This is a genomic window from Pinibacter soli (genome assembly GCF_029961145.1).
Lineage (GTDB): Bacteria > Bacteroidota > Bacteroidia > Chitinophagales > Chitinophagaceae > Pinibacter > Pinibacter soli.
Genome location: NZ_JASBRG010000003.1, coordinates 230,687 through 288,357, shown reverse-complemented (window position 1 = coordinate 288,357; position 57,671 = coordinate 230,687). Strand labels below are relative to the sequence as shown.

The window sequence follows — 57,671 nt, the reverse complement described above, 5'->3', positions numbered from 1 at the left end:
GAGGTGCCGAAAGTTTTTTTCCGCCATAATTTTCTATGACCAGTGCCGCTGCCCCAATGATTTCCGAATCATAGCCAAGCTCAGACACTTTGATCTCGGTATTCATCTGCAGGCGCGGAATACAATGTTCGTTCAATGCTTGTTGAACGGTGGGCAGCCATATTTTCCCGGCGGAAGACCCCCTGCCGCTAAGAACAATCAATGACGGGTTCAACAAATGTATGAGGATCGCAAGGCCGCGGCCAATGTTATAGCCGGCTTCCGAAAAAAGTTCTATGCTGAATTTATCGCCTTTTGCCACCGCTTCTATGATGGCTTCATAGGCCTGCTCATAGTGGTGCTCAGGCAATTTTTTTAATAGCGAAACACCTTTTGTTTTTAATCCTTCGATGGCTTTTTCCACCACAAGACTAAGCGATGCTTCAGTTTGCAGACAACCTCTTTTACCGCACACACAAAGTTTATTGTTTACAAAAAGCGGAATGTGGCTAAACTCACCTGCGAAGCCATTGTGCCCGCGGAAAAGCTGACCATTCAATATCATTCCTAAACCAACGCCCCAGCTGATATTAACAACCATTGCATCGGCAACGTGTTTGGCCGCGCCAAAGCGAAGCTCGGCAAGCGCTACAAGACTGGAGTCGTTGTCAATGAAAACAGGTATGCCTGTTTTACTTGAAATATAATCAGAAATGCTTTTGCCATCTGAGTCAAGAAATGAATAATTGAGCCCCTTGGCCGCATCTACGAAACCGGGCATTCCTATGCCGATTCCTACAATTTTTTGCTTGTCGACTTTTGAAGCTTTTATCGCTTCATTTATCCTGAGGGTAAGAACAGCCAGATCGTCTTTTGATTGATTCAATGGCAGCTCAAATTTGTCTACCGGTATCACATATTCGTTTTGCATGTTCATTACAGCAATGCGTGTAACGAGCTGGTCCATTGCTACAGCTACAATGTACATTTCTTCCGGCTTGATCCTGTATGTTACTGCGCGCCTGCCGCCTGTGGACGCAGCAAGGCCCGTTTCCTCCACTTTTCCTTCCTCTATTAATTCATTCAGCATCTTCGTTGTAAGGGGAAGGCTTTTATGAATCAGGTCACTGAGGTCAGAACAGGATAATGTTTTGGCAAAATATAATTCAGTAAGGATTTTTTTTCGGTAGAGATCTTTTTTTTCTGCCATGTCTGTAAGGATTTTGCAAGGGTAATAGGGTAATACCTGGGTTAAAAAAAGAACCGGTGGGTTCTTTGGTAAAAAAATTTCGAGTACAATAAGACGTTGCAAAGTTATTAAGGTTACAATAATTGCGGACAAATATTTTTACCTGATTACTGCACCATCTTGTCTTAATTTTTCACACCAGGAAGCTCTTTTTTTTGAATTAAGAATTAAGAATTCAATGTCGTTTAGTTCAGCAGCTTTTCAATTACCTGATTGCTATGTACAGGAAAGAACGACTGCTTGTCATCCCGACGAAGGAGGGATCTGCGTGATTGTTTACGCATAGTGCTCGTTAGTGTTAGTCACAGATCCCTCGTTCCTCGGGATGACAAGCGAGATGCTTTTGTTTTTTTCAAACACCTTAACTAAACGACATTGAATTTCTAATTCCTTCTTATTTAGCTATCCAAATCTTGGTAGTGTTCTTGTCGTTTCCTCCAGTGGCGGCCTTCCAGTTATCGTAGTTATAACTTGACTCATCATCGGGATAAACAAAGCGCTGATAGGTACCAAAATTGGCTGTATAGTAACCGGAATTAACTGTTGACATCGGCGTTAATCCACCAGTTCTTCTTTGCAATGTCCATGCATCAAACGGCTGCCTGTATTGATCGATCCATAACTGGGCATATATCTGCTTCAACGCATTGCTTGCGTTGGTAGCGTCATACTTGGTTATCGGATTGGTGGTCACCGCGCTTATTTCAGCGCTGGTTGCTGTAGCTGATGTTGGTTTTCCCACTACCCATACAGGAGAGTTGAAAGCCAATCCCTTCCACATATTCATCGACGCTGCAATGCCCGCATTGTATTCAGCAGCTGCGGTGGTGGCATTTGCCGCAACACCTAGACCTCTGTTGTAAACTTCTGCTTTTATTAAATGTACCTGGGCCGCTGTTAACATCGGTTCAGGGACCGATTTTGTATCCTGCTCGAAATACAGGTTAACGGGTGAATAAATACACCCTGCTCCTTTCTTTGACCAGTTTGGAGCCGGAATGAAACGATCTGTTGAATAAGGGGCACCGCCTTCTGTAGGCGTTGTGGTAGTGGGGTTTTGAGGATATGCCACCCATTCCCCTGCATTGTTTGTTTCGTAGAACAGTTTCGCTCTCATATCAAAAATGCCACTACCATCCTTGTTGTTATTGCTTGACATAAGGCCCCACATAGTAGAACCCATGCGCAGGTAGCAGTTTGCAGAAAATGACCACTGGCGCCACTGGAACTCCAGTCCTGAAATTTTTGTTGGCCACAGTCCAATGTCATTACCATCTGCCAGCAACGGCTTGGTCAACGCTTCTGCGATGTGCGTAGCTGCCAGTGAACTGTTTTTATCGTACATGGTAACAGCAATGAATAAGCGCAAACTATTGGCAAACTGTGTCCACTTGGTGATATCATTTTGCAGGAATGTTTCATAACCACCCAAAGAGACCTGATTGGCATTGGTGCTGAAATTATCCACGGCCCATTTCAGATCGCCCAAAATGGAAGCATACACGTCGGATTGTTTGTCGTAAACCGCCCTATAGCCGCTTGCTCCTTTCAACGGTGCATAACCGGCCTGGGAGTAAGGCATATCACCATAATAATTCGACACTTTGAAGGTGCTGTATGCCATAACCGTTCTCAACATTGCATACACATTGTTGTAAACTGTTGTGTCTTTTTCCTGGTGAACGCGGTCCTGTATCAGCCTGTAATCGGCCATTGCCCTGTAATAGTCTGACCACACACTTGCCTTGGCATTATCATACGGATAAGCCCCGGAAGTAACAATGGCCTGCTGTGTGATGGGATACAGCCATGAATTCATTACTGAATATTCTCCACTCACAATCGGCAACGAACTGATGATGGCATTGTACACTTGTGGTGTGGGCGCTTCAGTAGGATTCTCAGGCGGTGTATTGAGCGATTCAAAATCTTTTTTGCAGGCTCCTAACAAGACTGCAGATAATAAGATAGTGTACCCGGTTTTGTTTATTATGTATTTCATAACGTATATTAAAAGGGTTACAGTTTTAGTTTTAGTTGGAATCCAAGATCTCTTGTACCAGGGAACTCTGCCCACTGGATACCTTGTCCGTTACCAATACCATTGATCGCTTCAGGATTCAATTTGTCTGGCAGCGTGGTGAAGAGGTAGAAGAGGTTGCGACCAACAAATGCGATATCAAGACCCTGTAACACTTTTGTGCGTTTTACAAATTTTGCAGGCACGCTATAGGTAAGTGTTGCTTCTCTCAACTTACCCCATGAGTTAGTGAACACACTATTGCTGCGAGGCATTTTCACGTTTGACCATGCCGCGTATTGTGCGGGATATTTATACATGTACTGAACCACATCTTTGTTTGGCTTACCATCTTCATACACGCCGTCCAGAATAACACCGTGATTGGCTGTTGTACCATCAGGATAAGTGTATGGAAGACCGCCGCCATCTCTTTCTTTCAATGTTTCAGGCGCCAATCCTTCGCTCATGGCTGCACCGTAGTCTGCAGAGAATATCTGTCCCCCCAATTTAAAGTCTGCCAGCACGTACAAGCTGAAATTCTTGTAACGGAGAGTGTTCCCGATACCTCCTGTAAGTTTTGGAGTAGAGTTGCCAATTGGAACCGGGTCAGCTGTAGTAACATATTGTGTACCTACTACTTTGTTTGGATTGCTTTGATCCAACACCGGAGCCACTACTTTTTTACCATCTTTATAGGTGTAGTCATAGCCATAAATGGTACCATAGTTTTCACCTTTCTTCACGTACATCTGTACACCGTTTGTTCCCCAAAGATCCTGCAATGGATATCTGTCAATGCCTTCAGCCAAAGCGACAACCTTGTTTTGGTTGTGTGCGCCGTTAACAGTGATGTTCCAGCTGAAGTCCTTTGTTTGAATGGCAGTTGCTCTTACGATGAATTCGAAACCTTTGTTGGAAAGCTCACCGGTATTAAATGTAACAGAGGTAGCACCTGCGGATGTAGCAATATTGCTCGACAATATCTGAGAGGTTGCTTTTGTTTGATAGTAAGTCAATTCAAAATTCAACCTGTTCTTAAACAAGCCAGCTTCCAATCCAAACTCATAAGACTTGTTGCGCTGTGGCACAAGGAAAGCTCCTGGAGGAAGTGAGTTTTGGTAACTGCGAACAGGCAATCCGCCAAATGCGAAAGGAGCATCTGCATTCAGGTAATTGCTGATCACATTCGGACTGTATGTGTATACTGATTGGTAAGGCTGCGCACCGTTCGCACTTTGCGCAAATGATGCTTTCAATTTACCAAAGCTTAACCAATCAAGATTTTGCAATGGCTTGATTGATTCTGTAAACACCCAACTCAAGCTGGCAGAAGGAAAGAAGTAGGAAGATGTTTGCACCGGCAGAGTTGATGACCAGTCATTACGTCCCGTAACCTGCAGGTACAGGAAATCGTTATAGGAAACATCCAAAATGCCGAAGATGGAATTCAGGTTAAAGTTGTTCCATACCTCTTTAGGAGGAGGTTGTGTTCCTGTTGTATTGGACAAATAATATTTATTAGGCACAGACCATGGATAATTGCTTGCTTTACCATAAGTGGCACCAGGTTCTCCACTGTTCCATGCACTGTTGTCGTACATTCTTGATTTCAATGCACTGTTACCAATCATCAAACTGGTATTGAATTTGGAATTAAAGATCTTCTCCTTGTGCAAAGTGGTGAACAACTCAAGGTTCACATCCTGGTTGTGTATGTTTTCAATGCCATACTGGCCCTGTACGCCGCCCGCATCAATTGGAGAGTACTTACTTTCCACTGAAGTATTGGCATTGTTTACAGAGGCTCGGCCACTGATATTTAACCAAGGGGTAAAGTCTGCAGATAATTTCACAGAACCCAACAACTGGTTCCTTGTCAATTTTTGGTTTTGCTCAAACAAGTGCCAGAACAATTTGTCGTTGTAGTTATTCTGGTAAGGATAGTAACCAAAAGGAGAATCTTTTACATATTGCTTTTGGCTGCCATCGGGATTTTTATAATTGCTGAACTCAAGCGGCTTGTAATCTCTCGGCATGGAGTAGATCATGAAGTTGCTCCATCCAAAGTCGTTCGCAATGTCTGGAACGTTGGTTCTGTTGTAGTTTGTATAGGTGGCTGTAACTTCTGCTTTCAGTATTTTGGATACATTCAGATTGGCACCAAAGTTCAGGGTGTTCTGATTGTAGTTGCTGTTTTGAACAATAGCAGTATTGTCCTGGCGTGTATACGCAGCACGCATGGTACCCCAATCACCGCCGGTGTTGATGGCTACGTTGTTTGTAGTGGTGTTACCTGTGCGGAAAAATGCTTTTCTATTATCCGGTTGGGCATCCCATTTGCGTTTTACGCCATCCCACCAGGTAATTTCTGTGCCATCCAGTTTATGTCCCCATGATGTGCCGGGACCGTACCAGCTGAAAATATCCCATGTGGAATAACCACCGGGAATAGCGCCGGCAACCTGGTATGCATCACCTGCAGGAGTACCATCCCATGGATAGTTGCCTGGATAACGGGGATTGCCATTTGCATCTTTTGGAAAATCGAGGTTGGCAGACCAAAGGGCATTGGCGCCACCATATCCGTAAGAATTTTGAACAGTTTGATAACGATATGGATCTGTCCACAAAGAAGACAAATTATAATCAAGTCCAACGCCTGCACGTTTACCACCTTTTTTGGAAGTGATCAGGATAACACCATTTGAACCGCGGGCACCGTACAGTGCAGCCGCAGTAGCGCCTTTCAACACGGTGATGTCCTGGATGTCGTCACTATTGATGGAGTTTAAAAAGGAACCCCAGTCTTTAGGGCTGATCAGGTCTGTAGATGGGCGCAGCGTACCATTGTTGGCATCTGTGGAGTTCAGGCTTCCCTGCTGACCACCAATGGGATCATTGGTTACCTGTATGCCATCCATAACGATCAATGGTTGGTTACTGCCAAGGATACTGTTGTTACCGCGTATAACAATTCTTTGAGAGTTACCCTGAACACCATTTGAGTTGGTTATGTTCAAGCCGGCAGATTTACCCATAAGACCCTGGGCAAGATCCGGAGGGCTAGCTTTTGTAAGATCGGTACCCGTAATTTTTTGTGCTGAGTAACCAATGGATTTTGCTTCTCTCTTAATACCCAACCCTGTTACCACAACGTCGGTAAGGTTGGAAGAAGCGCCGGGTGTTAATCCGACAGTCATTTCAGTGCTGGCTTTAACTTCTGAAGCAGAGAAGCCCACTGATGTAAAGACCAATGTGGCGCCTGAAGGAACAGATTTCATGGTGAATCTACCGTTGCCGTCTGTGATGGCGGAAACTTTGCCACCCTTGATGGCGATACTTACACCTGGAATGGGTTGTCCCTTATCGTCCTTAACAGTTCCTGAAACTGTTTGCTGTGCCAGCGCAAATGTGCACCAAAGACAAAGCAGCAAACAAAAGCTGATGGAGTTTTTGATTTGGTTCATTGTAGGCAGTTGTTTATTAATGCAATGGTTTGAGCGGGGAGTTATTAGCAGAAAGGAGTTTATTAAAACCTAAAAGCTTAACAACCCTTTCATTAAAACTAATGCTAATAAGTTAAACTTTATAACTTTTTTATAAAAGTTTTTAATAAATCGACAATTATTATAAAAGCTAGAACAAATTTTATATAAGTAAGCGGTAATTTATATCGTTGAGTATTAAGATGCCCCGGGAGTTTTTTGTTCTTTCCTGATCAAGGAAATTATAAGGAGTTGCATGGAGAATACGTTGGCAATTACCTGGAGAAAAAAAGCGCAGGAAATATCATTGCATCTAAATGCATAGCAAAATGAGTACTGTAAAATTGAGGCTTAGCAAATCAAAAAGTCAAAATTTAAAAGTCAAAAACAGCCCAATTTGTAGGGACTCTTTTGACTTTTAAATTTTGACTTTCGTTTTTTTATTCTTCTAATTTCCATCCGGCACTACAACGTCTCCCAAGGGGCTTGCAGGCAAGTAAACATTTTCAATTAAGTCGGGTTTTGCAGGATCGAAACCCTTAAAGTCTTTTACAATCAGCGCTTTCAATGGAAGGTTTGAGAGTGAGATTGCCTTGACAATGCATTTGCACAATTCGTATGCTCCGTAGGTGTTGAAATGAGTATCATCTTTTAATTCCGTTGACTGGCCGGGAAATGTATTTGCGGGATAATGAACGAATGCTTTCTTCGAATATTCTTCACCCCAACTTTCGAACAAAGTTTTGCTCATTGCGTTCAAATCCAGCAGCGGCACATTTTCCTCTTTCGCAACTTTGCGCATTGCATCGGGATAATCTCCGAGCGTATTTATTATTTTACCCGTACTATCAAAACGGCGGCGATTCATGGATGTAACCAAAACAGGATTTACGCCTCTGCTTCTGCATTCACTGATCCATTCTTTTATTGTTTGAGTGTAGGTTGTAAACGGATCAAGGTGATTGCCTCCCGGCTTTTGATCATTATGCGCAAACTCCATGAACAAGTAATCGCCTTTTTTCGCCATGCTCCAGATTTTCTCCAGCCTTAGCTCTCTTTTGAAAGCCAGCATGGTTTCACCGGATTCAGCATAGTTGGCAACAGCGGCTTTTCCTGGTTGCAAAAACATCGGCAGCATTTGTCCCCAAGCCGCCCATGGCTCTACGGCCTGGTCCACAACGGTGGAGTTTCCTGCAAGAAAAACGGTAGGAATATCGTTTGCCGGTGAGATTTCGACCGAACAAATCTTTGGCGCGTTGCCATTAAATTCAAGCGTTAGCCAATCATCCCAATAAAAATTATTTCTTTCCCGCGGCTTCAAACGAACTTTTCTTTTGTCATCAATAACAGAATCGCGAATGTGCACCGTGAATGCTATTTCGGCAAATTCGCCTTTCTGTGTTGTTACATGCTGCACCATAAATCTGCGGCACTCAGCTTTTATACAAACATCGGAAGTACCAGCAGCATCGCCGGTTACAAGTTTTACATTGTAATTACCCTCGTGCAATTTTACAGAAAAGAAAAACGGAGACGACGATGTTATATAATCGTCTTTGGGAGAATTAAAACTTCCGGTTCTTTTTGCGGAGATGGTTTGTACATTGTGGAGTCCGTACCGCGCTGATGGTTTCAAAGTATCGGTTGGTGAAACCTTGATATAATGAGCGGACTTTTTTTGATCACCAAAATCAAAACGGAATGAGTCTTGCGCAATCGCTGATGTAACAGTAAAGAGCGCAAAGGAAGCGCAAAGGAAACGAAGGTTTTTCATAAATTGATGTATCGTTAGTTTGGTAAGCATGCGAATTTATTTCAAACAAAATAATTTACAGCTATGAGGCGCCAGTGTTGCTGATATATTACCTGCAAGTTTTCCGATTGCTTTGCCCGTCCACATATCCGTTACAGCTGCCTTGCCGGTTATTCCCAAATCAGACAGCGCAACTGAAATCACAAGCGGCCTTTCATTGTCGGAAATGTTAAACACGGCAAGATATCTTTCACCTGTTTTTGCATTTACTGAGGTAACAGCCAGCTTGCCATCCGCCTGAAATAATTGTCTTACATCCTTGCCTTCGCGGTGCATTTTTAAAACTGCTTTATTGGTAAGTAACGAAGAGGTAAATGTATCAATGCTCGGCATATCACCACCAAACATCAACGGAGATCGGAAGATGGTAAAAAAAGTCATCAGCGAATATTGTTCCTCCTTTGTTAGTCTTGTCTGACGATCGCCACCACGCTCACCGCGAATAGAGATTCTGCCCAGCGGAATCATGTCACAGTCGGGCCATGTACCGGGCTGAATGTATGGATACCACTGCTGCGCAACTTTCATCAGGTGCGTGATGTGTGGCCATGTGTCCCAAACGTCATCAACCATGCGCCACATGTTTGCATGAGTGCGTACATGATCGGCTTTTTCAATCGGCGTTTCACCGGGAGAAGTGCTCAATACGATTGCCCGTCCGGTGCGATCAATTGCCTTTCTTATCAATTCAATTTCATCCTGATGATAAGGCCGGGAAAGGTCATCAACCTTTACAAAATCCACTCCCCATGAAGCATACAGCTCGAAGATGGAATTGTAATACTCCTGCGCACCTGTTTTAGAAGCGTCCACGGTATAATTATCCTTTAGCCATTCGCATTGCATTTTTGTTGAGTAGATCTGGTCCGCTGTAACATTTGATCCTTTAACAGGCAATTTCTTTTCTACCGCCTGCTTTGGAACACCACGCATAATGTGAATGCCGAATTTTAAACCTTTTGAATGTATATAATCTGCAAGTGGCTTGAAACCCTTACCGTTGGCCGCACCTGGGAACCTGTTTACTGCAGGAAGATACCTGCCATACGCATCCATCACATATCGGGGATCTGTTTGATTATAGCCTCCGGCTTTGTCATTTTCTACAAACCACCTGATGTCTACCACGATATATTCCCAGCCGGATTTCTTCAAATTCTTCGCCATGTAATCGGCATTGGCCTTTACCTCCGGTTCTGTAACGGTTGGCCCGTAACAATCCCAACTGTTCCAACCCATTGGTGGTGTTTGCGCCCACTGTTTAAAGTCTTGCGAAAATATCTTTGTGCTAAAAAATGAATAGAAAATTATTCCGGTAAGAAGGAGTGTTTTTTTCATGGCAAATGCTGCGAACGTTGGTAATTATTTTAAGTGTCAAGCTCACACGAATATAAGATAATTTGAAAATTTGAGGATTTGAAAATTTTAAAATTGCTGAAAGCACCATCCAAAATAAAAATTATACGCGTCGAAATTCCGTATTATTTCGCAGGATGCGCAGCGTTACCGTACACAAGGCATTACCTTTTCAGTAGTTAGCACAGAATTCTTCATTTCCACATTTTCAAATTTTCAAATTAATTAATTTTTCTCCCCCCCTTTTTCATAAATCCACAGTAATATAATTATCTGGTATAGGAGATACTTAAAAATCTGCTTTGCTTTTTTTTATTTAGCAGATAAATTAAACTGAAAATGGACCTGAAAAAACAGCTGGAAGCACTTTTAAGAAAGGATGAATGGAGCGATGAAGAAAAGGAAATGATGCTGAATTACCTGAACAGTTCCGATACAAAGGAATTAGAGGAGTTGTTGAAGCAGCATTATTTTTCCGGTAATCCAGACCAACCCGTGCTGCCTGAATCCCAACAGGTTCTTGAGGAGATTCATCAAAAGATATCGGGGCAATATCCGGACAAAAAAGCGAAAGTAGTTCCCATTTGGATTAAGAGAGTTGCTGTTGCGGCATCTTTGATAATCGTTGTTGGTACAGCGTGGAAATTATTCTTGCCGCACAATCAGGTTGCCAATGTGGCTCAGAAAGTAAATGAAATAAAAGACAGCGCACGGGTAATAGCAAGACACATTGAAAACCACTCCGGCAGAGAAAAGAAAGTCGTATTGCCTGATAGTTCTTTGGTGTTGCTGGCAAATAACAGCGAGTTGAATTATAACGAACCATTTATAGACAGGCGCGATATCAACCTCACGGGAAAAGCATCTTTTAAAATAGCAAAAGACAAGAGCCGTCCGTTCAGCGTTTACAGCGGCGCCGTTTCAACCACGGTTTTGGGAACAGAGTTTTCAGTGAATGCCTATCCGGCAAATGAAAAACTAACGGTAAGATTGTACACAGGAAAAGTAGTAGTAAAACCGGTAATGAAGGACGATTGGAGAATGAGCAAAGATTTTTATTTAAAGCCCGGTGAAGAATTTATTTACAACAACCAGGCATTGGCAAAAGTAAACCTGATAAAAAAACAAGGTACTGATGTCGAAGCTGGAAATGATGAATCGGGAGGCATGGTCGATGCAGATGCGGCGTCATCTGTTGCAGCCAGTACAACGAGCCGCTGGTACATGTTTAACAACCAATCGCTGAAACAGGTGATAGATCAGCTATCTGCGATATATGAAGTGCCGATTGTTTATGATGAAAAAGATTTGCAGAAAAAATATTTTATCGGCAAGTTCAACAAAACGGATTCTTTGGAAGTCATTCTAAACTATATAACGAAAATCAATCACCTTAAAATTACAAGGAAAGACAACCAGTATTTTATAACCAAATAAACGATGCTTATGATGAATGTGACTACTTAAATACGTCCCATCTCACTACTTCACAAAAGACTTAGTTAAAGCCACGATTACTTATTTATCAAAACTAACCATATGAAATGTAAGCTATTTAAATGGCAGGGAGTTTTATTGCCTTTATTCTTCATTCAATTTTCTTTCTTATTCCTCGATGCGAACGCGCAGGAATCGAAATATGCAGTTGCAGGCATTATCCACAATGCCAAAAACGAACCGATCTCCGGCGTATCGGTTGTTGCCCGGAATACCAAAACGAATTACACAACAGGAACGGTTACAGACAGTGCCGGTATATTTAATTTCTCCAGCCTCACGTCTGCCGGCCCATACAATTTTAGTATCTCAGCAATAGGCTACGAAAAACAAAATCTTAACGGCTACATATTAAAAGAAGGAACTTCTTTATCACTGGTGGTGGAAATGAAGTCACTTGTTTCAGCACTGGATCAAGTGGTAGTCATTGGTTATGGCACACAAAAAAGAAGCAACCTCACCAGCTCTATCGTAAGTGTGAACGCGGAAGAAATACGCTCACGTCCCGTTGCGAATGCATTACAGGCCATTCAGGGCAAAGCAGCAGGTGTGGACGTAACGTCAAACGAAAGACCGGGCGAAGTAGGTGCGATCCTTATACGCGGTATGCGTTCCATAAGTGGTGGTAACGAACCGCTCTATGTGGTAGATGGGGTGCCGCTCAACTTTGGCGGCGCAAGCAGCATGAATGCAATCAACCCTAATGATATTGAAACGATAGATATCCTAAAAGATGCTTCTGCTACAGCCATCTACGGTTCACGTGGTGCAAACGGCGTGGTACAAATTACGACCAAGCGTGGTAAGAGCGGGGCATTGAGTATTAACTATGTTGGATCTGTAACGCTGGAAAAACAGTACGACAGAGCAACAATGATGAACGCTCCTGAATATGTGGAGTTCAGACGTGACGCTTACCGCAGGGTAAAATTTTTAAACCCTAACGCAGCAGCGAGCAGTACTTATCCTGACAAACCAACGTTAACAGACGATCAGCGTATTTTTGGTCAGGATCCGATTGCGTTCGCAAATATTCAGAAAGGCTGGGTTGACGGCGTTTGGCATCCTGAGTTGGTGCCTACTACTAACTGGACCGACTATGCGCTAAGAACAGGTGTAACCAACGACCAGATCATTAGTGTAAGCGGTGGTTCACAGAATGTAAAAGCATATGGTTCGTTTGGATACTATAACAACCAGGGAACACAAATAGGCCAGGACTATAAACGCTACAGCGGCAAGTTTAGCGTGGACATCACTCCTACCAAATGGTTCAGCATGGGCGGTAGTGTGAATACATCATATGGTTTGCAGAATTATGGATTTGCCACTACTAACGCTACAGGACCAGGTAATATTTATTTTGCATTACAAGGTATGCTGCCTTATGCTGTGCCTTATGACAGCACTGGCAAAAGAATTCTTCTACCAGGCGGCGATATCAACATTCTCAATCCTGTTGACGAAAACAAATACAATATCAATCTTAGAAAATCATTGCGTGTAATTGGTTCTGTTTATGCAGAAGTAAAAATTCTGAAAGGCTTACGCTACAGATTAAATTTCGGTCCTGATTTCCAAAATTATTATAACGGCAGATGGATGGATGCCAATTCCATTAATCGCGGTGGTGGCAACCCGGGATCCACAAACTACGCGCAGCTTAACCAGACAAATAACTTTTCCTGGACACTCGACAATCTACTTTACTACGATAAAACAATTAAAGGAACACATACCCACGACATCGGTGTGACTTTATTGCAATCCGCACTGCACAACCGTTCTGAAACATCCTCCATGACAGCTACAAAACTGCCGTTGCCCAATCAGAAATGGTATGCACTCAATACAGTTTCTGCTTTAGATGCCTTTTCAACAGGGCTGTCGGAGAATGCGCTCACTTCTTACATGGCGAAAGCAAACTATGCCTTTGATCAAAAATATTTATTATCAGCGTTCGTTCGCTGGGACGGCGCATCTGTACTTGCTGCAGGACATAAATGGGATCATTTCCCTTCAATCTCTCTTGGCTGGATAGTAAGTAAAGAGCGTTTCCTGCAAGATGTCCGCTGGATAGACAACTTAAAAATAAAAGCGAGCAGGGCCACTGTGGGCAACTCTGCTGTTAATCCATACACTACATTGGGCGGCCTGCAAGGTTTGTACTATACATGGGGAAGCCTGGTACAGTTGGGCTATGTGCCTTCTGATCCAAGTTCAGCAAATCCACAAGCCTATCCTGACCAAAACATGGGATGGGAACATACCACGCAAACCAGTGCCGGCGTTGACTTCAGTTTGTTTGGCAGTCGCCTGAGCGGTGCCATCGATTTATATGCAACAAGAACGTCGGACCTGTTGCTGTATCGTTCCCTGAATCCTGCTACGGGCTATACCAGCATGCTGACTAATATTGGCTCTACCAAGGGAAAAGGCGTTGATCTGAGTTTAACAAGTGTGAATATTCGCAACCGTAACTTTAGCTGGACCACAACTTTCAATTTGACTTATGCTAAAGAAAAAATCGATGAACTCGCATATGGAAAAACGGATGACATTGCAAACAGCTGGTTCATTGGTCAACGCATACAGGTGATCTATGATTATCAAAAGGCGGGCATCTGGCAGAACACAAAAGAAGACCAGGATGAAATGGCGAAGTATAAAGCAAACGGACAAACGTTCAATCCCGGCGATATAAAAATTGTAGATCAAAACCATGATTACAAAATTGATGCGAACAACGACCGCATTGTAAAAGGCAATCTCCAACCGAGTTTAATAACCGGACTCAGCAATGATTTTATGTACAAGAACTGGGGCCTGTCCATTTTCATATTTTCAAGAGCAGGCAACTACATAGCGACCGGCGCCGAATCTTTGCAGGGCCGTTTTGCTCAGCGGAAACTGGATTACTGGACGCCTTCCAACGCAACAAATGATTATCCGTCGCCTAACTATAACAGTGCAGCGGGTGATGCTTATCGCACCTCTATGAACTTCCAAAACGGATCATTCATTAAAGTGAGAAACATTACGCTCTCCTACAATTTGCCTTCAGGCAGTGCCAGGAAATGGCACATGCAAGGATTGAAAGTGTATGGGCAAATGATTAACCCGGGCTTGCTGTACTCAGGGGTTAACTACCTCGATCCTGATTTGGGTGGCAGTACGTTCAACAGAGGTGTAGTTTTTGGAGTAAATGCTAGTTTCTAATCTTTAAAAATTTTGACAATGCAACTTTCCATATTGAAAAAATTATCAGCTTATTTAATGATAGGAACTGGCTTGTTTGTAAGCAGTTCATGTAAAAAAAGCTTTTTGGATGAACAATTGATCACATCGAAAAGCTTGCAGGATTACAAGACGCCGTTGGGTCTTGATGACCTTTCCACCGGTGTGTACCAGGGTTTGAAATTTCATTTCAACTACGAATGGACATATGAATCAACAAACTATGGTGTAGATGAATTTACTGTTGGTGGCGACCGTACTGCGCAAATGTGGAACTCATATGATGCAAATCTCAATAGCGCGAATGGCGACGTGTATGCGATTTTCGCCAACATGTATTCATACATTAACTCCGCTAATATTTTAATTGAAAACGTGCCGCTGTACTACGGTGAAAATGCAAATAAAAACACCCGCTTAGGTGAAGGATATTTCATGCGTGCATTCAACTATTTCAAACTTGTAAAACAGTATGGTGGTGTGCCGCTGAAGCTGACGCAAACAAGCACATTGGAAACAGAGTTTTCACGCAACACAGCGCAGGAAGTATTCAACCAGATCATGCTGGACTTTACAAAGGCTTACAGTTATCTTCCTGAAACACCTGCTGACCCGGGCAGAATTACCAAGTATGCCGCGGCACATTTTCTTGCGAAAGCATACCTGACACGTGCGAGCGAATTATACAGCGATTGGAACAACAACACCAAAGCAAGTGACCTGGACAGTTGTATCAAATATGCAGACATCGTTATCAACAGTGGCAAACACTCATTGGCAGCCAACTATTCTGATCTCTGGAACTTCACCACTCCTGACGGACCTAACGAAAAGCTTCCTGAAATTATTCTGGCGGCCCAGTTTTCCAACAATACATCAACACAGGGACGCTACGGAAACCAGATACATTTGTACTACCCGTCTGTTTATCAAAACTTGCCGGGAATGGTAAGAGATATTCCGGGAGACAGAGAATTTCAGCGGATGCGCTCTACAGATTATGCAGTGGATGTTTTTGACCGTGTGAATGATTCCCGTTTCTGGAAAAGTTTTAAAACCAGGTACATTTGCAACAATCCAACCGGCGCTCCAAAATGGACGGCACAATACGCTCCAACTCCTGCCTTAGCCAACCAGCCTAAGTTTACAGGTGGACAGGAATCTATTTTATATATTGCAAATAAACCGGGGGATACACGCTACACAAGTTCTGATCCAACCAAAGCAGATACCAGTTTGCCAACTAACATTGCGAGAAGAGCGCCGCACTTGTTCGTTCGCTATTTTAACGGGCAACCTGAAAACATGCTGGGCAATCATGGCAATTTTGAAGTAAGCCGTTTCTTAGCACTCTCTAAATTCATGGATGGCTCGCGTAATGCAGTTGCCTCTCAGTTTGGCCAACGTGATGGCATTCTTGCACGACTGGCAGAAACTTACTTAATAGCCGCAGAAGCTTACGGCCGTAAAGGAAACTACACACAGGCTTTGCCTTATCTCAACGCAGTGCGCGACAGAGCTGCTTATAAATCAGGTGAAGACCGTGCAGCATATGTTGACGGAGGAATTGCCTATAAAACAAATACTGTAGCAACAGGAACCTACTTTTCTTACTCCGACAAGAACACGTACTACGAGTCGAACAATATGTCAACCACAACTGCCAGCACGTTGTCATCAATGCACCTGAACAGTACGGCAGATATCTTCAACTCCACGAATGATTTTTACAACAAACTGAATGTGAGTAGCGACGCAGACAAATTCATCGCTTTCATCTTGAATGAACGTTCACGTGAGTTGATGGGTGAGTTAATGCGCTGGGAAGATCTGGCACGAACCAAAACGTTGGTAACCAGATGCACTTTGTTTAATGACGAAGCAAAACCATCTGCAAGCAAACATTATCTGAGACCTATTCCACAGGCGTTCCTTGATGCAAATTATAAAAATGGAAAACCCCTGACGGCTGATGAAAAAGCTGCCATGCAGAATCCCGGCTGGTAATGCCGATTGAGCATAAGGGCGAATGCTATTCGCCCTTACAGCCAACAAGAAACTAAAAATCCTTATCCTGTTCCAACATTGGCATGTGATCGTTAATAAGGGGTAGATATTCTTATCTGCCCCATTTTTTATTACTCATCTGACCACTCTGTACAGACAAGGCATTGCTTGTCTCTTTTTGCGGTGCAACTCTAACCAATGTTGCACCGCAAAAAATTCAATTTCATTTACTCTACCAAACAACCACTAAATAAACTCTACCGATAAATCTATATAAATGTGAAAATGACATTTAATTTGATAGGATTTTTTTTAATAACCTCTTATATTTGAAACAGGAAATTTGAGTTTAGCAGATATAGCTTTTACAGGTAATTTTCGCCATGTCTTCCTCAAACATTTCCCAGACTATTTTAAATTGCCCTTTTGTGGAATTAAACGATGATGCCAGACTGATTAACCTCCTTCTACAGGACGATGTTGAAGGTTTTAACGTGTTATACGCGAAGTATCACCGTTTAGTATATGGCAATATTATGAAGCTGGTTAAAGACACAGATTCCGCAAAAGATATCCTGCAGGAAGTGTTCGTTACACTGTGGGAAAAACGCCATACCATCGACGCCACAAAATCACTATCCGGCTGGCTGTTTACTGTTAGCTACAACAAATCCATCGATTTCCTGAAAAAAGCGTTGCAAACAACCACGGTACAAAAGGAACTTTCCACGATAATGTCATCTTCAGGATCTGATTCAGCCATCAAAGAAAAACGTCTTCAGTTACTGGAAGAAGCCATCAAACAATTATCTCCTCAAAAAAGAAAAGTATTTGTTCTGTGCAAACTGCAAGGCAAAACCTACGAGGAATCTGCAAAGGAATTAAACATCTCCAAGTATACTGTGAAGGAATACTTGTCTCTCGCGGTTGCTCATGTACAGAAATATATGCAGGCCCACTTGAGTATATTGTTGATTGCTGCGGCGTGGTATAAGCGCTAGCCTACCCGAAGGATTCATCGTTATAAATTTTTCCTGGTTATTTTATGAAATTTTCTGCGCAGTGCATCTCTTTGAAACACGATTTAAAACCTATGCCTGCAACAATAAAAGCATTATTGCATTTACTCACCATTTTTGGAATTTCATTAATAACAAGCTCCCAGGCCGTGGCCAATCCAACAAAAGACACTGTTGTATTATCCGGTACACTAATCCCCAAAGAGACAAACCAAAATATTCCCGGTTACATTATTGCTCATTACACTGATCTTTTCCAATTTAAACGACAGGTTGCAGGCGACAGCGTAGATGCGAGTGGAAAATTCCATTTCAAGTTTGCGCTTACCAACCCTGAAGAGATACTGCTATCTTTTGGAGACAAATTGATTGCCGTCTATGCATTCCCTGGTGATTCCCTTTCGCTCACCATTTCATTTCCTCCCAATGTCATTATTGACGACAGAAAGGACATAGACATAAATTTCTCAGGCACGCATGCAGACCTGAACCGGGAGTTGAATCGGTATGGGGTGCTAAGAAGAGATGCGTTTTCATTTGAAAAAACCGACTCACTCAAGAAAACCGACAGCCTTTTAGCATTCAAAAAACATAGGCTTGAACTATTGAATGAGGACCTGAAATTTTGCGAGAAGTATGCCATTGACAATAAATGTTCAGATACATTTTACAACATCGTTTCGAGCTATTTCAAATTCAAAGCCGGTTGTGACTTGCTAGGCTATGGGATTAGAACTCCTATCGTTCCTTTAGATGAAGAGTATCTGGATTTTCTCAAAATAATTAATCCCAACATCGCCGGTCCTCCCCTAACTGAATGGTACGCCAATTTTATCATTGACTTATACATTGCTCCGATCGACACTTATTTTAAAAACCAAAGACACATCATTTCATTTACCGAGAAGCTTGAAAAACTAATCGCATGGGGCACCAAGTTTTCTGAAAGAGATTCGCTATTGATTAATGACATATTCGAACATGCAGGGCAAAAAAACTATGATTACAGAATGGACTCTGTTGCAATTGCAGAGTTGTTTTCAAAATATCGAATACAGTTTCGCAAAGCATCACTGGGGCTTTGGTTCAGCAGAGAGATGGAGGCTGCAACTCTTTCACTTAATCTTGTAAGAAGCATGTGTTCAAGTGGTCTTGGCACAGACATGATTCTATTGAAGATGTGCAACGCGAAACAGGATAAAGGAATTTCTATTTCAAAAGAAGAACTCAAGGAACTAGATTCCCAGATTCAAAATAAGGACATTTTCGCACGCATCCGGGAACTGAATAATCCTGCAAGACCGAAGTATCAAAATGATGTCCGTCTTAAGAGATTTGTTTCACAATTAAACACGGACCTCGTATACATTGACTTTTGGGCGACATGGTGCGCTCCTTGCAAAGCCGAAATGAAATTTTCAAAACGAATGGAGGAATCCTATAAAAACAAAAACATTACGTTTGTATATCTATGCGTAGACAGTAAAGAAGCCGATTGGGAAAAACTTATCAAAGAAAATAAATTAGCCGGCGTTCATTATTTTTTAAGCAAATCTGAATTTGGTGAACTCTCCACAGCATATCAAATCAGCGGCGTACCTAGGTATATGCTTGTTACAAAAGAAGCAAAAATTATAGACGGAGATATGAGCCGCCCGAGCCAGGAAAGCGAAACCATATTAAAGATTGAGCGTGCGTTGAAAGACCTCAAAAAATTTCAATAGTTAGCTGCGGCAATTATTATAGAGACAAAACGCCACATAACATTACAGTGTATCAGTTACCTGGTTTGAATAACGATCCAATTTAAAACCTCTGCCAGCGCCAATGGAGAGAACGTCTGCTCAATAATAGCATACTCATCCATCGTGCAGGTTTTACACTCCTGGAACAAGTGATTCAGGTTTGGGAGTTCTTTTATTGTTACATTTTTGTTCCCTCCTTTCGCGAGAGCTTTACTAATACCTTCCAAATCCACTTTAGCCGGCACCTGTATATCTTTTGAACCATTTAGTGCCAATACCGGGCATGTAACTTTTTGCAATGCAGGAGCAGGATCGTACTTCAGAAAATACTGCATCCACGGAGAAGATAACTGATCGACCAAAGCAAGTACAGTATCGTCAACAGGCACACCTTTAATTTGAGGTGTATCTTTCCCTTCACCCATCGCTACGTTTAAATAATCCGCCAAATTTCTTTTCAGCTGTGCGGAATCCTTCGCATTTTTTATTATTTCAAAACACTTACTGTTAATAGTGTTTGCCTCCTTTATGTCTGCCTCACTAGCACCAACTGCTTTTGCCAACAAGCCACTTTGCAACAAAGAAAGTTGATCGCCCGGAATACCAGGGCCAGCCAATAAGACAATAAAAGCAACGTCTTTTGATTTGGACGCTACCAAAGGCGCAACGATTCCTCCTTCGCTATGACCTATTAAACCAATTTTCTTCTTATTGATTTCTTTTCTTGTTTTCAGATAGTCTACTGCTGCTTGCACATCGGTTGCAAAATCGACTGTGGTTGCTGTTTGAAAATTACCCTGCGATTCTCCAAAGCCTCTGTCATCGTATCGCAAAACAGCAACTCCATTTCTGGTTAAATAATCCGATATCACCAGGAACGGTTTATGTCGCATCAATTCTTCATTTCTGTCTTGCGGTCCGCTCCCGGTTATCAATACCACAACCGGGAACACACCATCTTTTTGCGGCAACGTTAATGTGCCGGCTAATGAAATGTTTGCTTTGTTATTGGTAAAACGTACTTCCTCGCTGTAGTAAGGATATGGCTTTGTTGGTTCTTGCGGTCTTTTTTTTGCAACGGGCTCACTAGTGCCTTTCAATAAATTCAATTCAAATGATCGCCCGTTTTGCGTGTATGTTCCTGCAATTGCACTGTCGTTTTTTACCTGGCCTTTATACTTAGCATTAATGCTTGAAACATTAAGTTGCAAAGTATCGTTGGCAAAACTTGTGGACTTTACGGGCACTGTAATTGCATTCTGATCCATACTGGTCATTGTTGAAACATAGCCACTATCGCTTTTATTAATAGTAAAAAGCAGCCTTAAATGACTACCCTGAACATTCAGGACGCCCTGCCATTTTCCGGTTATATCCTGTCCAAAACCAACTGTAGTAATAAGGCATGCAAAAAAAACAAACAATATTTTTTTCATCTTGTAAAGATTTGCTCGGTCCAAAAATTGGAATGTGATTCAAAAAAATTTCAGAAGCAATAAGTGTAGTTAACTGCGTTGCGAAAGATATAAATAGGAAAAATTTCTGCAGAAAATTTAATCAACGTCATAATAGATAGGTTATAAGGTTATGTAAATGTAAATATAAATTTCAGAAAAAATAAAACAGCCTCCACTATCCCGTATGATTATGCGAAAAATATTGACAATCATCAACCTGTCATAAAAAAGGCACGACTTACTATTAGAAACGAGAACCATCGTGATAAAGCCATCTCTATTGGTTAGCTTACAATATTTTTAAGGGCCCGTTCAACAATTTAAAAAATTGGAGTTGCCAGGACTAGCAACTCCGATAAGCGTTATGACGAATCATATTTACTCGCTCACCTGCTATAATCTTTATTCACACTGCCTGGTTCCTGTTTGCAGCAGAAACTATTTAGGGCTAATTGAGGCAGTATTTTTTTTGAAAACCCTCCTGCTTACAGGGCTTTAAATAAATAAGTTTTTCCAGGTTCTGTTACCAAATCATATTCATAAGTCTTTCTTAACTTGAGATCAACCGGTGCTACCTTATCTGAAATAAGTGGCTGCTTTATCGATTCCACTTCGAACAAAGGATTTTGATTCTCACCACTGGCTTTATTCAGTTTGAATTTACCATCGGCAACAATCTCATCATACAAACGCAGTCTGCAATTGCCACCGATTTTGGATATAACCTTTAATGTATTGATCTTTCCGTCTTTCCAGGAAATGTCAACAACAAATCCTCCCCTCGTTACCAGCCCTTTTACGTTACCATTTGGCCAAACATCAGGCAATGCAGGAAGTACATGAATCGCGCCATCCTGCGACTGTAGGAGCATTTCCGAGATACCGGATACACAACCAAAGTTGCCATCGATTTGAAATGGTGGATGTGCATCAAACAGGTTCGGATACGTACCACCATTTTGTCCTGTTGTTTCAGCAGGCGCAGGCGACAACTGATCTGAGATCAATTTGTACGCTCTATTGCCATCCAGTAATCTTGCCCACCAGTTTACCTTCCATCCCATTGACCAGCCGGTTGATTTATCTCCCCGATACACCAACGATTGACGTGCTGCATTAAACAATTGCGGATTGCGATATGGCGAAATCTGATTGCCTGGAAACAAGCCATACAAATGAGAAATATGACGATGCTTATCATCTTTCCTGTCCCAATCTTTCAGCCATTCCTGCAACTGGCCATACTGACCAACCTGCATTGGCGGCAGCCTTTTTATCACGGTCCTCAATGTATCCGCGAATTCGTTATCAGTTTGTAAAGTGTTTGCAGCGTGAATCGCATTCGACAGAACATCAAAAACAATTTGATTATCCATAGTACCACCTGCTGTGATACCAACACTTTTCTCATACGTATTTTCAGGAGACATCGATGGTGATACAACCAGCCATTTGTGTGTTGGCTCCTCCTGCAATACATCCACAAAAAACATAGCGGCTCCTTTCAATACAGGATAAACATCTTTAAGAAAATCTTTATCGCCTGTGTACAGATAGTGGTACCATAAATGTTGTGTGAGCCATGCGCCGCCCATCGGCCACATGCCGTAAAAGCCTCCATCCACAGGGCCCGTTATGCGCCACTGATCTGTGTTGTGGTGTGCGTTCCAGCCACGTGCATGATACATTTCTGTTGCACTTTCTTTTCCGGTAACGGACAAATCCTTTATCATATCGAACAACGGCTGGTGCAATTCACTAAGATTAGTGGGCTCTGCCGGCCAATAGTTCATTTCGGTATTGATATTGATCGTGTACTTGCTGTCCCACGCAGGATTCAATTTATCGTTCCATTTGCCCTGCAAAGTAGTTGGCGCTGTGCCGGGCTGCGAACCAGAAATCAGGAGATATCTTCCAAACTGAAAATAAAGAGCCGTGAGTTGAGGATCAGGATTTGAATTAAACTCTACAACCCTTACGTTTGTTGGCTTTTTACTTTGTGCAGTTGTACCAAGATCAAGTGAAACTCTTTCAAAATAACTGCTGTACTTTTTAATGTGTGCAGACTTTAGCGTCTCATAGTTTTTCGTGAGTGCATTTGCGAGATAACCCGATGTCACCGCGGATGCATTTCTACTAATATCATGATAGTTCTTAAAGTTTGTACCGATACTGATGTACACAGTTGCTGCATCAACGCCTGTGAGGATAAGGCTTGTGTCAGTCATGCTGACTTTACCCCCCTGCACTTTCGGCAGAACTTGTGTTTCAAAATTTACTCTCCCTTGCTTGTTGTCAACGCTGCTCGTGGTGCCAGTCAGAATCAATTCATCGTTCTTAACTTTCAACTGACTCACCTTGTGCGGAGTGTTTAAACTAAGTACACAGTTAATGCTTTCAGGTTTGCTGGCTGTTAAACGCACGATGATCACTCCGTCTGTGAGCGATGCAAACATTTCCCTTTTAAAACTAACGCCGTTTACATCGTAGCTAACTGAAGCCAATGCATGTTGTATATCGAGGTCGCGGTAATATTTTGTTGCATTCTCGTGCCCTGCGAAACGAATTAACAAATTGCCAACGGGCTGATACTGCATACCGTAATTGCCGTCCCTCGGCGCCTGCCTCGGAAATGTACTGTTGGAAAGATCTTGTGCCTCCTTATATTTTCCTTCAAAGATGAGTTTACGTATCTGCACGATGCTGTCATATACCCCTTTAATAATGTTATTACCCGGCTCACCGGCCCATACAGATTCTTCGTTCAATTGCAATCGTTCTTCTGTAGCACCGCTGAAAACCATTGATGCCAAACGTCCGTTACCAATAGGAAGAGCCTCGTTCCAGTTTGTGGCGGGCTTGTCGTACCACAATGTGTAATTGCTTTGTGCGACGGTTTTATTAACATTCAAAATAGAAAAGAAGATCATTAAACCCAGTATCGTCCTTGCTTTCATCATAGTATGCCTTTTGTTCCCGTTGTTAATTACTATTTTTGTTTTGTAAACAAGGTCTTCTACCTCGCTGTAATATTGGCCTGGCCAAATGCCGGCTTCCATCCCTTGAATATGTTTTCTATCGTGTATTGCTTTGCCTGACTTTCGGTAAGTACATGACTCCATGCAACGCGTTTATCGGTATTGGCACCTGCGCCAGTGTTGTTATATTCTGCGTAAAAAGCGGTTGCTTCATTTTCCACCTTGCCCCAATTGTGCCAACCCTCGGGTCTGATACTGCTGTCCATTTCGCAATCCATGAAAACAACTTTCGCGTATGCTCTCCATGGCCTACCGAGATAGGTGCGTTTAACACTGGCATCTGCAACAAGTTTACAATGCTGAAACACATAACCAAATTGTTGTTGCTGCGAAGTAGAGGCTGCCGTGACGAAAGATTCAACGAGACTTTTAAGTGTGCAATTTTGAAATACAGCAGTCGCGTTGCCGAAAATAAAATCGGTTGTACCCTCGATATAACAGTTCACAAAATATTGCCTCGCTGTATCGTTTGCGGTTAGTAACGTATCCTGGTTGCCAAGCAGACTACAGTTCTCCATTTCAAATCTGTCGCCATCTACATGCAGAGCGACAGCCTGTCCTACGCGGCCCGCATTGTTTGAAATGGTTATGTTTTTTATGGAAATGTCATTGCCGTGAATATACATAGTGTAAGAATTAAACGTGCTAAATTTCGTTTTATCAGCCAACGTATCAGCATTCATGAATTTGCCTGAATAATCACCATTCACGATGATAGTTCCTTCTTTGCTTTCGCCAACAAAGGAAACATTGGTCACCCATGCAGGCACTACAACCTTCTCACGATATACGCCATTTTTTATATTGATGGTAATACGTTCGGGAGAGTAAGCACGTACTGCATCGATGGCAGATTGAATGGTTTTATAATTACCGCTTCCATCCTGTGCCACTGTGAGCACTCTGGGAGAGGTATTGGTTTGCGCCATCCCGGCCACTGAAAATAACATCATTGCCAGTAGCGGAAAAAAATATGATTTCATTGATTTTATTTCTTTTTCAAATTTCGAATATTGCCTCATTCGCGGGATATTGCTGCATTGCTGGAATCCGGTAGAGACAAGGCATTGCCTAGTCTCTACAAATCAATTCACAACCGTAATTGCTTTTGCATTTGCGCCTTTTACAAACGACGCTACCGTTTTCACCTTCGAAGCGTCTGTGTTGCGCAGATTAATATCCTTGCTGTCGGCTCCGTAAATATTAAATAGCAATGTAGAAGCAGGACTATATTTCAATGCATCAATAGTAATGTCCTTGCTGTTTTCAACATGAATAACAGGGTCTGTTTTTTTGCTTAACAATGTAACGTTGCTCAACTTTATGTCTGAAGATTCGATGATCTCTGCGCCTTTTTCTGTACTGAGCAACACATTGCTGATGCTTATATTCTTCACGGCCATTTCAGGCAAACCTCTCATGAAGATGCCCTTGTCTGCACCATCACAAACGATATTGCTGATCTCGAAATTTCTGAATTGCGGTGTTGTAATATTAGCTTCAACAGCTTCTGCCCTTTCACCTTTTTTAGGTGGTGCGGTGAAATAATACATATCGAAATAAATGGCTTCATGCACAATATCTTTCATGAAAATATTTTTGCAATAAATGTTCTCTACCACGCCGCCTCTGCCTCTTGCAGTTTTAAAACGAAGCCCTTTATCCGTTCCTATAAAAGAGCAACTGTAAACGAATATATTTTTAGCGCCGCCGCTCATTTCACTTCCTATCACAAAACCGCCATGAGCCTTGTAAACAGTGCTGTTACGAACAACCATATTCTCCGTCGGTTTTCCGCGTTTTCTACCTTCTTCGTCACGACCGCTTTTTATGCAAATGCCATCATCTCCTACGTCGAATGTACAGCCGTCGATCAAAACATTTTTGCAACTCTCCACATCTACGCCATCGCCATTCTGTGCATACTCAGGATTTTTAACGGTAAGATTTTTTAAAGTAAGGTCCTCACACATCAGTGGATGCAGGTTCCATGCGGGAGAGTTTTGAAAGGTAACATCTTCGAGCAACACTTTTTTACAATCATTCAGCACTACCAGGTTTGGACGCAGATAGTCTTTGATGGCTTCATAATCTTTCAATGTCTTTCCCGGCGCGATGATTCCGTTCAACTTTTCTTCGTGTGCCTTTTTTGTTTTTGCAGATGGGTACCAAGTATTACCATCAGCGCTTACCAAACCACCGGAAGCGAGTTTCTTTTTCCACTCACTTTCTGTTAGTCTGTCTCTACCCACCATACGCCATGCATCGCCATTTCCGTCTACAATGCCTTTACCTGTAATGGCAATATTTTCAAGATGATCGCCAGATATGGGAGATTGATTTCTTGCGGAACGAGCTCCTTCATAATTACCTTCCACTAAAGGAAATTGATTGAAGTCTTTCGTGAACTGCAAAATAGCAGCCGCATTGAGATGCAGGTTCACATTGCTTTTCAACGCTATCGGCCCTGTGAGCCAAATGCCCTCCTGAATAAGCACTACGCCTCCACCCTTCTTGCAGCAATCATCAATTGCCTTATTAATGCTGTTGGTATTAAGTGTAATGCCATCTGCGATGGCGCCATATTTTTTTATATTGAACGTGTCGTTTTTAAATGTTGGCACTTGCGCCGTTGGCAAATTATCCCATGAATACTGTGCGTGCACCTGGGTATGGGCAAGCAAAGCGAGCACCAGGAATTGAAAAGTTTTTTTAATGATCATCTTACTCTCGTTGTTGTTATTAAAACTAGTGTTCAGTGAATTGCATTTCTTTCATCCATGCTTCCAGTAATGATTTCCACAACACAGTTGATCCCGGATTATTTGTCAATCCGATAGAATGCGCTCCCTGTGGAAATACGTGGAAACTGGTGGAAATATTTTTCTCTAAAAGGGCCTGGTAAAAAAGAAGGCTGTTTATAGGGGGAACGGTTTTATCATTGAATGCATCTGCAATAAAACAGCGAGGCGTTGTTGAGTTCACCTGCAGTTCCATTGAGTATTTGTCCGTCATTTCTTTGGAGGGATTTTTGCCAAGGAAATTCTCTTTGCTTCCCTTGTGGGCATTAACGCCCATGCTGATCACGGGTGATACCAATATCATAAAATCAGCTTGAAAAGATATTTTATCAAGACTGTCGTTGATGCGCGAAACATCATCTTTCAAACAACCCATCATTGCTGCTACGTGCCCTCCTGCCGATGATCCCTGCACGCCGATTTTTGCCGGATCAATTTTCCATTTGGCTGCGTTGGCCCGGATGATGCGCATTGCCCTTTGCGCATCCTGCAATGGACCAAGTTCACAGTGTACAAGATCTGGTGATGTAGGTAACCGATAATTAACTACAAAAGCGCTTATGCCCATGGAGTTAAACCATTTTGCCAATTGAAAACCACCAAGATCATACGTCAAATGATGATAACCACCTCCGGGAAATATCAATATAGCCGCGCCAGTGTTCTCTTCTTTAGCAGGAAAAAAACTATAAAAGCCCGGTACTCCAACCTGTATAATCCTATCATTCACAATACTATCTCTAAGCTGTAGCCCTTTGCTGTTGGGCATTCTACCCGATGGCCAAAGTGGTGTAAAATTCTGGGCATAGCCAATACCACTTATAACTATCGTCACTAAAACCAATAATACCTTTTTCATATTACGGAGGAATTGAAAGTCAATTGAAAATTGAAAGTTGAAAATTATTCAAAAATTGCAACATTGGTCAAAACGCCATTTTCGATTTTCAACTCTCAATTTTCAACTAAAAAAACTTAGTAGCCAAAATTCTGCGGACTCAAATTCGGATTCACGTCGCGTTGAGACTGCGGTATGGGCATCAACTCACTCTGTCCGGTTTTGAAGCCTGAAGCAACTGAACTCACATACGTTACCTGGCTGCTTCCGCCCAACCACCAGCTCACACGTGTCTGTCCTGTTGGTGCTGCCGCATTACCACTAGGTTTATAATAAGAGTTAAGGAATGGATTGAAGTCATCAACGTTAGATCTTGGAGGTGTTTTCATGAAATATAGATACGTCGGCAGCTGTGTAGCATCACGTGCATATGCCGGACCATTTTCCATGTAGGAATAAAGAGGCATAACAGGATGGCTGGCTTCTGTCGCAGTAGCCCATGCATTCAATCTAGTTCTTGTTTCACTAACGGCTGTTGCCAAAAGATTCCAGCGAATGAGATCGTATTTGCGTATACCTTCGTTACCGAATTCAAGCATACGTTCTTTCACTAAAAATTTAAAGAAGCCGTCTTTTGTTGTTGGTATAACTGGAGGGGTCTCCTTGTAACTACCGCCGTGGCCGCGAAGGTTTACTCTGCTAACCGCATCGATAGCAGCGGCAGTCGGCCCGTTATTAATTTCATTTTCTGTTTCAGCGTACCACAACAACACATCGGCAAATCTGATCAGTGGCCAGCTCAATTGCATATTCTGCAACGCATTGTTTGTAGCTGGTCTTGTTGAAGTTGATGCACTGCCCGCACTGAAAATGAATGAAGGATTTGAAACCCACTCTTTTCTAAATTTACCATCATACACTGCGTTCATCGCATGTCCTGTTTTGATGGTATCAAATGTTATTTCGTAAGGCACACAAGTAACATCTCTGCGAACGTCCGTAGAATCGAACATGTAAAAATAAGTGGGCAGAATATTCAGGTTGCCACCGCCCACGCCATTTACTTTTGTACCAGTCTGAATGCCCAGCTTACTATCCGCCCCGCTCGCCATAGACGCCACCATGATGTACTCACCGGCAGGATCATTCAGGTTATGCGCCAGAAGATAATTTTTGAAAAGGTCCTTATAAGAAGGCAACAATGTGTGCTGCGAAGGATTCGCGATAAGATCTGCACATTCATCGTGTGCTATTTTATAAAAATCAAGATAGTTCGAAGGACGGGTTAACGCACCACCTGAAACAGGCAACGAATAGCCACCCCGGGTTAAAGCAATTTTTGCACGCAGTGCTTTAGCTGAACCTTTTGTAAAGCGCTGATCAGTAGGATCGCCTATAGTACCTACATCTGTTCTCCATGGCATAAGATCCTCTGCCTGTTTAAGATCAACAAGAAGCTGATCCAAAATAGAGTCTCTGCTCATGCGCGATTGGAACAAATTGGAAGTATACTGCGAAGGTTGTTTCTGAAATGGCACATCTCCAAAATTGCGGACAAGCTCATACATAAACTGCGCCCTTAGCACGTAAGCCTCTCCCAGCATTCGTTTCAATTGCGCTTGCTGTTGCGCACCACCATCGTTATACAGATCCATTTTAGGAATATTGTAGATGCAAAGATTTGCTCTCTCCGCACCTGTATACATCTGGTTGAATGGATTTGTTATTTGTAGATTGGAAGCGATGCCCAGATATTTCGCAAGCAACTGTCCCTCATCTGTTGTAGTAGAGTTTGTTCCTTTAATCATTTCATCGGAATCATATGCCCAGTAACCGCTGATGCGGATGCCGTAGCCATAGTCGCCCGTTAATGAGTTATAAGAACCTAGCAATGCCTTGCGGGCATTAGTAATATTATCAAAAACATATTCAGTATCGAAAGAAGAAACGGCTTCTGGTGAAAGAAATTTCTTACAACCCATCCAGCCCATCACAGCAGCTGATAACAGCGTGCCTGCGATTACTGTTTTTATATTTTTCCTTGTCATATTGCAAGATTGTTATTTGAAGAAAGAACGCAGATTTTCATGATTGTCATGATCTGCTATGATTTTCATTTGAGGATTAGAAACTAGCAACACAGCGTGCTGTTCTCCTAATTCTTAATTCCTAATTTCTAATTTCTAATTCCTGTTTACAGCGCGAGGTTAATTCCCGCAACAAAAGTTCTCGACCTTGGATAAGCGGCATAATCTACACCCGGTGTTGTAGGATCAGATCTTCTTGTGCTTGCATCCGGATCGTAACCTTTGTATCCGGTAAGTGTCGCCAGATTGTTCACTGTTGCATAAATACGCAATGTGCTCACTTTGATTCTCTTCAACATTGGTTTAGGGAAATTGTAACCAAGCGTAATGTTGTTGATTCTCAAGTATGAACCATCTTCCACTCCATAGCTTTGTGAATAGAAACCGTTGATACTGGTTGAAGGGAACCAGATCTTCGCGTTTTTATTTACAACAGCCAACGTTGCAGGATCAGCGCCTATGATGGTTGCAGAAGTACCGCTACCGATCTGGCGTTGAACCGGTTTACCGGTTACAGGATCAACCATTCTCCAGCGATCGTTATCTATTGTAGATAAATTTACTTCACTACCGTAGGCACTTGCATACTCAAGTTTGTTCGCGTTGAAAACCTGGTTGCCATAGACAAAGTTTACAAAGATAGAAAGGTCGAATCCTTTGTATGCAAACGTCTGGTTCAAACCTCCGAAGAACTTCGGTTGTGCATGACCAATAATCGTTCTGTCATTGTCCACATCCACTTTACCATCTGGTTTTCCGCCGGGGCCGCTGATGTCTTTGTATTTAGGAGAACCCGGTTGTATAGGGTCTGCAAGCAATGTAGAATTGTTTGCCACTGTGCTTTTCAGGGTATACTGCGTTGTATAGCCAGGATAGCTTGCATTGGAGTAAGGCTTTGTATCAAAGTCATCCAATGTGAAATATCCGTCGTTTACATAGCCATACATCGTACCCACTTCATCTCCTACTTTCAGCACAAAGTCAGCAGGAAAATTGCTTCCGCTGAACCAGCCAGAGTTTCTTAGCAATTGAGTGTTAGGTCCAAGCGATGTGATTTTATTTTTATTAAATGAGATATTGAAACTCGCATTGTAGCTGAAGTTTTTATTGCTCACAATATTAGCAGACAACTGAAACTCAACACCACGGTTGCGTGTAGAACCGATATTCTGAAACTGAGTGGTGTAGCCTGTTGAAGAAGGAATTGCCTGGTTAAGCAACAGATTGCTTGATTTATTGGAGTAAGCATCAACAGTCAGATTAAATCTGTTGAATACCGTGATGTCCATGCCAAGGTTCTGTGCCACCTGGCTTTCCCACATGAGGTCAAGATTACCAAGGTTAGCAGGTGTGAAAATACCGTTTAATATACCGTTCAAACCGTAACCGCCACTTGCCGGTGCTGTGTATTGTGTTCTGTATGAAAACGGAGTGATCCTGTTGTTACCCGCAGTTCCGTATGAGTAGCGGAAACGGAGATCATTCACTTTTGAACTGTTAAAGAAATGCTCTTTGCTTACTCTCCATGCTACTGCGCCTGAAGGGAAATAACCCCAGCTATGCTCAGTTGAGAAGATAGAAGTTCCATCAGCACGCAATGTGAATTTTGCAAAATATTTTCCACCATAATTATAGTCAATAGTAGAGAAGAACGAAGCCAGCGATGTAGGCACCTGCGATGAACTTGGATTCGGCTGAATGGCACCCGTTGCGGAGGCAGCAGCTAATTGCAGGTTGTTGAAAGCCTTATCAGCAGTGATGCCTATAGGGAAATAGCGCAGTGTCAATGCATCGGAAGTAACTGTTGTTTTTTGAATTTCCTGACCCAACAAAACATTCAAACCGTGTTTGCTTCCAAACATTGCAGGGTTGCTGTATGTCAATACGTTTGAGTTGGTGAGCTGTACGCTTTTGCTGTTTGCCAAACTTACTATCGGCTGTTTGTTGTATGTCTTCGCATTATTCGTCAGTGTATCATCAAAAGACTGATTGCGTGTAGAGTTTACAGTGTAGCCCGCTGTAGAACGGAAGTACAGATTTTTCACAAGGTCAACCTGGAAATATCCGTTGAAGTTGAGCTGTGTATTGTATCTGTTTCTTGTTTCTGCATTGGCCAGCAATATTGGGTTTAATACGTTGAAACCATTACCCGCATTGTTCAGATCAAGATCGGGATCATAGCTGTCTTCTTCTTCACCCGGCATGATCAATGGTTTGTAGCGTGTGTACTGACGCAGCCTGTTGCTACCTGCACCGGCAGCATCAGAAGTACCCGCACCTCTGATCAATTGATCGGTGTAGCGGCTGCCAAAACCAAATTTGAAATGATCAGTTGCTTTATGATCCAATCTGAACTGAAGGTTTTTCCTTTGAAGATCAGAGTTGATCAAAATACCCTGTTGCTTATTTGCCGTAAGGCTCAGGTTGTAAGTTGTTTTGTTTGTACCACCAGATACGCCCACGTTGTAAGAAGACTGATATGCGTTGGCTCCCATGGTACGCTCCTGCCAGTCAAAGCCAGGATTCATTTTGTAGGTTTCAATCGTGTCGAAATTATACGGATCGCGAATGTATTTTTTTATAACACCAGCCGTATCACCGCGCCACCATGCTCTTTCATATTGATACAATACAAAATCATATGGTCCCATCATATCAATTTTCTGTGCCAATTTCTGCACGCCCTGGTACATGTTGAAGTTTACAGACGTTTTGCCATTGGTATTTTTTCCACCCTTTGTTGTGATCACAATTACGCCATTAGCACCTCTTGATCCATAGATAGCAGTTGATGCCGCATCTTTCAAAACGTCCAGCGATTCTATATCCTGTGGATTGAGTATCGACAAAGCGTTATCTGTCGGAATACCATCTACCACATACAGCGGCTCACCACTTTGTGTAATGGAACCGCGGCCACGTATATTGATCACGGCGTCTGAACCAGGTGCACCTTCCGTCATGCTGATCTGCACACCGGCAAGCTTTCCCTGCAATGCTTCCGCCGCGTTGTTGAGCGGATTATCCTTCAGATCTTTTGATGTAACTGATGAGGATGCCGCAAGCATATCTTTTTTGCGCACCGCCTGGTAGCCGATCACCACGATATCATCCATGCTGTTGTTTGCCTGCTCCATTTTTATATTAACAGTAGAACCGGCCGTTGCCACTATCTCTTTTGTGGCATGGCCCACAAAGGAAATAACGAGTGTCGCTTTCTCATTCTGCACGCTCAGAGAAAAACTTCCGTCTGGTTTAGAAAGGGTTTGATTTTTAGTTCCCTTTTCTGCCACGCTGGCACCGGAAAGCGGTTCGCCCTTCGGGTCCGTGATCTTGCCGGTAATAACACCCGCTGGAGAACGATGAGGAACTTTGTTGGAAGCAGTGTTTGCATTTACATGCGTTTGCAACACTACTAATAATAAGATTAGAAACCGGAAAATTTTGGAGGCTTTTGTTGGGTGGAGCCCGAACGAAAAGTAACAGTTCCGGACTGTTTTTTCATAAGCAATTAAACGCATCGTCTTTGCCGTTTGGTTAAAAAATAAGCTTCGTTAGCGAGGGTAACCGGTGAGTGCATCGACCTGTTTTTACCCGTGACATAAACCTATTTCAAAACCGCAGAAAGGGGGTTCGATTATTGACGGAATAGGTACAAATTTTGGTTACCGTATATTTTTTATTGAAAATCAATAGTTTAAAAAATGAAGCATAGACGTTTTTGCCTTGCAGTAAACTTCGCGTCGAAGGCATTTTTTGGTAGTCAGCAGTTGAATAGAAATCAGCTTTGCTTGCGTCGCACACTTCAACATTTGTAATTCTATTCGGCAGTACGGCCCGTAGAGACGCGTTCAACGCGTCTCCCGCACCCGAAATATGTTCGCGTAAAATGCGTACCCTCACATTTTTTTGTTGCGTCGCGACGGTGTTACAGAGACGCATTCAATGCGTCTCTACGGACGGCCTCGGTTCGTGTCCCCACGAACCGAAATCCCGCGCTTAAATGATATTGCAATAATAAGAGGAGAATTTAAACCTTAAACGGCCAAGCGTTGAAGTGACGTTTCGGTTCGTGGGGACACGAACCAAGGCCAAGCATTTTCAAATTTTCAAATCATCAAATTTTCAAATTTGTCTTCACATATTCCGACGGCGAAACATTGTACTTCTCCCTGAAGCAGGTGCTGAAATATTTCGGATTGTTGAAGCCGACAATGTATGCGACCTCGGAGATCGTATTTTCGCCGGCGTCGAGATATTGCTTCGCCTTTTGCAAGCGCATGTCGCGTACAAATTCTACAGGCGTTAAATTGGTAAGACTTTTGAATTTTTTATAAAAAGTAGTGCGGCTCATCGCCATACCTTCAGCTACGGATTCAATGTTAAAGTCGTAATTGCCCATATTGTCTTCCACAATTTTAATCACTTCTTTCAGAAAGGTTTCATCTTTTGAAGTGATGACAAGCGATTCTTGCGGACTCAGTTCCAACACTGTTTTCTTTTCTACCAGCGATTCGAATAATTTTCTTCGCTGGCGTATCAGGTTGTCGATAGAAGCAATGAGAAAGCTATTGTTGAACGGTTTGGTAATATAATAATCGGCTCCGTATTGCAACCCTTCAATCTGACTTTCAATGGAATATTTTGCAGACAGCAGCACCACGGGAATATGACTGGTGTTGACATCGTTCTTTATTTCGTTCAGCATTTGTATGCCATCCATCATCGGCATCATTATGTCGCTTACAATGAGATCCGGAACCAACGCTATCGCTTTTTCCAGTCCTTCTTTTCCATTTGCCGCTACCTCTACCCTATAGAATTCTCCGAGTTGACCGGTCAAAAAATTGCGCAGCTCATTATTATCTTCTACCAATAAAACGAGTGGCGTTTGCTCTCCATGCTGGTTCTTAGGCGCCAATGAAGATAAAGACGACTGCTCGACTGCTTTTTCAGCACTCGAAACTTTTGCCGGCAAATCAACAAATGAAATATGGTCGCCCTTGTAATGTTCTTTTCCTGATTGCATCGTAATGGTCACAGTCAGCCCTTCTTCTTTATTATTTGTTGCGGCAATTTCTCCGCCGTGTAACTCAACGAGTTCTTTCGACAATGCCAGTCCAATGCCAATGCCTTTTACATCTCTTCCGGCAGAATGATCACTGGCGTAAAAGAGTTTAAATATTTCGTCGAGTTTATTCGGCAGCACACCCGGCCCCTGATCGCAAACAGCAATCGAGAAATTCTTTCCATCGTGAAGCTTTTTGATTTTTACTTCTATACGTTTACCATCCGGTGTAAACTTCAATGCATTCGACAAAAGATTGTAAATGACTACATCCAGTTTTTCAGCATCTACCCACGCACAAAGTTCATGCTGGTCCGCAGCAACTTCGATTGTTATTCTTTTATCTTTTGCCGCTTCTGTAAAATGATCACAGATGGATTGCACAAGCGCTACAATTTCTACGTTAGAAATATGAAGTGTCGTTTTCTTGTTCTCCAGTTTACGCAGATCTAACAACTGATTAATAAAGCGCACCATTCTATTGGCATTCTTGCGCACAACATTTACATAGGCAGCGCCCTGCTCGGATAAATTTTCTTTGCGGGCCAATTCCTCAATAGGATTGATAATCAGCGTGAGTGGCGTTCTTAGCTCGTGAGAAACATTGGTAAAGAAATTAACTTTCAACTCAGCAAGCTTTTGCTCCAGCGCAATTTTTTGCCGCAGGCGCAGCATTGTTAGTGCGGTTCTTCTAATGAACCAAATCAGTATAGCAAGAGCAATTGCATACAAAAGATAGGCCCACCATGTTTTCCACCACGGTGGCAATATAGTAATGCTCAAACGGCGGTATGGAGTGTTAGCATAGAGATCACTGTTGAGCATTTTTACTTCAAATACATAATGCCCCGGCGGAAGGTTTGTATAAGTTGTTCTTCTCTGCAAACCGTTGTTGTGCCAGGTGGTATCAAACCCAAGAAGACGGAACCCAAACTCCTGCCTGTCGCTCGATTGCTGATCAAGGATTGCATAGTCAATGCTGATTATATTTTCATTATAACGCAGCGTGAGTGAATTCACATAATTGATATTTTCCTTCAACACTTCGCTATTGGCTCCGGGGCCTGCGTCTTCATTATTGATCTGCAAATTGGTGAGTGCGATTTTTGCTGGTATGCGATAAGTGCCGATTCGTGCAGGATCGAACGACAGATAGCCTTTGATGGCACCGAAGACAATATGGCCATTTGGCAAAATAGTGCAGGCTGCTTCAGAGTAACCAACCTTTGGCAAACCATCATAAGAATCATAACTTCTGATCACATCCGTTTCAAGGTTCAGTTTTGAAAGACCGTACTCTGTTGCAATCCACAAATTTCGATTCCTGTCTTCCACACAACTGAGCACATATCCATTTGGCAAACCTTCTTTAGGCGTGTAATTTTTGAACTTCAGCTCCTTCATCGGATCTGTACCAATGGCAAGCCCAAGGCCACCTCCGGAAGTTGCGACCCACATTTTATTTTTAGAATCGCGGTAAACAAATTGAATGTCGTTGTCGCCAAGGCTCTGTTTGTCGCCCGGAATTTTTCTATAGGCAGTGTAGTTATAAACAGGTGAATGCTGATCATTTGCATCCAGCAACAATAAGCCATCGGTAGTGGCGATCCAGATGTTGTCGGCACCATCCAATGCCATGTGGCGAATCTTACGGAACGCTTCTTTAGGATAGTTTTGAAATGCATTGCCTGTGTGGACAAACTTTACAGAATCGCCATCATTCGCAATCATCGACAATCCATTTTCATACGAACCAATCCAGATGCGACCCTTATGGTCTTCGAGCAATGCATATATTTCATCGCTGGCTAGACTATTTGGATTGGCAGGGTTTGGGAAAAAATGAGTCACCCTGTATTTGCTTTGATCTTTGTCGATAGGTGTTGCTTTAAACAAACCATTTGCTTTTGTACCCAGCCAAATATTATTGTGACTATCCTGCATCATGCAATACACCTGCCCAAAGCCTGCAGTGGGCTCATTTACAAAAAGACCTGTAACCCATTTATCATTCTGCCTGACATATAATTTTCCGCTTTTTGCGCCTAGCCAAAGTCTTTCTTTATTGTCATACAAAATGCCCCTTATCTCATTGTCCGGTTTAAATGTTCCTGGCTCAACCAGTAATTGTTGTTTAAATTCATTGGCCTGCGAAATAATTTTAATCACGCCTCTTTCATCCGGTGTCAGCCAAAGTGCTCCGAAGTCATCATAATATATATTGTGTACAATGTTCGAAAACTTAGGATGGCTACCGTTTTGATTATCCAAAAAATATTCGAAGGAATTCTTTGTAGCATCGTAGTAACCAAAGCCGCCACCTTTCAAATTTATCCACACGATGCCATTGTTGTCTTCAACAATGGCATACTGACTACCATTGCTAACAAACGTGTTAATATCATTTTTGGAAAAATACCTGAAGCCGGAACCATCGCTGTACCTGATGATGCCGCGCTTGTCAGGTTCAATCCAAAGTGTGCCTTCCCTGTCTTCATAAATAGAATGCAATGATTCGCCTGTGCTGTAGTGCAGTTTGGTAATGCCCCCATCGTTCAGCCTGATCTTCAATATATCGCCGGTAGACGTGCTGGCATATAAGATGTCCATCCTTCGGGAACGTGTAAGTGCATTCAAAGAAGCCGCTATTATTTTCTGTTGTGTAAATTTCCTTTCCTTCTTTGCATATGTAACGAGTTCGCCCGTTGACGTACTCATATACATATGTGAGGAATCTTCGGCGATGGCTGTGAATCTTGAACCGCTTGAGATACTTTTATCAAGCTTGATATTTTTATAGATGCCTGATCCGCTTTTTTCCAGACAGGACAACCCTTCCGAGGTCCCTATCCAAATTTTATGTTCGCGGTCTCTGTAGAAAAAAATGATGGTGTTGGATGCCAAAGAATAATCAGCAGCAGCATCTTTATTGTAGACCACAATATTGTTCGTCGAGTCGCCAGATTGCGGAATGCAATAGAGGCCCTGCCCTTCAGACTGCACCCATACAAACCCTTCTGATGCTTCTATGATTTTGTAAAACAGAACTTTCTTCTTTGTATTTTTATTCAGGATCCGGGAAACCGGATAAAAGTCTTCTGTTGCCTTATCAAAACGATAAAACTCCTTGTCGTATGCCTTCAACCATAAATGATTTGATTGATCTTCGACGATCTGGTCGATCCTGTCGTTCGTTAATTGCGACATATCACCAGCGGAAGATTTGTAAGAAATAAATGTGTGACCGTCGAAACGGTTAATTCCGTTCCAGGACCCGAACCACATAAATCCCTCCCGATCCTTAACCACACAGGTGGCGACATCATGAGATAATCCGTCTTCAGCAGAATAATATTCGATCTTGCATTTAGGCTGCGCCCAGGCGCTATGCAAGGAAACAATAAAAGCAGTTATCAGCAGCAGTCGTACAAGCATAATCATGGAGCCTCCCAACCAGAAGTCAAATTACACCGTTTGGATCACAATTTGAAAATTTGAAGATTTGAAAATTTGAAAATTCTGTCAGTGCAAGTTTCATTATTAATATACAACCTCGAACCAGAAACAGGACCAAATAAAGTTCCAAAGCTGCACACAATGCATTTTAAAGTTTTCAAATCCTCAAATTTTCACATTCCTTCTACCTCCGCATTATACGTCTTCAACACCTCACCTTTCTCCACATTAATCCTGCACTTTACAAATTTCACCTGCTTTGCATTATATATCTGTGCGCCGTTTTTTGCATTGATTTTCACATTTTCGAAAATTATGCCTTGTATCGGAGATTCAGGAATGCCGTTGATTTTGATCGCATCCGTTGCGCCCGTTACTGTAATGTTTTTCAGTGCGATGTTTTTGTACACCGGGCAAAATGCTGTCGCCACCGTTGTTGTGTCTGCTTCGGGAGTATCAGGCTCTCTTGGATAATATTCAGAAATAAAGATGGGCCATTTAGAATCTTTAATGTCAATGTCGCTATAGCTCACATTTTCAACAAGGCCGCCTCTGCCTCTTGCAGTCTTAATTCTAATGGCTGAAGTAGTACCATCAAATTTGCAGTTGCTCACACTTAAATTCTTCAAACCACCTGAAGTAAAGCTGCCAATAGACATGCCATGGCCAACACCGAAGAAACAATTCTTCACAACAATATTACTGCATTCAGGTTCGGTAGCGGAGTTGTTCCTGTTGCCAAAATTGATGGCAATATTATCATCTCCCGTTCTGATATCGCAATCTTCAATAGTACAATTTTTAGCGGAAATATTGATGCCGTCTGTATTGCGGGAATTGGCAGGTGCCACGATGCGAATGCCGTGAATGTACACATCTGTTCCATCTTTTATCGACAGATGCGTATTGGGCGGATTCAAAAAAGTAATGCCGCTTATTTCCAAACGTTGTGCATTTTCAATGAAAACCATTTGCGGACGGCGATTAGTTATTTCCTTTGCAGTGAATTTTTTCCACCAGATTTCTCCTTGTCCATCAATCGTTCCCTCGCCGCATATTTTAACATCAGAAGCACCAGAAATATTTATAAAGTTCAGATACCTGTTGTTAACTGCAGGATAGGTGTCCACATCATTTCTTAAGCGAAGAACGGCGCCTTTTTCAATTCTCAAAGCAGTTTTCCCACCAATGGTTAATGGACCGCAAAGAAAAACTCCGGCAGGTATTACAACACAACCACCATTGGCCGAAGCCTTATCCAGTGCAGACTGTATACTTTTTGTGTTCAGCGTGCTGCCATCGCCTACGGCACCAAAGTCTGTTACCGGATAATTTTTATCCGCAATAGAAGGAAGCTTTGTGTATTGTGCGGTTGCAACATTTACCATTGCAATGGCTAACAAAAACGCAAAAAGTCCTGATCTGATTTCCATAGTCGTTTGTATTCTTCAATGTAAAAATCTATTTCAGCCATTGCCAACGTTTTGCCCAATCCAGCAGCACATCTTTTCTCCACTTCGTAATTGTTTTTCCTCCTTGAATTTTTCCGTCATACAGTTGCGGATCGGATTTGTCAGTGTACCAGTTGTCTCCCAATTTATAATCGTCCGCATTGTGTTTGCCCGGCCAAAGATTGGTCACCACCAACTTACCCTGCGGCAATGAAAACCCTTCAATGTCAGAGGAAAAATTATAGCTTAAGACTTCGGCTTGTTTGGGTGCGTATTTGATGCCGTACTCACCATTTCCAAGATAATAGCCCGGCCATTTCTGTACAACATTTTTATAAGTTGTTTCCATCCAAAAACAAATGGAGTCAGCAGGAATATTTATTGACGGCCCTTTGAAATGAAACTCAACAACACTGCAAAATGCTACGGTGTCATTTACATCAGTAACACGATTGAACACTACATGCGGACTATACCGGAACTTTTCAAAACTACCGCCCCAGCTTTCACGCGTCGGATCATTCGGGTCGCCATCCATCATGTATAGCAGAGACGGCGTGTCGCCCATTTTTACTTCGCCTTTGTAGTAACTTCTAAAATCTTTTCCCAGGTGGCCCGCACCTTGAATGTATTGATCGTAGTAGTCAGTTGTTTTTATACTGTCTAAAGTATTATTGTTGGAAAAGAAACCATAATAAGAAGCATTAACTTCAATGAACCAAAGTGAAGGAAAATTCTTTGTGATGTATGCATAACTGTTGGCGCTCCATTTTTTATTTGGCCCGCCTATCCAATACACACGGATCTTACTTTGAATTTCAGGAGCATCGTGTAAAGCTTGTGCCACATCTTCTAATCCTCCCCAACCTAATATCCATAAGGGCTGTGTGCTTTTCTTCTTCGCGCATTTGATGATCCATTCTGATCCCTCAGTCGCTTTTGTATAACCGGCATATGGCGCATTACCATGTTTGCCCTGCTTGGTTACCGAACGTAAATACTGCGGAGTTGCAAGTTTGCTTTCACGCTGTTTTAATTTCGGCAAATCTTTTTCGTACAAATCAATCATCCGCAGAATCTCTTGCTTGCTTCCATTGCCATAAGAAGGTGATGAAACCAAACCCTCAATAGCAAACCTGTCGCTGTACATGAGCAAGTGCGCCATCGACTGGTTATCATCGGGATCGGAGCCGCCAATGTCTGTACTGACAAGTATCCGCGGCTTCACAGGCACGGGCCGCTGCGCTGCCAGCGCGACAAAAGACATACAGGACAGAAGAAAAAGAATAAGTTTGCGCATGTTCGAGTATAATTATTCGGTGACACTTCTGCTTATGTAAACCGGTTTATTATTGATCAATCCAAAAAAGTAAATCTTTGTCTCATCTTTTACGGAACCTGTGTAAAACCGGATCTTCTCATTCTTATCTGACGAAGGCAGAACCGGGTTCCAATATAACACAGGCATTTTGTTTTCGAAACTAAAAGCTCCATTTTGATCTTTTGAGTTAAACTCTTTCAGCAGAGGATAACCATAGATCGTTACATAATCCTGGTTCGGTTTAACGGGTGCATCTTTAAACAGGCTTGCATTCTTTGTATAGACCGCAATAGCAGAGCTGGTTCCCAACAAGTAGGCGTTTCGCAACACCTTTACCATCGCTATGGACGACAACGGCAGCGACTCAAGCTGTCCGGGTTGCGCTTCATATTCGTCGATGTAAACTTTCACGGCCCTTCCTCTCATTATTGCCTCCTCACCATCAACCGTTAAGCCCGGAACCCGTCCATTTAAAAAATCCATAACGCCTCCTCCCATGTCCTGGTCCTGGTTCACAAAGTCGAACACAATTTCGCTTGGCTCATGAAACACTGGTGTACTAAGGGTTCTATTCAACTCTTCTGTAGGCGATCTCTTTTTGGCAGTTACTACAACTTCTTTAAGTGTTCCTTTGGCGGAGTCTTTCCCCTTCAAAAGCTCAGCAGGCTGATAGCTGATAACGGCCGGAACGTAACCGGGATTATTTGCAGTCCTGTCCTGCAAAGTATAATTGATTTCGGGCAGCTTGCGCAGGTACGGATTTACCGGAGCATATCTTTTCACAACAATTTTCACATCCTTAATTTTCGGATCAATGCAATTGAAGTAAAGCTTTGCAGAATCATAAAAATATGCCGCTTTGATCGCAAAGGTTCCGAGACTATCAGTAACCGTTTTTATGTTTTGCTTTGCTCCCTTGTCGTTGTAAATGAGCATGTTTATTGCCGTATTGCTCAATGCCTTGCCGCCACGAAAAGCGTAACCACGATAGCTTAAATAAGTATCCGGCATGTGCTCAAATTTGATAAATCCTGTTGGCACTTTATCCCAGCCGAAATGCCATGAAGATGTACAAACTAAAAAATTATCAAGCATTGTATTCTGGAGACTGTTTGCATCTGCAAAAAGCTGCAGTGTGTTTCGAGGTAAAGAAGTAATTCCGCCCAACCAAAAAGCGCCAAACATATTGTTGGCACTGTCAACAACAGGAATTTTGCTTTTAATTATTTCAACAACGGTATTGTTCTTTATCGTAGTATCAAGCGCTATAGAAAGCGTACTGAATTGACCCGAGTCTGTAGACTCGTGGGTGTAGTCAATTGATGGCGCCTGCACTTTGCAGAGATCAAGATTTGCAAAACATAACCTTTCGGCAACCGCCGAATCCTTGTCATTAAAAACAACAATGTTAACGAGGCCCTTCACTGAACTATCAAGCTTTATGGCACTTTCAACTTCCTGCCGCGGAGCACTGATCATTGCATTATACACTTCGTCGGCTCCCTGGTAGGCAAAGATCCTGTAGTCCTTCAAACTGCCGCCACCTCTGAGGTTTACGTGATAAATGATTTTCTGTGGCAATGACTGCACACTGATTGCTACTCCGTTATCCGCGACACGAGGCAGTGATATGGTGTGGGAAATATCCTGATCATCAGTAACTTTAATCCTGTAGTTTTTACGTGCCGACGGTGTAAATGTGCAAGTGCCAATCTCACTATTTAACGAAGAAATATTTGCAAGCACTTTCGATGAATCATTCGTTTCATACAAAACACCTTTCCAGCTCGTTGGCAAAAATGAAAGCGAACTTAATCGCACCACAATTTTAGACGCTACATCACTGACCAACTTTCCACCCTCAGGAAAAGCTTCAGCATTCCATGATGCGGGCGAGCTCGCCAGCCTCTTTGCTGACGCAGCATTAAAGACTTTTACCGGTTGAATAAACTGGGACCTTTCATCAAAATTGAGCGACCATTCTGTATAGGCCCGGATAAAATAAATATCTTCTGACAGATCTTTAGGCAGATCGAAATTACCGTGCGAGGTTCCATTTAGTATGGGAAAAGCATTTTTGTAAATCACTTCTTTGTTTCTACCCAGGCACTCAACGTAAAGGTTGGTCGACAGTTTGGAGAAGTCGAACTTAAAGAAAACAAACCCTTTAAAATATACAGTTTCGCCGGAAGCGTACTCCGTTTTCTGCAATTGTAAAAAAACCTTTTCGGGAGGATATTTAAATGCATGGGCAATTATAGCCGACGGTTCTTTGGATTGCGCAATTGATAATTGAAAACTAAGGAGCAAAGAAATGGCAAGTATAATTTTCACTTTATATGATTTATAAGATGACCTTCATCTACAAACTCATTCAGAATTTTTATTTAGCAACCGTTTGTTTTTACAACTAAAAACCCGGCCGAGCAGCCAGGCTTATTAATTCTTAAAATTTCGTTGAATCTATTTCAACTTATAGACCTCTGTTCCGCAAAGCAGGAAACAACCAAGACCATAATCTTCGAAGTCAGGCGTTTTATCATAACCAACGGGCTGTCCGTCCTTCGGCTCTTTGCCTGTGCCTTGCACAAATCCTAACTTGCCATCTGTGTGCACACAATCTTTTACCATTGCGTTCCATCCTTTTACTACAGCAGGCAAATAAGTATCTCTGTCAATCATATTGTTATTGATTCCCCAACTCATACCATACACAAACAAAGCTGTTCCGCTCAATTCTTTGCCACCGAAATGTGTGGAATCGTGCAGGCTCACATTCCAGAAACCATCCTTGCGTTGCAACGGCAATAACGCTGTCAGCATGTCTTTATAATCCTGCAGGTATTCTTTATAATGAGGATCTGTTTGTGGCAACACTTGCAATGTTTTCACCAATGCTGCTACTACCCAGCCGTTTCCTCTGCTCCAGTAACAATCTTCTCCGTTTGGCTCTTTGTAGGGAGGAACGAAATCTTTATCTCTCCACCAAAGATGATCTGCCGGATTGAACAAACCATTTACACCCTGCTTATTTTTTGTGTAAGCATACATATCGTACATCCTGTTGTAATAGCTTGTATCATTGAACAAGTGACCAAGTTTTACATAAACAGGCATTGCCATTTGCAACGCATCTATCCAGTTCCAGTCGTCAATCTTTGAAGAAGCTTTCATTAAATCAACGCTGGCTTTTATGTCTTTTATTCTTTCTTCTTTTTTATCTATAAGATACAGATCAATATAAGTTTGTCCGCAACATTGATTATCTGCATTCCTTGTTTCAATACCTCCGCGCAGGCCCCAGTGGTGTTTTTCACCAAATTGTACAGCATAGTCATAATAAGCCTGTTGCTTGTCAACGTTGTACAAAGCCATCAGTCCTTCATAATAAACAGCACGCGTCCAGATGTTGCTTGGCCGCTCAATGTTTGTCATGATTGGCTTTCCTGCATCCGGCCACTTTTGCATAAAGTAGCTGTTGGCAAGTGTGATGGATTTCAGCACCTGCTTTTTCTTCGGCAATTTTTGTGCAAAACCGCCTATCGCTATTCCAAGCAATAGGGCTACTATTAAAATGTTTTTTCGGTTGTTCATGTATGTTAGTGTTGTAAAGATAGTCTTTGGAGGTTAAGGCATTTTTTGCAATCCTTCCCATTTCACTTTCCATTTGCCGTTTTTCGGAATGCCAGGCTCTGCAATATTGCAACCATCGTAGCCGGCGCACATCATGGCAACTGCAGAAAGCAAAGCACCATTTCCTGGCAGGTAAATACGCAATCTTCCGTCCTGGAAATTGTGCCCGTTACTCAGATAAGTGTTGGTGGTGACCGGCATAAACAAAGCATCAATCGCTTTATCGGGCATACCAAGACGCGTCGCAGACATTGCTACCAAAGGAAAATCCCATCCCCATGTCTCTGGCCATGCCCAGTTGTTCCATACCCAGTCAAATGTTTTACGCATCACTGCAGTGTCCATTTCCTTTACCGGAGGCAGCATCCCCATTGCACCAACAACTATCGGGTGATCCGTTTTGTATTTTGGATTTGTATAAGCATCTGTTGCACTTTCTGCCGGGTAGTACAAACCATTTGTTTGCGGTATAGTAGAAAGATGTTGCATCACATCGTCATACTTTTTATTGCGCGGCAAACCACAGCGAACACGCCATGCCTGTGCCGTAGCCAATGCCCATTGCCAATAAGTCAATTCAAATATCGGGTTGAATGTCTCCGTTGCTTTGAAAGTTTCTTGTGCGGGTATCAGTCCCTTACCAAGGATATAGCGATTGCTGGTGCTGTCCCAGTGCGCATAGGAAGCCATAAAATCTGCTGTCGCAAAAACATTGTCCCTGTATTTTTCAAGGGTTGCTTTATCATGAAATTTCCTATAGCATAACTCAGCGAAATAAATATAATGCGGCTGTTGCCAAATCAAAAACGCCCCAACAGAAGATGGACTTTCTGTGCCCGGATTGTCAGTCATCTTTTGCCAACGCACACCATCGTAGCCTTGCCTTTTCGCAATGGCTTTTGCATTGCCGTATACCACAGGGTCGCTATACCAATCCATCGACTTTTGCAATAGCTCCGTTCTGTTCCAAAATGCATATTGAGCAGAGTGCCACCAATGCATTTCCAAGTGCGGTTTTCCGTACCAGCTATTGAACGTTAAGCCCGTTTCCTGTGGCGGATAATTGCCGGACTCCTGTACTCGCAAAAGATATTGCGACAAAATAATTCTTCTCTCCAATTCAAATGCACGCTTATCGGCACTTCCGCTAAAGTCAACAGCAGCGCCTTTTTTCCAGTAGTTTGTCCACGCTGCGTAACTGCTTTGCAAGCTCTGTAGGTATGTAGGTATTGTTTGCTTTTCAGCTTTGCCAAATCTGCAACTAAAGGAAAACTGACCTGTAGTATTTTGAGGAGTTAAAAGGAAATAATGATTTCCCTTTTGGGTTAATGACGCTTTTCCTTTCCACGATAATTCTGTGAAATAGCTTGTTGTATCCAAAGAATGCTTCAGCCGTGCAAACTCATTTTTTTGCGTTACGATTGAGGACGCATGTTTATCCTCTGCAGTGTAATTTGTACCACCATCTAAGAAAGCACCGGTTGGATATGGATAGCGAACAAACACTTTGAGACGGCCCGCTTTCAACAAAGAGGAAGTAACTGCTGCAGAAATAATATCATCTTCCTGGTTAGAAACTGTACTTACGGTTACCTTCTCGCCCTCTACAAAAAATGTAGAAACGATTTCTCCCGTCCAGACATTCAATTGTTGAACCACTTTCTGAATATCTTTCAATGTGGCAGGAGTGTTGTCTTTCTTCAGTATTTCAAAACCAAGATTTCCAAGCTGTAAACGATGCTCGTTGATCCTGTAATAATCACCTGATTTTTTATGTATACCTTCTTCATTCCACTGTACCGAATAGCTAACTTCCCTGCCATTGAGCTGGTATGTTTTTAACGCATCTTCTCTTTTATAATTGTTCACATTCGGAAAGCTGTGCCAACCCCATTCGCTTTCTGTACCGAGGTTTACACCGCCTGCATATGCTTCGGGAAACGATTGCAAACCGGTAACATCAACCGTGAACGCAAACCTACCATTGCCCACGGTAAGCGAACCAAGCGAATCATATTTTTCATTGATCACATTGTGACGTTTCACCAAAGCCTCTCTGTCAATCTTTCCCTGCGCCTGTGTTCCGCCATGCATCATAAAACAGACACCTGCAAGCACCAATACTTTTTTGTACAAACTATACTTTGTTTTGATCATCATTATTCTTCTTTACTTCGAAATAAATTCTCTTAAGCTACAGCTTTTCAAATCCTTCAATTGCTGCACTACCGTTTCTGTATTTAAGATAGCACCTTCTCTATTCGTATGTGTATGATCTTTCGGAAAAAATACATTTACCTTTTGTTCGCCTAACTGATCATATTTATCAGCTATCGCATTGTGTATGTCAATGTAAAATGCTTTTTGCGATTCCGCAGTTTGCTTTGCCCATGTTGGATATCCCGCAGTATCACGGGAAAGGCTTCCGTTCTTCCAGTTGTCGCGTGGCACAGGTGAACACACTATTGGTATAGCGCCTTTTGCTTTTGTCTCACTGATAAACTTGCGCATGTACCAGCCATATGTGTACACGACTTCCTGTTTTTTAGTAATTGGATTGTAGATTTCTTTACTCTCATCTCCAATGCCTCTGATAGTGCCGCGTGCACGGGCCGTATCATCGAGTGGACTGCTGTCATTATGACCAAATTGCATCAACACATAGTCGCCGGGTTTCAGTACCGATAAGATATTCGTCCATCTGCCTTCATTGATAAAAGTGCGACTGCTCCTGCCTCCTATCGCGTGATTGCGGACACTTATTTTTGTTGTATCAAAATACCGGTACATAAAACTGCCCCATCCCCACAGCGAATCTCTTCCCGTGTCATTACCGTTCTTTACAGTGGAATCGCCGATGATGTACAATACCGGCTTATCATTTTGCAGCATCTTGAAAGCGAGTAGCCCGATGATGCCGAGGAGGAATATGGTTCTTAATTTTTTCATATAGAATTTTATGATTACAATTTCGACTTTTCGTAAAATCGGTTTTTTGAAAAAAACAAAAGATTCTTGCTTGTCATCCCGAGAAACGAGGGATCTGAGGGCCTCACCTATACAGGTTTGTGCGAAACCCAGATCCCTCCTTCGTCGGGATGACAAGCGGTCTTTGCTTACGGCCTTCAGTTAACAGGCAATTCAAAGTAGTTTCCAGATAAATAACTTGTCTCATAATTTCATATTGCCACTATTGCTCACTTTCAACGGCACATTGTTAGCAGGAGTAAGTGTTACATCGCTAAACATCCAGCCATCTGCAAAGCTTACTTCGCCTGCATCTGTTCCGCTAATATGAACGTTTGTAAAATGAAAATCTTTCAACGCCGACTGTTGCATACCTTCTGCATTGATGATCTTTTTTACTCCCTTCGCTGTAATGTTCGACACATAAATATTTCTAAAAGTAGGTGTGCCCTGGGCAGGCTCAACTTTTTGCAATAGCTTTTTCCAATGCTCGGGAATGGAATCGTAGTTATATGCAGGAGGTAATTTTGAATAACTGTAAGAGGGATTCCAGTTCATGGTGAAATGAAACGCAGTGGCTACACTATCCAGTTGTATGTTTTGAAAATGAATATCCTCTACCGTACCACCTCTTGTGAAAGCAGATTTAATGTGAAAACCATTACCTGTTCCCTTTCCAATAAGATCTGTGGCGAACACATGCCTGATACCACCAGAAGTTTCGCTGCCGATCGTAAGTAATCCACCGCCTTTGCGAGCAACGCATTTGCGGATCACTACATATTCAGTTGGCTTGTTTACGCGAAGTCCGTCGCCATCGCGACCGGCCTTCAAACAGAAATCATCATCATTGCAATCGATATCGCAATTCTCAATCAGCACCCAGGTTGACGAATCCACATCTACGCCATCAGTGCTTGGCCCCTTGCCATCTTCATTGTTTCTTATCACCAGTCCATCTACGGAAACATAGCTTGAGTACAATATCTGCACTGTCCAGAAACCTGCATTCTTAAAAGTAATTCCTTGTAAGGTAATGTCACTGGAATTTTGCACCAATAATGTTCTTACACGTTTGGCATCGTAGTCCACGATCCAGCGCAAGCCCTTTGGATCGTAATCATTCTTGCGCATGTTCCAGTATTTGTCCCAGCAAAATTTACCTCTTGCATTCACAACACCATCACCTGTAACTGCTGCTTTTTTCTGATCGATCACATTGATGAGCGCTGCTGGCCATTTCATTTCAATGCCTGCAATGCGTGTATCGATTTCAGGATAGTCGGCAAAATCCTGGCTGCCCAGAATTGTAACGCCTTTATCGACGCGAAAATTAACGCCGGATTTTACAAACACACTTCCCATTACATACACACCGGGTTTGAAGGTTACAATGCCTCCACCGTTTTTCGCGCAATCATCGATGGCCGCCTGAATGGCTTTAGTGGATACTTTAGTTGTATCATTTACTATTGCGCCGTATTTATTTACAGAGAATATTTTTTTAGAAGAAGGTACACTGCGGGTTCCTACTTTTTTTGTCCAGCTTAAATCCGGAGTTTGAGCATTAACGGAAGAGAGGATTACGGTTAACGCAACAGAGCATAGCAATAATCTTGACAACAGGTTTCTATTTGACATAGCTTACAATCTTAAAGGTACAAAATAGCATTTTATGAAATTGTAGCTGTCCTGCTGTGTCCTGAAAAATAATTAAGAATTAGCAGATGCTCAGGGCAACCAGACCTGACAGGTTTTTAAAACCTGTCAGGTCTGGTGCTGCACCAAAGTAACGCAAAAAAGCCGCCTCGGTTCGTGTCTTCACGAACCGAAACACATACTCTGACAACCCTGTGGTTCGTGGGGACACGAACCATGGCTGCGAGACCTGAAAGGTTTTAAAAACCTGTCAGGTCTGGTGCTGCACGAACCGGGGCGGCACCAAATCGTAACCCACCGGCAAAAAAAAGCAGCCTTCAATGAAGACTGCTTATCACACCTACAATGTAAACGATCGCTATTTGATATTTACTTTCAGCGCTACTTCGTATTGCTGATTGTAATTGTATTTATTTTTTGAACTGTAGAAGAAGTTTATCTCGCCCAGGTTTTTGGCCATGATGCCGAGTCCACCCATCACGTTGCCTGTACTTTGCCAGTACACGCTTGCGTGAAATGCATCCTGCATTTCCAGTTGCAGACCGCCGGTGAAAACATTCTTTTGATCATAAAACATTTTATATGCGGCCATTGGTTTAACGCTGATGCGTTCATCTTCGCAATTGAATTTATAAGATGCCAACACCTGTCCCATCGCGAGGTCACTACTGCGACCAGCAGAATCTTGCATGTAAGAACCAATATTATAGCCTGTCGCTCCGATTGAAAAACGTTCGCCTTCAAATGATAATCCAAGATCGCCATTAAACTGCATGCCTTTGTCGTTGAAGGTTTTGGCAGTGTTGTCAATCTGACCATTGGATGTAAGCGCAGAGTTATCAAGACGCTCTTTGTAAAAATTCAAACTACCACCGATACGTAAACTATTTTTCTCACTCAGCTTCGCAACGAACGCATAGGATGCAGCGCCCTGGTATCTTTGAAAAATCCCGCTCTTGTCGGACGTGATGATGAGACCTACGCCAGATTTCTCGCCCAGCTTTGCATCGCCGGCAAAGGTGACGAGTTTAGGGGCTCCCTCAAAACCGGACCATGATGTATTCAACAGACCGTACAAGCGGGTGCCATTCTGCCCTGCAAGCGCCGGGTTCCACAAATAGCCATCGCGATAATATTGTGAGATTGGGTTATTGAAAAAATGTTGTGCATTTGCTGATGCGCCAATGCAACAAGAAGCCACACATAGCAACAGGGTCCGCAAGCCTTTTTTGTTGATCTTTTTCATATGTTACTATTTTGGAGAAGCGATGATTGTTGTGTCAATCACCGCTTCTCTACTATTAATGAATTATTGTTACTGAACCTTTAATTTTCACTTCGTTGTTTACAGTTAATACAAAGTAATACGTACCATTTGTAAGAATGCGTCCATCATATCTTCCATCCCAATCATTGTTGTATCCGTTCTTCTCATACACCAGCTTTCCTGCGCGATCAAAGATCTGGATGCGATTGTTTGGATACCCACTCAAATTTTTAATAACAAGTTTATCATTTACACCATCACCATCAGGAGAAAGTAACTTGTTGTATTCTGTAAGTGTCGACGCTTCTACTTTTACTACAATTGACTTGCTCACTTTACAACCCATGCTGTTTGTAAGCGTTGCCACATAGGTGGTTGTAGAAATTGGGGAAGCATCAGTGCTGTTGCCTGAAATATTGCTTACACCTATTGACGGTGACCATTTAATATCTCCCGAACCAAATGCACGCAGAAACGCTTTTGATCCCCTGTTGATAGTTGTATCCGAACTAACTGTTAAGGCAGTATCGCCATTAATCTTTACGACAGCCGGTGCAGACGTGTCTGAAAGACAAGACTGCCCTGAGATAGCAAGTATGTTGTACTGACCTTGTGTTGTTGTCGTATAGGTCAACGCTTTTGCTCCACTAATGGCAGCGCCATTATACAACCACTGATAACTGACTGCTGAATCTACCGCTGCTGCTGCTAATGTAGTCCTGTCGCCAAAACATATCATTACAGAAGCCGGCGTGATAACAGGTTTTGCAGGTTTGTTACCAATCACAACAACAAGAGTTGTCTTGCTTGCTTTGTTACCGTTCTTATCGGTGACTGTCAGCGTTACAGTGTTGTTGCCAATGTTTGCGCAACTGAAACTTGTTTTACTTACAGACAAAGAATCAATTCCGTACACATCATTACTTCCATTGTTAACCTCTGCAGCTACGATGGTTGCTGTACCTGTAGCGCTCAGTCGTATAGTGTCGTTCTTTGTTACTACTGTTGGAGGCGTAACATCTTTGCCGGTAGTGAATGACCAGACATCGCCTTTCACAGTACCATCAGCATCCATCGCATCTACTTTCCAGTAGTAAGTAGTGTTTGGTTTCAATGAATCGAGTGATACGGTTGTTGCTGTTTTGTTTGTTGATTTCGCTTTTAATGAATCAGGTGATGTACCAACATACACGTTAAAGCCTGTTGCACTATTTGTTGTTTCTAACCACGACAAATTCACTTTTTCTGGACCTGCACCAGCACTGCCATTAGCAGGTGTTGGACTAGAAACTTTCTTCAGTAATTCCTGGCCATTGTACAATTTCAAAATAGCCGCATCTGACAACATGTAGTTGTACATTCTGATATCATCCAGACTATCGCGGAAAGGTTTCATCTCCGCAGAGTTACCAATCAACAGGTTATCTGATTTACCGATAGAAAGCGTTGTGTAAGCTTTTGTGCCGGCCGATGCTCCATTGATGTATACCTTCAACAATTTATTTTTTACATCACGTATTGCAACGATATGTACCCATTTGCCCGTGAAAATATTGGTAGCACCAGATGTTACGGTGATGTCAATATTTGTTTTAGTAATACCGTCATCAATTGCCCAAGTCAGTTTACCATCTCTCAATTGTAAGCCATACCATTTACCGGTGTTAGCCTCGAATGTTCCTTTCTGCAAAAGATAGCAATCCTTGTTATTAGTACTTGTGTAAGTGTTTGAAGGAATGTTCACCCACATAGAAATAGTGAATGCATTTTCATCAAATCTAATTTGCGGTGCATCAGGAACAACAATGGCACCTGTTGCTATTGGGGCAGACAAACCCAGACCGCCTTTAAATTTACCATTCGTCCATATTGGATTCGTAACATCTGTGATGGTTCCGTGGTTGGCAGCTTTAGTGCTGTCAAATGCAACTACGCCGCTCGTAGCATCCAATGCGTAGTGTGCCATCAAACCCGGTTCAAAACCTGTCGTGAAATTCCAAACATCACCCGTTGTTGTACCGAGTGGGCCTACAGCATCTATACGGTAGTAGTACTTAGTCTGCGTCTTCATTGCTGTTACGTTGTACAATGCGCTGGCAACACTAATACTGTCGGAAACTTTTGTGAGCTTGGCAGGATCAGTGCCGAAATACATTTGATACTTATTTGTATTTACACCGCCTGACCATGTCAACTTCAATGTATCTGTAAAGCCCTCTATCGTTGTGTTGTTAACGGTTGGATCGAAAGGCTTTTGTGCCAACGCACTTCCGTAATAAAGTGTAACAACTTCAGGGTAGCTCAATGCATAGTTGTAAATTTTCAGTTCATCAAGCTTGCCTTTGTATGGCGCAGGCTTGTTGGTTGTAGCAAGGAATTCCAGTTCACCGATGTTACCGATGATCAAAGAACTTGTTTCACCAATACCAGACAGCGCTTTTGCAATAGCAACTTCTTTTATCAAAGTTCCATTCTGATAAGCACGCAATTTCTTTGCTGCTGTATCGCGTATCACAACCACGTGTACCCATTCATTTATAAACAAACCGGTACCATCTGCCTGCAATTCATCTTTACCTCCACCGTTCACATCATTGTCATCATCAATGGCAAAACGAAGTTGTTTATTTTTAAACTCTATATCAAAACGCTTACCTGTAGCGCCTGTCGTAGTATTCTTTGTGATCGATCCTTTACAGAAAAGATAAGCACTCGTGTTGTTATCCTGCGGCAAGTTGGATGGATCTGCTTTCATCCAGAATGACATGGAGAACGAACCTTTGTCAAGGAACAATTGATCCTGGTGCGGAACGCTTACCACATACATGTTTGTATTAGCTGTCGCAAAATCAAGTGCATTGTTTTTCTTGCCAGGTATGCGAATACTTGCATCGTCCGCATCCAAACCAAGAATACCGTCGTTTTTGTAGGTTGAAGAATCAACTACTCTAAGGTCGTCTCCTGACGTTTCATCAAAACTCCAGAAACCAACGAGACCTGCGGGGATGGACTTAGTCGTTCTGAATGACCACACATTACCAACTGCCGAACCTTTTGCGTTAATGGCATCTATGCGCCAGTAATAGGTTGTGTTTTCTACAAGACCGGTAATATCATAAGAAGGTGCTGCAACATAAGCTACGTCAGCTTTTTTCGTCAACGCAGTCGGACTGGTTCCAAAGAAAACCTGGTAGGTTACTGTATTGGCACTGCCTGTCCACTTCAAGGTTAATTTACCACCACTAATTTCTGCATACTGGAAACCATTAGCAGGCGTAGGGTTTGCAGCGACTGTCGGCGCACTTGGAATTGGTGGTGTCGTAACAGACACAGGCACGCTGTATCCTGAAGCATCTGTACCTGAAACTGTTTTAAGACGATAGTAATAAGTTGTATTAGGTATCAGTCCTGTATTGTCAGTGTAAGTCGTGCTGTTAGCCGCTGGATGATTGATATCAGCATAAGTAACACCATCTGTCGAACGCTCCAACACAAAAAATGTTTCAGTGCTTTCATTGTCTGTCCATTTCACTACAACCGTACTGTTAGGCGCAGGCAATTCAGCTGAAGTAGCTGTCAATGTTACGTTTGACGGTGCTTTGATCAAAGCCGGAGGAACTGTGCTCAACAGTGAGTTTACGTACACTTCAATGTTTAAATATTGTGGATAGCTGAGGTTAAGCTTAACAGCATCTGCCTTGTCATTTTTATTTAATCCATTCGCATCTTCCCATGCATCGGGCATACCATCAGCATCTGTATCTAAGGGAGCCGCACCACTGTATACGTCACCGAGCCCTCCGTTTGACAGAGGCAGATCTGTTTCGCGATAAACATACATGCCTTTAGTTCCTTTTGATTTCACTTCATCAACCATCCACTGATCCACCTGGTCGCGGCGTGGATAACAAGAACCCACGCTGTCGATGATGTATTGATAAGCTTGTTCAGCAGTCATTTTCGGACTCGCCTGTGGGTAAGGAAATGCCTGTGTTTTAAAGGCATCCCCGCTTATACCGGGATAACCATTTTCATCAAATGGCACGAGCGCTCCATCGAGCACTCCGTTTTGGTTGTTATCAAAAAAGTTTCCAGCGCCATATATATTGAACGTTCCGGTTCCTCTTGAGAATGGAGTTGTTTTGCTAATCGGTGTAAGTGGTCCGCCAACAAAATAGTTATTGATTACGTTTACTTCCGACGTGCCTGATGAACCACCCATAATGTAAGCATCTGCTGCCCATGGATAAGTAAAATCATCAGCAAGTCTTCCACCGTTACCATAGTTGTACACGACGTTGTTTACAAACTCATTCACGCCCTTCACTTTAGGATTACGTGTTTTGTTGCTGATGTATAAATTCTTCAGCAAGCTCACTCTACCACCATCAGGAGTTTGTATCAAGCCGCCAGCAGAGTGGTTTTCACGAAACAATCCCTGGCCAATGATACAATTCTGAATGGTGATGTTATCACATGGTGAACCTTTTCCATCCCAATTGATGGAGAAGTTTTCATCCATGCCCCATGAGATGGACATGTGGTCAAATACCATGTTGGCACCGTTTGCGAGGCCCGATGCATCGTTGCCTGAATTGCCGGTCGCACCCAAACGAACACGTATGAAACGTGAGATCGTGTTGCTTGCTCCGGAAAAAGTTACTCTCTTATTAAAGAAAACAATACCGTTACCTGTAGCAGTTTGTCCGGCAATGTACACGTTTGGTGACACAACAACATCTGACGCGAGTGTTACGATACCGCCTACGGCAAATGTCACAATACGGCCGGGCTTGCTTACCGCATCCCGGAAAGAGCCTGTACCCTTGTCATTGAGGTTGGTAACAATATATACTTCCGGAGTAGTAACGCCCCTTGCTCCGGTTGCAAAACGGCCAAAGCCTTCTGCTCCGGGGAACGCAAGTGTCTGCGCTTTTAAAGAGCCCGCTGTCAACAACAGAAGACAGAGCAGGCCAAACATACTGGTGAGTTTAAAAAAAGCAATCTTTTTTTTCATGGCATGTTTTGATTGTGTAGAGTTATTTTTTAGAGTAATGAACGAGGTTAATTCAAGATTCAAAACTGCAAGCGCAGTTTTTTCCGACATTAAAAAAACAAAGCGACTACATACTTTACTTAACACGGGAGCCAGGTAAGCAAAACAGGATTTTTTTTCCCATTATAGAAACCTCTTAGCGTGACAAGGTCACAGCTTTTTGATTTCTTGCTTTTGACTTTTTACTTTTCTTCTCGCTGACATTTAGTTCAGCCTGTCCACCTGCGGCGTCTTCGGTTTTAAATATCTCGCCGCTTTTTCCCAAAGATTTCAGATAGCCAATGAGTCGCAGATCAACGGCATCTCTTTTCAATGAAGCACCCGCATTGGCGACCACGTTTGCATATGCAGTCGCGGCATCCTCGATTTTCACTCCGGCAGGAGATTCGTTGCTTCGTTTGGAAAGTAATGTCGCTGTGGCTTCCACGAAATCAGCGTCCACAACAGGACGACCATTCAGTACACCGTCTTTATCAAGGTCTGCAAAGTTGCCGCTATGATACACGTGATCTGTTGCGGTAAACATGCCGATGAATTTCGTTGATGAATTTGGCCCTGCAATAAAATAGTTTTTGATAATATCCTGGTAATGATCGGCTGCTGAGTGGCCACCAACAAAGCCATTCACACCATAGTTGTACACAACATTGTTGATGTATTCGATACCTGCTTTTGCTTTTGGATTACGACTTTGGTTGTCTATCCAAAGGCAATGATGAATGGTAATGTTCTTAGGATCTTCAAACAACGCACCGAAACGTTGCGGATCGATGCCTTCGCCGATGATGCAATGTTGCAGCGTAATATTGGAACTGCCTTTGATATGCAGATTATCCCAACGGCCCCACTGTATGGAACAATGATCCATGATCAAATCCTTCAAATTGTCCAATACTACTGTGCATGCGCCTTTTGACATATTGATGCTGCCGCGGAAACGCATGTATCGAACAATAGTGTTGCTTGCAAAAGAAACACCGTTTCCATACACCACTACTCCTTCGCCGGGAGCAGTTTGTCCTGCAATGGTCGTGTTTGGTGATACCGCGATTTTATCTTTTATTTTTATCACGCCGCTTACATCAAATACTACTGTTCTGCCCGGTACGCTCACTGCATCGCGAAAAGTTCCTTTGCCAGAATCGGCAAGGTTGGTAACGTGATAAGTCTCTCCCACTTTTCCACCCTGTGCAAACGCACCATAGCCTTCTGCGCCCTCGAAAGCCAACGCTTGTTGCGTTTGCGCTTGCATAGACGTATGGGCACAAAACAATCCACCTATTAATAAAAATATCTTGTTATAGCAAGCGATCATGTTTCTCTCTTTTTACTTTTTTATTTTTTCCTTTTTAGTCTCTTCAACTATTTCCATTTGAATGGCAAGTACCAATTGTCTTTGTTCATTAGTTTTGCACGCACTTCACTTGCCCTCGGGTTATTTTCTCTTACCAGTTTCTCATAAACTTTATTGGCAAGAAATGCAGGATCGTTTCTTCTTAACGCAACTCTCAAAAGGTCTGACCATCTTCTTCCTTCAGAAGCCAACTCAAGTCCTGCTTCGCTTACAATACCTTCTTCAATAGACAAAGTACTATCGCCTGTAACTGTTTGTGAGTAAAGATTTGCGCGACCGCGAACACCCACATTCAGACACCAGTCACCTGTAATTTTAGGGTTGTCGCTTTTGCGTGCGTCAAAGTTGTAAGGGAATCCTTCGCCGGTAATTTGTTTTGGAATGGTTGTCAATCCCTGGTTTACGATGGCATATGCAAGACTTTGGTGGTTATCGCGGTTTGCAGCTTCTGCAAAATCAAGGTGCATAGATGCCGCACGATATAAGAACCATTTACCGTTTTTCTCAAAAACATTCAACGGCGTAAAACCTGTACCATTAAGATAGTTGTACAAATATTTCATAACAACCGGCTGTCCGTCTATTGAACGTGCGGTAAAGACTTTTCCTCTTGCGTCGTAAGCGAAGTCATTTTTCTGTACCTGCGCATTCCATGTATCCAGTGCATATTGCGAAGGTTTTAACTTGTAGCTACCGCCGCGGTTTGAAAACAGATCGACGAAAGGATCAACTGGATCAAAGCTTTTATTGAATGGCAGGAACCATACCCACTCACGATCAAACATTGCGTCTTCATCGCGTGCAAACA

Annotated in this window: 29 protein-coding genes (2 of these 29 running past the window's edge); 5 read left to right on the top strand and 24 right to left on the bottom strand. The window is 42.6% G+C overall.

Annotation, left to right across the window (positions count from 1 at the left end):
- The 5 genes from QJ048_RS05635 to QJ048_RS05615 all read right to left on the bottom strand — a co-directional run.
- Positions 1-1,189, bottom strand: the 5' portion of a protein-coding gene (locus QJ048_RS05635) for an ROK family protein (RefSeq protein WP_282333357.1). The gene continues 59 nt to the left of window position 1, outside the view; the window shows 1,189 of its 1,248 coding nt (coding positions 1-1,189); it begins with the start codon at positions 1,187-1,189; its stop codon lies beyond the left edge, outside the window.
- Positions 1,190-1,622: 433 nt separating this feature from the next.
- Positions 1,623-3,230 (bottom strand): SusD/RagB family nutrient-binding outer membrane lipoprotein, encoded by a 1,608-nt coding sequence (locus QJ048_RS05630; RefSeq protein WP_282333356.1) that lies wholly within the window; start codon positions 3,228-3,230, stop codon positions 1,623-1,625.
- 17 nt (positions 3,231-3,247) lie between these two features.
- Positions 3,248-6,718 carry a SusC/RagA family TonB-linked outer membrane protein gene (locus QJ048_RS05625; RefSeq protein ID WP_282333355.1) on the bottom strand — a complete coding sequence of 1,157 codons (3,471 nt, stop codon included), beginning with the start codon at positions 6,716-6,718 and terminating at the stop codon, positions 3,248-3,250.
- 466 nt (positions 6,719-7,184) lie between these two features.
- Positions 7,185-8,540 (bottom strand): rhamnogalacturonan acetylesterase, encoded by a 1,356-nt coding sequence (locus tag QJ048_RS05620; RefSeq protein WP_282333354.1) that lies wholly within the window; start codon positions 8,538-8,540, stop codon positions 7,185-7,187.
- 6 nt (positions 8,541-8,546) lie between these two features.
- Positions 8,547-9,887, bottom strand: coding sequence for a glycoside hydrolase family 27 protein (locus tag QJ048_RS05615; protein ID WP_282333353.1), 1,341 nt, complete (start codon positions 9,885-9,887; stop codon positions 8,547-8,549).
- A gap of 357 nt (positions 9,888-10,244) precedes the next feature.
- Between QJ048_RS05615 and QJ048_RS05610 the strand changes: the two genes are divergently transcribed.
- The 5 genes from QJ048_RS05610 to QJ048_RS05590 all read left to right on the top strand — a co-directional run bounded on the left by QJ048_RS05610 (position 10,245) and on the right by QJ048_RS05590 (position 19,389).
- On the top strand, positions 10,245-11,342 hold the full coding sequence (locus QJ048_RS05610) for a FecR family protein (RefSeq protein ID WP_282333352.1): 1,098 nt from the start codon (positions 10,245-10,247) through the stop codon (positions 11,340-11,342).
- 102 nt (positions 11,343-11,444) lie between these two features.
- Positions 11,445-14,621 carry a SusC/RagA family TonB-linked outer membrane protein gene (locus tag QJ048_RS05605; RefSeq protein WP_282333351.1) on the top strand — a complete coding sequence of 1,059 codons (3,177 nt, stop codon included), beginning with the start codon at positions 11,445-11,447 and terminating at the stop codon, positions 14,619-14,621.
- A gap of 18 nt (positions 14,622-14,639) precedes the next feature.
- Positions 14,640-16,646, top strand: coding sequence for a RagB/SusD family nutrient uptake outer membrane protein (locus QJ048_RS05600; RefSeq protein ID WP_282333350.1), 2,007 nt, complete (start codon positions 14,640-14,642; stop codon positions 16,644-16,646).
- A 428-nt stretch (positions 16,647-17,074) separates the two neighbouring features.
- Complete coding sequence (locus tag QJ048_RS05595) at positions 17,075-17,647, top strand: RNA polymerase sigma factor (RefSeq protein ID WP_282333349.1); 573 nt, start codon at positions 17,075-17,077, stop codon at positions 17,645-17,647.
- Between the two features lie 92 nt (positions 17,648-17,739).
- Positions 17,740-19,389, top strand: coding sequence for a TlpA family protein disulfide reductase (locus QJ048_RS05590; RefSeq protein ID WP_282333348.1), 1,650 nt, complete (start codon positions 17,740-17,742; stop codon positions 19,387-19,389).
- A 56-nt stretch (positions 19,390-19,445) separates the two neighbouring features.
- Here QJ048_RS05590 and QJ048_RS05585 read toward each other — a convergent pair whose 3' ends face one another.
- From QJ048_RS05585 to QJ048_RS05495, 19 genes are all read right to left on the bottom strand, one after another.
- Positions 19,446-20,846: an alpha/beta hydrolase family protein gene (locus QJ048_RS05585; RefSeq protein WP_282333347.1), complete on the bottom strand. Its 1,401-nt coding sequence runs from the start codon at positions 20,844-20,846 to the stop codon at positions 19,446-19,448.
- A 506-nt stretch (positions 20,847-21,352) separates the two neighbouring features.
- Positions 21,353-23,989 (bottom strand): glycoside hydrolase family 95 protein, encoded by a 2,637-nt coding sequence (locus QJ048_RS05580; RefSeq protein ID WP_282333346.1) that lies wholly within the window; start codon positions 23,987-23,989, stop codon positions 21,353-21,355.
- Positions 23,884-24,888: a pectinesterase family protein gene (locus QJ048_RS05575; RefSeq protein ID WP_282333345.1), complete on the bottom strand. Its 1,005-nt coding sequence runs from the start codon at positions 24,886-24,888 to the stop codon at positions 23,884-23,886. Before QJ048_RS05575 ends, QJ048_RS05580 begins: the two co-directional genes overlap by 106 nt.
- Before the next feature lie 102 nt (positions 24,889-24,990).
- Positions 24,991-26,628, bottom strand: coding sequence for a glycoside hydrolase family 28 protein (locus QJ048_RS05570; RefSeq protein ID WP_282333344.1), 1,638 nt, complete (start codon positions 26,626-26,628; stop codon positions 24,991-24,993).
- A 25-nt stretch (positions 26,629-26,653) separates the two neighbouring features.
- The gene (locus QJ048_RS05565; RefSeq protein ID WP_282333343.1) at positions 26,654-27,565 is read right to left on the bottom strand and encodes an alpha/beta hydrolase; all 912 of its coding nucleotides are present in this window, start codon (positions 27,563-27,565) and stop codon (positions 26,654-26,656) included.
- A 116-nt stretch (positions 27,566-27,681) separates the two neighbouring features.
- Positions 27,682-29,592, bottom strand: a complete 1,911-nt coding sequence (locus tag QJ048_RS05560; RefSeq protein WP_282333342.1) for a RagB/SusD family nutrient uptake outer membrane protein — start codon at positions 29,590-29,592, stop codon at positions 27,682-27,684.
- Between the two features lie 146 nt (positions 29,593-29,738).
- Positions 29,739-33,044 carry a SusC/RagA family TonB-linked outer membrane protein gene (locus QJ048_RS05555; protein WP_282333341.1) on the bottom strand — a complete coding sequence of 1,102 codons (3,306 nt, stop codon included), beginning with the start codon at positions 33,042-33,044 and terminating at the stop codon, positions 29,739-29,741.
- A gap of 704 nt (positions 33,045-33,748) precedes the next feature.
- Positions 33,749-38,134, bottom strand: coding sequence for a hybrid sensor histidine kinase/response regulator transcription factor (locus tag QJ048_RS05550; protein ID WP_282333340.1), 4,386 nt, complete (start codon positions 38,132-38,134; stop codon positions 33,749-33,751).
- A gap of 194 nt (positions 38,135-38,328) precedes the next feature.
- Positions 38,329-39,588 carry a glycoside hydrolase family 28 protein gene (locus QJ048_RS05545; protein WP_282333339.1) on the bottom strand — a complete coding sequence of 420 codons (1,260 nt, stop codon included), beginning with the start codon at positions 39,586-39,588 and terminating at the stop codon, positions 38,329-38,331.
- Positions 39,589-39,616: 28 nt separating this feature from the next.
- The gene (locus QJ048_RS05540) at positions 39,617-40,906 is read right to left on the bottom strand and encodes a nucleoside hydrolase-like domain-containing protein (RefSeq protein ID WP_282333338.1); all 1,290 of its coding nucleotides are present in this window, start codon (positions 40,904-40,906) and stop codon (positions 39,617-39,619) included.
- A gap of 12 nt (positions 40,907-40,918) precedes the next feature.
- Complete coding sequence (locus tag QJ048_RS05535) at positions 40,919-43,261, bottom strand: hypothetical protein (RefSeq protein WP_282333337.1); 2,343 nt, start codon at positions 43,259-43,261, stop codon at positions 40,919-40,921.
- A gap of 129 nt (positions 43,262-43,390) precedes the next feature.
- Positions 43,391-44,521: a glycoside hydrolase family 88/105 protein gene (locus QJ048_RS05530; protein ID WP_282333336.1), complete on the bottom strand. Its 1,131-nt coding sequence runs from the start codon at positions 44,519-44,521 to the stop codon at positions 43,391-43,393.
- 33 nt (positions 44,522-44,554) lie between these two features.
- The gene (locus QJ048_RS05525; protein ID WP_282333335.1) at positions 44,555-46,720 is read right to left on the bottom strand and encodes a hypothetical protein; all 2,166 of its coding nucleotides are present in this window, start codon (positions 46,718-46,720) and stop codon (positions 44,555-44,557) included.
- 9 nt (positions 46,721-46,729) lie between these two features.
- The gene (locus QJ048_RS05520; RefSeq protein WP_282333334.1) at positions 46,730-47,509 is read right to left on the bottom strand and encodes a rhamnogalacturonan acetylesterase; all 780 of its coding nucleotides are present in this window, start codon (positions 47,507-47,509) and stop codon (positions 46,730-46,732) included.
- Between the two features lie 222 nt (positions 47,510-47,731).
- Positions 47,732-49,168 carry a glycoside hydrolase family 28 protein gene (locus QJ048_RS05515; protein WP_282333333.1) on the bottom strand — a complete coding sequence of 479 codons (1,437 nt, stop codon included), beginning with the start codon at positions 49,166-49,168 and terminating at the stop codon, positions 47,732-47,734.
- Positions 49,169-49,544: 376 nt separating this feature from the next.
- On the bottom strand, positions 49,545-50,432 hold the full coding sequence (locus tag QJ048_RS05510; RefSeq protein WP_282333332.1) for a PorP/SprF family type IX secretion system membrane protein: 888 nt from the start codon (positions 50,430-50,432) through the stop codon (positions 49,545-49,547).
- A gap of 55 nt (positions 50,433-50,487) precedes the next feature.
- Entirely contained in the window at positions 50,488-55,470 is a 4,983-nt protein-coding gene (locus QJ048_RS05505) for a LamG-like jellyroll fold domain-containing protein (protein ID WP_282333331.1), read from the bottom strand.
- A 175-nt stretch (positions 55,471-55,645) separates the two neighbouring features.
- The gene (locus QJ048_RS05500; RefSeq protein WP_282333330.1) at positions 55,646-56,824 is read right to left on the bottom strand and encodes a pectate lyase family protein; all 1,179 of its coding nucleotides are present in this window, start codon (positions 56,822-56,824) and stop codon (positions 55,646-55,648) included.
- 47 nt (positions 56,825-56,871) lie between these two features.
- Positions 56,872-57,671, bottom strand: the final stretch of a protein-coding gene (locus QJ048_RS05495; RefSeq protein ID WP_282333329.1) for a RagB/SusD family nutrient uptake outer membrane protein. 898 nt of this gene lie beyond the right edge of the window; the window shows 800 of its 1,698 coding nt (coding positions 899-1,698); its start codon lies off the right edge, out of view — the gene reads right to left on this strand; the stop codon is at positions 56,872-56,874.

Bases quoted from the DNA above. Each gene is read 5' to 3' on its own strand.
- QJ048_RS05625 (WP_282333355.1), bottom strand. From the start codon at position 6,718: ATGAACCAAATCAAAAACTCCATCAGCTTTTGTTTGCTGCTTTGTCTT.
- QJ048_RS05590 (WP_282333348.1), top strand. From the start codon at position 17,740: ATGCCTGCAACAATAAAAGCATTATTGCATTTACTCACCATTTTTGGA.
- QJ048_RS05600 (WP_282333350.1), top strand. From the start codon at position 14,640: ATGCAACTTTCCATATTGAAAAAATTATCAGCTTATTTAATGATAGGA.
- QJ048_RS05520 (WP_282333334.1), bottom strand. From the start codon at position 47,509: ATGAAAAAATTAAGAACCATATTCCTCCTCGGCATCATCGGGCTACTC.
- QJ048_RS05585 (WP_282333347.1), bottom strand. From the start codon at position 20,846: ATGAAAAAAATATTGTTTGTTTTTTTTGCATGCCTTATTACTACAGTT.
- QJ048_RS05630 (WP_282333356.1), bottom strand. From the start codon at position 3,230: ATGAAATACATAATAAACAAAACCGGGTACACTATCTTATTATCTGCA.
- QJ048_RS05615 (WP_282333353.1), bottom strand. From the start codon at position 9,887: ATGAAAAAAACACTCCTTCTTACCGGAATAATTTTCTATTCATTTTTT.
- QJ048_RS05500 (WP_282333330.1), bottom strand. From the start codon at position 56,824: ATGATCGCTTGCTATAACAAGATATTTTTATTAATAGGTGGATTGTTT.
- QJ048_RS05525 (WP_282333335.1), bottom strand. From the start codon at position 46,720: ATGATGATCAAAACAAAGTATAGTTTGTACAAAAAAGTATTGGTGCTT.
- QJ048_RS05545 (WP_282333339.1), bottom strand. From the start codon at position 39,588: ATGGAAATCAGATCAGGACTTTTTGCGTTTTTGTTAGCCATTGCAATG.
- QJ048_RS05580 (WP_282333346.1), bottom strand. From the start codon at position 23,989: ATGGAGTCATGTACTTACCGAAAGTCAGGCAAAGCAATACACGATAGA.
- QJ048_RS05605 (WP_282333351.1), top strand. From the start codon at position 11,445: ATGAAATGTAAGCTATTTAAATGGCAGGGAGTTTTATTGCCTTTATTC.
- QJ048_RS05575 (WP_282333345.1), bottom strand. From the start codon at position 24,888: ATGAAATCATATTTTTTTCCGCTACTGGCAATGATGTTATTTTCAGTG.
- QJ048_RS05565 (WP_282333343.1), bottom strand. From the start codon at position 27,565: ATGAAAAAGGTATTATTGGTTTTAGTGACGATAGTTATAAGTGGTATT.
- QJ048_RS05610 (WP_282333352.1), top strand. From the start codon at position 10,245: ATGGACCTGAAAAAACAGCTGGAAGCACTTTTAAGAAAGGATGAATGG.
- QJ048_RS05510 (WP_282333332.1), bottom strand. From the start codon at position 50,432: ATGAAAAAGATCAACAAAAAAGGCTTGCGGACCCTGTTGCTATGTGTG.
- QJ048_RS05560 (WP_282333342.1), bottom strand. From the start codon at position 29,592: ATGACAAGGAAAAATATAAAAACAGTAATCGCAGGCACGCTGTTATCA.
- QJ048_RS05540 (WP_282333338.1), bottom strand. From the start codon at position 40,906: ATGCGCAAACTTATTCTTTTTCTTCTGTCCTGTATGTCTTTTGTCGCG.
- QJ048_RS05505 (WP_282333331.1), bottom strand. From the start codon at position 55,470: ATGAAAAAAAAGATTGCTTTTTTTAAACTCACCAGTATGTTTGGCCTG.
- QJ048_RS05570 (WP_282333344.1), bottom strand. From the start codon at position 26,628: ATGATCATTAAAAAAACTTTTCAATTCCTGGTGCTCGCTTTGCTTGCC.
- QJ048_RS05620 (WP_282333354.1), bottom strand. From the start codon at position 8,540: ATGCTTACCAAACTAACGATACATCAATTTATGAAAAACCTTCGTTTC.
- QJ048_RS05550 (WP_282333340.1), bottom strand. From the start codon at position 38,134: ATGCTTGTACGACTGCTGCTGATAACTGCTTTTATTGTTTCCTTGCAT.
- QJ048_RS05515 (WP_282333333.1), bottom strand. From the start codon at position 49,168: ATGTCAAATAGAAACCTGTTGTCAAGATTATTGCTATGCTCTGTTGCG.
- QJ048_RS05530 (WP_282333336.1), bottom strand. From the start codon at position 44,521: ATGAACAACCGAAAAAACATTTTAATAGTAGCCCTATTGCTTGGAATA.